This window comes from Rhizobium sp. J15, assembly GCF_002531825.1.
Classification (GTDB): Bacteria; Pseudomonadota; Alphaproteobacteria; order Rhizobiales; family Rhizobiaceae; genus Rhizobium.
This window is the reverse complement of sequence record NZ_NWSX01000043.1, coordinates 1-49,559: the sequence shown is the minus strand read 5'-3', so window position 1 is coordinate 49,559 and position 49,559 is coordinate 1. Positions and strand designations below refer to the sequence as shown.

General features: G+C 61.4%; 59 protein-coding genes, 1 tRNA gene and 1 pseudogene. 44 read left to right on the top strand and 17 right to left on the bottom strand.

What is annotated here, in order from left to right; translation table 11 throughout:
• Window positions 1–35 precede the first annotated feature (35 nt).
• The 13 genes from tdh to CO670_RS26275 all read left to right on the top strand — a co-directional run bounded on the left by tdh (window position 36) and on the right by CO670_RS26275 (window position 10,871).
• Window positions 36–1,073: an L-threonine 3-dehydrogenase gene (gene tdh / locus CO670_RS26330; RefSeq protein ID WP_097592938.1), complete on the top strand. Its 1,038-nt coding sequence runs from the start codon at window positions 36–38 to the stop codon at window positions 1,071–1,073.
• A gap of 10 nt (window positions 1,074–1,083) precedes the next feature.
• A complete protein-coding gene (locus tag CO670_RS26325; RefSeq protein ID WP_097592937.1) occupies window positions 1,084–1,431 on the top strand; it encodes a GFA family protein in 348 nt (115 codons plus the stop codon).
• 478 nt (window positions 1,432–1,909) lie between these two features.
• Complete coding sequence (gene rpoD, locus CO670_RS26320; RefSeq protein ID WP_097592936.1) at window positions 1,910–3,967, top strand: RNA polymerase sigma factor RpoD; 2,058 nt, start codon at window positions 1,910–1,912, stop codon at window positions 3,965–3,967.
• 207 nt (window positions 3,968–4,174) lie between these two features.
• Window positions 4,175–4,468, top strand: coding sequence for a GYD domain-containing protein (locus CO670_RS26315; protein WP_097592935.1), 294 nt, complete (start codon window positions 4,175–4,177; stop codon window positions 4,466–4,468).
• 156 nt (window positions 4,469–4,624) lie between these two features.
• Entirely contained in the window at window positions 4,625–5,341 is a 717-nt protein-coding gene (locus CO670_RS26310; RefSeq protein WP_097592934.1) for a DUF930 domain-containing protein, read from the top strand.
• 72 nt (window positions 5,342–5,413) lie between these two features.
• A complete protein-coding gene (locus CO670_RS26305; protein ID WP_245426020.1) occupies window positions 5,414–6,478 on the top strand; it encodes a DUF930 domain-containing protein in 1,065 nt (354 codons plus the stop codon).
• 103 nt (window positions 6,479–6,581) lie between these two features.
• A complete protein-coding gene (locus CO670_RS33105) occupies window positions 6,582–6,743 on the top strand; it encodes a hypothetical protein (RefSeq protein ID WP_167358941.1) in 162 nt (53 codons plus the stop codon).
• A complete protein-coding gene (locus CO670_RS26300; RefSeq protein ID WP_097592933.1) occupies window positions 6,740–7,528 on the top strand; it encodes an APH(3')-II family aminoglycoside O-phosphotransferase in 789 nt (262 codons plus the stop codon). The genes CO670_RS33105 and CO670_RS26300 overlap by 4 nt, the downstream gene beginning before the upstream one ends.
• Before the next feature lie 69 nt (window positions 7,529–7,597).
• A complete protein-coding gene (locus CO670_RS26295; RefSeq protein ID WP_097592932.1) occupies window positions 7,598–8,401 on the top strand; it encodes an AraC family transcriptional regulator in 804 nt (267 codons plus the stop codon).
• An 83-nt stretch (window positions 8,402–8,484) separates the two neighbouring features.
• Window positions 8,485–9,384: a DMT family transporter gene (locus CO670_RS26290; RefSeq protein ID WP_097592931.1), complete on the top strand. Its 900-nt coding sequence runs from the start codon at window positions 8,485–8,487 to the stop codon at window positions 9,382–9,384.
• A 3-nt stretch (window positions 9,385–9,387) separates the two neighbouring features.
• Complete coding sequence (locus CO670_RS26285; protein WP_097592930.1) at window positions 9,388–10,086, top strand: phenylalanine--tRNA ligase beta subunit-related protein; 699 nt, start codon at window positions 9,388–9,390, stop codon at window positions 10,084–10,086.
• Between the two features lie 81 nt (window positions 10,087–10,167).
• On the top strand, window positions 10,168–10,566 hold the full coding sequence (locus CO670_RS26280) for a DUF427 domain-containing protein (RefSeq protein WP_097592929.1): 399 nt from the start codon (window positions 10,168–10,170) through the stop codon (window positions 10,564–10,566).
• A 74-nt stretch (window positions 10,567–10,640) separates the two neighbouring features.
• A complete protein-coding gene (locus tag CO670_RS26275) occupies window positions 10,641–10,871 on the top strand; it encodes a hypothetical protein (RefSeq protein ID WP_097592928.1) in 231 nt (76 codons plus the stop codon).
• 167 nt (window positions 10,872–11,038) lie between these two features.
• Here CO670_RS26275 and CO670_RS26270 read toward each other — a convergent pair whose 3' ends face one another.
• Window positions 11,039–11,284 carry a hypothetical protein gene (locus CO670_RS26270; RefSeq protein WP_097592927.1) on the bottom strand — a complete coding sequence of 82 codons (246 nt, stop codon included), beginning with the start codon at window positions 11,282–11,284 and terminating at the stop codon, window positions 11,039–11,041.
• Window positions 11,285–11,418: 134 nt separating this feature from the next.
• Between CO670_RS26270 and CO670_RS26265 the strand changes: the two genes are divergently transcribed.
• From CO670_RS26265 to CO670_RS26235, 7 genes are all read left to right on the top strand, one after another.
• A complete protein-coding gene (locus CO670_RS26265; RefSeq protein ID WP_097592940.1) occupies window positions 11,419–12,138 on the top strand; it encodes a Crp/Fnr family transcriptional regulator in 720 nt (239 codons plus the stop codon).
• A gap of 128 nt (window positions 12,139–12,266) precedes the next feature.
• Complete coding sequence (locus CO670_RS26260; RefSeq protein WP_097592926.1) at window positions 12,267–13,487, top strand: MFS transporter; 1,221 nt, start codon at window positions 12,267–12,269, stop codon at window positions 13,485–13,487.
• Entirely contained in the window at window positions 13,487–14,158 is a 672-nt protein-coding gene (locus tag CO670_RS26255; protein WP_097592925.1) for a DUF922 domain-containing protein, read from the top strand. Before CO670_RS26260 ends, CO670_RS26255 begins: the two co-directional genes overlap by 1 nt.
• An 81-nt stretch (window positions 14,159–14,239) precedes the next feature.
• Window positions 14,240–14,593, top strand: a complete 354-nt coding sequence (locus CO670_RS26250) for a DUF1428 family protein (protein ID WP_097592924.1) — start codon at window positions 14,240–14,242, stop codon at window positions 14,591–14,593.
• 97 nt (window positions 14,594–14,690) lie between these two features.
• Window positions 14,691–15,113, top strand: coding sequence for a secondary thiamine-phosphate synthase enzyme YjbQ (locus CO670_RS26245; protein WP_097592923.1), 423 nt, complete (start codon window positions 14,691–14,693; stop codon window positions 15,111–15,113).
• A 119-nt stretch (window positions 15,114–15,232) separates the two neighbouring features.
• Window positions 15,233–15,538, top strand: coding sequence for a hypothetical protein (locus CO670_RS26240; RefSeq protein WP_088690153.1), 306 nt, complete (start codon window positions 15,233–15,235; stop codon window positions 15,536–15,538).
• Window positions 15,539–15,766: 228 nt separating this feature from the next.
• Window positions 15,767–16,117: a hypothetical protein gene (locus CO670_RS26235; RefSeq protein ID WP_097592922.1), complete on the top strand. Its 351-nt coding sequence runs from the start codon at window positions 15,767–15,769 to the stop codon at window positions 16,115–16,117.
• Window positions 16,118–16,427: 310 nt separating this feature from the next.
• Here CO670_RS26235 and CO670_RS26230 read toward each other — a convergent pair whose 3' ends face one another.
• The gene (locus CO670_RS26230; protein ID WP_097592921.1) at window positions 16,428–17,168 is read right to left on the bottom strand and encodes an SIMPL domain-containing protein; all 741 of its coding nucleotides are present in this window, start codon (window positions 17,166–17,168) and stop codon (window positions 16,428–16,430) included.
• A gap of 360 nt (window positions 17,169–17,528) precedes the next feature.
• Entirely contained in the window at window positions 17,529–17,675 is a 147-nt protein-coding gene (locus CO670_RS33100; RefSeq protein WP_176539027.1) for a hypothetical protein, read from the bottom strand.
• 233 nt (window positions 17,676–17,908) lie between these two features.
• Between CO670_RS33100 and CO670_RS26225 the strand changes: the two genes are divergently transcribed.
• A complete protein-coding gene (locus CO670_RS26225; protein ID WP_097592920.1) occupies window positions 17,909–18,100 on the top strand; it encodes a hypothetical protein in 192 nt (63 codons plus the stop codon).
• Window positions 18,101–18,249: 149 nt separating this feature from the next.
• Window positions 18,250–18,873: an outer membrane protein gene (locus CO670_RS26220; RefSeq protein ID WP_097592919.1), complete on the top strand. Its 624-nt coding sequence runs from the start codon at window positions 18,250–18,252 to the stop codon at window positions 18,871–18,873.
• Between the two features lie 99 nt (window positions 18,874–18,972).
• Here CO670_RS26220 and CO670_RS26215 read toward each other — a convergent pair.
• Window positions 18,973–19,210: pseudogene (locus CO670_RS26215) on the bottom strand (DUF982 domain-containing protein).
• Between the two features lie 136 nt (window positions 19,211–19,346).
• Here CO670_RS26215 and CO670_RS26210 point away from each other — a divergent pair.
• Entirely contained in the window at window positions 19,347–19,706 is a 360-nt protein-coding gene (locus CO670_RS26210) for a DUF2750 domain-containing protein (protein ID WP_097592918.1), read from the top strand.
• 196 nt (window positions 19,707–19,902) lie between these two features.
• Here the strand turns inward: CO670_RS26210 and CO670_RS26205 are convergent, their stop codons facing one another.
• The 3 genes from CO670_RS26205 to CO670_RS26195 form a co-directional block, all read right to left on the bottom strand.
• Window positions 19,903–20,523 carry a hypothetical protein gene (locus CO670_RS26205; RefSeq protein ID WP_141502401.1) on the bottom strand — a complete coding sequence of 207 codons (621 nt, stop codon included), beginning with the start codon at window positions 20,521–20,523 and terminating at the stop codon, window positions 19,903–19,905.
• Entirely contained in the window at window positions 20,520–21,170 is a 651-nt protein-coding gene (locus CO670_RS26200; RefSeq protein WP_097592916.1) for a DUF4145 domain-containing protein, read from the bottom strand. The genes CO670_RS26205 and CO670_RS26200 overlap by 4 nt, the downstream gene beginning before the upstream one ends.
• Before the next feature lie 576 nt (window positions 21,171–21,746).
• Window positions 21,747–21,822 (bottom strand) — tRNA-Ile (locus CO670_RS26195).
• A 195-nt stretch (window positions 21,823–22,017) separates the two neighbouring features.
• On the opposite strand from CO670_RS26195, the gene CO670_RS26190 reads away from it, so the two are divergent.
• Window positions 22,018–22,386 carry a response regulator gene (locus CO670_RS26190; RefSeq protein WP_097592939.1) on the top strand — a complete coding sequence of 123 codons (369 nt, stop codon included), beginning with the start codon at window positions 22,018–22,020 and terminating at the stop codon, window positions 22,384–22,386.
• Between the two features lie 76 nt (window positions 22,387–22,462).
• On the opposite strand, the gene CO670_RS26185 is transcribed toward CO670_RS26190, so the two are convergent.
• The 3 genes from CO670_RS26185 to CO670_RS26175 form a co-directional block, all read right to left on the bottom strand.
• Window positions 22,463–22,681 carry a hypothetical protein gene (locus CO670_RS26185; RefSeq protein ID WP_088690159.1) on the bottom strand — a complete coding sequence of 73 codons (219 nt, stop codon included), beginning with the start codon at window positions 22,679–22,681 and terminating at the stop codon, window positions 22,463–22,465.
• Window positions 22,678–23,343, bottom strand: coding sequence for an acyl-homoserine-lactone synthase (locus CO670_RS26180; protein WP_088690160.1), 666 nt, complete (start codon window positions 23,341–23,343; stop codon window positions 22,678–22,680). Before CO670_RS26180 ends, CO670_RS26185 begins: the two co-directional genes overlap by 4 nt.
• A gap of 216 nt (window positions 23,344–23,559) precedes the next feature.
• Window positions 23,560–24,285, bottom strand: coding sequence for a LuxR family transcriptional regulator (locus CO670_RS26175; protein WP_088690161.1), 726 nt, complete (start codon window positions 24,283–24,285; stop codon window positions 23,560–23,562).
• A 122-nt stretch (window positions 24,286–24,407) separates the two neighbouring features.
• Here CO670_RS26175 and CO670_RS26170 point away from each other — a divergent pair, with 122 nt between their 5' ends.
• Window positions 24,408–24,602 carry a hypothetical protein gene (locus CO670_RS26170; RefSeq protein ID WP_088673169.1) on the top strand — a complete coding sequence of 65 codons (195 nt, stop codon included), beginning with the start codon at window positions 24,408–24,410 and terminating at the stop codon, window positions 24,600–24,602.
• Between the two features lie 420 nt (window positions 24,603–25,022).
• On the opposite strand, the gene CO670_RS26165 is transcribed toward CO670_RS26170, so the two are convergent.
• Window positions 25,023–25,262 carry a DUF2934 domain-containing protein gene (locus tag CO670_RS26165; protein ID WP_097592915.1) on the bottom strand — a complete coding sequence of 80 codons (240 nt, stop codon included), beginning with the start codon at window positions 25,260–25,262 and terminating at the stop codon, window positions 25,023–25,025.
• A 16-nt stretch (window positions 25,263–25,278) separates the two neighbouring features.
• Entirely contained in the window at window positions 25,279–25,494 is a 216-nt protein-coding gene (locus CO670_RS26160; protein ID WP_097592914.1) for a hypothetical protein, read from the bottom strand.
• Window positions 25,495–25,854: 360 nt separating this feature from the next.
• On the opposite strand from CO670_RS26160, the gene CO670_RS26155 reads away from it, so the two are divergent.
• Together CO670_RS26155 and CO670_RS26150 are read left to right on the top strand one after the other, a co-directional pair.
• Window positions 25,855–26,238 (top strand): hypothetical protein, encoded by a 384-nt coding sequence (locus tag CO670_RS26155; protein ID WP_097592913.1) that lies wholly within the window; start codon window positions 25,855–25,857, stop codon window positions 26,236–26,238.
• Between the two features lie 121 nt (window positions 26,239–26,359).
• Window positions 26,360–26,773 (top strand): DUF4174 domain-containing protein, encoded by a 414-nt coding sequence (locus CO670_RS26150; RefSeq protein ID WP_097592912.1) that lies wholly within the window; start codon window positions 26,360–26,362, stop codon window positions 26,771–26,773.
• A 48-nt stretch (window positions 26,774–26,821) separates the two neighbouring features.
• Here CO670_RS26150 and CO670_RS26145 read toward each other — a convergent pair whose 3' ends face one another.
• Entirely contained in the window at window positions 26,822–27,532 is a 711-nt protein-coding gene (locus CO670_RS26145) for a GntR family transcriptional regulator (protein WP_097592911.1), read from the bottom strand.
• Between the two features lie 268 nt (window positions 27,533–27,800).
• On the opposite strand from CO670_RS26145, the gene CO670_RS26140 reads away from it, so the two are divergent.
• The 8 genes from CO670_RS26140 (at window position 27,801) to CO670_RS26105 (ending at window position 35,001) form a co-directional block, all read left to right on the top strand.
• Window positions 27,801–28,889, top strand: a complete 1,089-nt coding sequence (locus tag CO670_RS26140; RefSeq protein WP_097592910.1) for an ABC transporter ATP-binding protein — start codon at window positions 27,801–27,803, stop codon at window positions 28,887–28,889.
• Window positions 28,890–28,934: 45 nt separating this feature from the next.
• Complete coding sequence (locus tag CO670_RS26135; protein ID WP_097592909.1) at window positions 28,935–30,233, top strand: PotD/PotF family extracellular solute-binding protein; 1,299 nt, start codon at window positions 28,935–28,937, stop codon at window positions 30,231–30,233.
• Window positions 30,234–30,587: 354 nt separating this feature from the next.
• On the top strand, window positions 30,588–31,499 hold the full coding sequence (locus CO670_RS26130; RefSeq protein WP_097592908.1) for an ABC transporter permease: 912 nt from the start codon (window positions 30,588–30,590) through the stop codon (window positions 31,497–31,499).
• 1 nt (window position 31,500) lies between these two features.
• Window positions 31,501–32,322 carry an ABC transporter permease gene (locus CO670_RS26125; RefSeq protein WP_097592907.1) on the top strand — a complete coding sequence of 274 codons (822 nt, stop codon included), beginning with the start codon at window positions 31,501–31,503 and terminating at the stop codon, window positions 32,320–32,322.
• 1 nt (window position 32,323) lies between these two features.
• Window positions 32,324–33,067: an aspartate/glutamate racemase family protein gene (locus CO670_RS26120; protein ID WP_097592906.1), complete on the top strand. Its 744-nt coding sequence runs from the start codon at window positions 32,324–32,326 to the stop codon at window positions 33,065–33,067.
• A 2-nt stretch (window positions 33,068–33,069) separates the two neighbouring features.
• Window positions 33,070–33,681 carry a flavin reductase family protein gene (locus tag CO670_RS26115; protein WP_097592905.1) on the top strand — a complete coding sequence of 204 codons (612 nt, stop codon included), beginning with the start codon at window positions 33,070–33,072 and terminating at the stop codon, window positions 33,679–33,681.
• Window positions 33,682–33,758: 77 nt separating this feature from the next.
• Entirely contained in the window at window positions 33,759–34,253 is a 495-nt protein-coding gene (locus CO670_RS26110; protein WP_097592904.1) for a heme-degrading domain-containing protein, read from the top strand.
• A 124-nt stretch (window positions 34,254–34,377) separates the two neighbouring features.
• Window positions 34,378–35,001, top strand: coding sequence for a DUF2799 domain-containing protein (locus CO670_RS26105; RefSeq protein WP_097592903.1), 624 nt, complete (start codon window positions 34,378–34,380; stop codon window positions 34,999–35,001).
• Here CO670_RS26105 and CO670_RS32710 read toward each other — a convergent pair.
• The gene (locus tag CO670_RS32710; RefSeq protein ID WP_141502399.1) at window positions 34,995–35,180 is read right to left on the bottom strand and encodes a hypothetical protein; all 186 of its coding nucleotides are present in this window, start codon (window positions 35,178–35,180) and stop codon (window positions 34,995–34,997) included. The genes CO670_RS26105 and CO670_RS32710 overlap by 7 nt on opposite strands.
• Here CO670_RS32710 and CO670_RS26100 point away from each other — a divergent pair.
• Window positions 35,179–35,772 (top strand): DUF2799 domain-containing protein, encoded by a 594-nt coding sequence (locus tag CO670_RS26100; protein WP_097592902.1) that lies wholly within the window; start codon window positions 35,179–35,181, stop codon window positions 35,770–35,772. The two genes, CO670_RS32710 and CO670_RS26100, sit on opposite strands and share 2 nt — an antisense overlap.
• A gap of 36 nt (window positions 35,773–35,808) precedes the next feature.
• Here the strand turns inward: CO670_RS26100 and CO670_RS26095 are convergent, their stop codons facing one another.
• Window positions 35,809–37,068 carry an AGE family epimerase/isomerase gene (locus tag CO670_RS26095; RefSeq protein ID WP_097592901.1) on the bottom strand — a complete coding sequence of 420 codons (1,260 nt, stop codon included), beginning with the start codon at window positions 37,066–37,068 and terminating at the stop codon, window positions 35,809–35,811.
• Between the two features lie 204 nt (window positions 37,069–37,272).
• On the opposite strand from CO670_RS26095, the gene metH reads away from it, so the two are divergent.
• The 3 genes from metH (at window position 37,273) to CO670_RS26080 (ending at window position 41,864) form a co-directional block, all read left to right on the top strand.
• Window positions 37,273–41,046 carry a methionine synthase gene (gene metH / locus CO670_RS26090; RefSeq protein WP_097592900.1) on the top strand — a complete coding sequence of 1,258 codons (3,774 nt, stop codon included), beginning with the start codon at window positions 37,273–37,275 and terminating at the stop codon, window positions 41,044–41,046.
• A 186-nt stretch (window positions 41,047–41,232) separates the two neighbouring features.
• The gene (locus tag CO670_RS26085) at window positions 41,233–41,466 is read left to right on the top strand and encodes a type II toxin-antitoxin system prevent-host-death family antitoxin (protein ID WP_085737838.1); all 234 of its coding nucleotides are present in this window, start codon (window positions 41,233–41,235) and stop codon (window positions 41,464–41,466) included.
• Window positions 41,463–41,864: a type II toxin-antitoxin system VapC family toxin gene (locus CO670_RS26080; RefSeq protein WP_097592899.1), complete on the top strand. Its 402-nt coding sequence runs from the start codon at window positions 41,463–41,465 to the stop codon at window positions 41,862–41,864. Before CO670_RS26085 ends, CO670_RS26080 begins: the two co-directional genes overlap by 4 nt.
• Before the next feature lie 2 nt (window positions 41,865–41,866).
• On the opposite strand, the gene CO670_RS26075 is transcribed toward CO670_RS26080, so the two are convergent.
• Together CO670_RS26075 and CO670_RS26070 are read right to left on the bottom strand one after the other, a co-directional pair.
• Window positions 41,867–42,631 (bottom strand): GntR family transcriptional regulator, encoded by a 765-nt coding sequence (locus tag CO670_RS26075; protein ID WP_097592898.1) that lies wholly within the window; start codon window positions 42,629–42,631, stop codon window positions 41,867–41,869.
• On the bottom strand, window positions 42,628–43,512 hold the full coding sequence (locus CO670_RS26070) for an N-acetylglucosamine kinase (RefSeq protein WP_097592897.1): 885 nt from the start codon (window positions 43,510–43,512) through the stop codon (window positions 42,628–42,630). The genes CO670_RS26075 and CO670_RS26070 overlap by 4 nt, the downstream gene beginning before the upstream one ends.
• Before the next feature lie 526 nt (window positions 43,513–44,038).
• Here CO670_RS26070 and CO670_RS26065 point away from each other — a divergent pair.
• From CO670_RS26065 to CO670_RS26040, 5 genes are all read left to right on the top strand, one after another.
• Complete coding sequence (locus CO670_RS26065) at window positions 44,039–45,298, top strand: ABC transporter substrate-binding protein (RefSeq protein WP_097592896.1); 1,260 nt, start codon at window positions 44,039–44,041, stop codon at window positions 45,296–45,298.
• A gap of 210 nt (window positions 45,299–45,508) precedes the next feature.
• Window positions 45,509–46,456: a sugar ABC transporter permease gene (locus tag CO670_RS26055; protein ID WP_097592894.1), complete on the top strand. Its 948-nt coding sequence runs from the start codon at window positions 45,509–45,511 to the stop codon at window positions 46,454–46,456.
• 9 nt (window positions 46,457–46,465) lie between these two features.
• Entirely contained in the window at window positions 46,466–47,305 is an 840-nt protein-coding gene (locus CO670_RS26050) for a carbohydrate ABC transporter permease (RefSeq protein WP_097592893.1), read from the top strand.
• Window positions 47,302–48,363, top strand: coding sequence for a Gfo/Idh/MocA family oxidoreductase (locus tag CO670_RS26045; RefSeq protein ID WP_097592892.1), 1,062 nt, complete (start codon window positions 47,302–47,304; stop codon window positions 48,361–48,363). Before CO670_RS26050 ends, CO670_RS26045 begins: the two co-directional genes overlap by 4 nt.
• Window positions 48,364–48,373: 10 nt before the next feature.
• The gene (locus CO670_RS26040) at window positions 48,374–49,375 is read left to right on the top strand and encodes an ABC transporter ATP-binding protein (protein ID WP_097592891.1); all 1,002 of its coding nucleotides are present in this window, start codon (window positions 48,374–48,376) and stop codon (window positions 49,373–49,375) included.
• The last annotated feature ends 184 nt before the right edge of the window (window positions 49,376–49,559 follow it).

Genomic DNA, 49,559 nt, shown 5'->3' with positions numbered 1-49,559 from the left:
AGCGAAGCTGGCGTCAAGAAGCAGTGGGAACAGATATGTCGAACATGATGAAGGCGCTGGTCAAATCGAAGCCGGAAGTCGGGCTCTGGATGGAGAACGTGCCGGTGCCGGAGGTCGGGCCGAACGATGTGCTGATCCGGGTGAAGAAATCGGCGATCTGCGGCACCGACGTGCATATCTGGAACTGGGACCAGTGGGCGCAGAAGACTATTCCGGTGCCGATGGTCGTCGGCCATGAATTCTCGGGCGAGATCGCCGAGATCGGCTCGGCGGTCACCCGCTATCATGTCGGCGAACGGGTTTCGGGCGAGGGGCATATCGTCTGCGGCAAGTGCCGCAACTGCCGGGCGGGCAGGGGGCATCTCTGCCGCAATACGCTCGGCGTCGGCGTCAACCGGCCGGGCTCGTTCGGGGAGTTCGTCTGCATTCCCGAAAGCAATGTCGTGCCGATCCCCGACGATATTTCCGACGAGATCGCCGCGATCTTCGACCCGTTCGGCAATGCGGTGCATACCGCGCTCTCCTTCGATCTCGTCGGCGAGGACGTGCTCGTCACCGGCGCCGGGCCGATCGGCATCATGGGGGCGCTGGTCGCCAAGCGTTCGGGCGCCCGCAAGGTCGTCATCACCGATATCAATCCGCACCGGCTGCAGCTCGCGCGCAAGCTCGGCATCGACCATGTCGTCGACGCCTCGAAGGAAAACCTCGCCGACGTGATGAAGGCGATCGGCATGACCGAGGGCTTCGACGTCGGGCTGGAAATGTCGGGTGCCGCACCGGCCTTCCGCGACATGATCGACAAGATGAACAATGGCGGCAAGATCGCCATTCTCGGCATCGCGCCGGCGGGCTTCGAGATCGACTGGAACAAGGTGATCTTCAAGATGCTCAATCTCAAGGGCATTTACGGCCGCGAGATGTTCGAGACCTGGTACAAGATGATCGCCTTCGTCCAGGGCGGCCTTGACCTTGCGCCGATCATCACTCATCGCATCAGGATCGATGAGTTTCGCGACGGTTTCGAGGCGATGCGCTCGGGCAACTCGGGCAAGGTCGTGATGGATTGGATGTGAGGAGGACGACATGCTCTACGAGGGAAGCTGCCATTGCGGCAACATCGCGTTCGAAGTCGAAGGCGAATTTACCGAGGCGATCGACTGCAACTGTTCGCTCTGCCGCCGGCGGGGCGGGCTCCTCGCCTTCGTGCCGCGCGAGAAGCTGGTGCTGAAGACGCCCGAGGGCGATCTTTCGACCTATACTTTCAACAGGCATGTCATCCGGCATCATTTCTGCACCAATTGCGGTATTGCGCCCTTCGGCGAAGGCCTGGCCCCGAACGGTGCGGCGATGGCCTCGGTCAATCTGCGCTGCATTCCCGCAGTCGATCTCGGCGCGCTGAAGGTGACGGCCTATGATGGCGCCGCGCACTAGAAGCAGAGCATGATGCCTGCCTGAAACCGGCGAATATACCGCCGGTACAGCTGCAAAAACGGCCGGAACAACGGGCGCTCGAGGGCAAAATCCTTGCCGCCCTTGTCTTTTGTTCGCCGCTTCTTAAATAAGCTTCGCAATCGCAGCCGCGGTTCGAAGCCTGTGGATAAGGCTTTTTCCGATTTTTCGCGGGCTTTTTTTGTGGAAAAGCTTGACGAGAACAAAAAATGTGGGAATCACCGTTCGACTTGTTGAAACGGTGAACAGGGTCAAGGCGGATCGCGCAACCATGGCCGGAAATCCAAAAGCAAGAAAGCTTTGCTGTCCGGTACCGGCGATCGTGGTTAATCAGACTTTAAATGTCATCCCGTTAGGTGGGCTCAGGTGATTTGAAGGGCGACGCGAGCGGCGCGTCAGGCCCTGAGACGGCCCATTCACCGTAGCGAGATTGGATAGCGTCAGGAAGGCGACGATATAAATGGCAACCAAGGTCAAAGAGAACGAAGACGCGGAAGTCGAACGCGACGGCGCAAGCGACGGCCCTCTTCTCGATCTTTCCGACGACGCGGTCAAGAAGATGATCAAGGCCGCCAAGAAGCGCGGCTATGTGACGATGGACGAGCTTAACGCCGTCCTGCCGTCCGAGGAAGTGACGTCCGAGCAGATCGAAGACACGATGTCGATGCTTTCGGACATGGGCATCAATGTCATCGAGGACGAAGAAGCCGAGGAAGCCGGAGCTTCCAGCGGCGGCGATGACGACGACGCCGGTAGCGATGACGACAGCGAAGGCGGCGAGCTCGCGCCTTCGAGCGGCACCGCGCTTGCGACCGCCAAGAAGAAAGAACCAACCGACCGTACCGACGACCCGGTGCGCATGTATCTGCGCGAGATGGGTTCTGTCGAGCTTCTCTCCCGCGAGGGCGAAATCGCGATCGCCAAGCGGATCGAAGCCGGCCGCGAGACGATGATCGCAGGCCTCTGTGAGAGCCCGCTGACGTTCCAGGCGCTGATCATCTGGCGCGACGAACTGAACGAAGGCACCACGCTCTTGCGCGAGATCATCGATCTCGAAACGACCTATTCCGGTCCGGAAGCCAAGGCTGCCCCGCAGTTCCAGAGCCCCGAGAAGATCGAGGCCGACCGCAAGGCCGCCGAGGAAAAGGAAAAGACCCGGCGCGCCCGCTCCGGTGACGACGACATCACCGATGTCGGCGGCGAAGGCATGCCTCCCGAGGAGGAAGAAGAGGACGAGGACGAATCGAACCTCTCGCTCGCCGCGATGGAAGCCGAGCTTCGCCCGCAGGTCATGGAGACGCTCGACATCATCGCCGAGACCTACAAGAAGCTGCGCAAGCTGCAGGACCAGCAGGTCGAGCAGCGCCTTGCCGCCACCGGCACGCTGTCTTCCGCCCAGGAGCGCCGCTACAAGGAGCTCAAGGACGAGCTCATCAAGGCCGTGAAGTCGCTGTCGCTCAACCAGAACCGCATCGATGCGCTGGTCGAGCAGCTCTACGACATCAACAAGCGCCTCGTGCAGAACGAAGGCCGCCTGCTGCGTCTGGCCGAATCCTACGGCGTCAAGCGCGACTCGTTCCTCGAGCAGTATCAGGGCGCCGAGCTCGATCCGAACTGGATGAAGTCCATCGGCAATCTGGCCGCCCGCGGCTGGAAGGAATTCGCCAAGGCCGAGAACACGACGATCCGCGACATCCGCCAGGAGATCCAGAATCTCGCAACGGAAACCGGCATTTCGATCTCGGAATTCCGCCGCATCGTGCACATGGTGCAGAAGGGCGAGCGCGAAGCGCGCATCGCCAAGAAGGAAATGGTCGAAGCGAATCTTCGCCTCGTCATATCAATCGCCAAGAAGTACACGAACCGCGGCCTGCAGTTCCTCGACCTCATTCAGGAAGGCAATATCGGCCTGATGAAGGCGGTCGACAAGTTCGAGTACCGCCGCGGCTACAAGTTCTCGACCTATGCGACGTGGTGGATCCGTCAGGCGATCACGCGCTCGATCGCCGACCAGGCCCGCACGATCCGTATTCCGGTGCACATGATCGAGACGATCAACAAGATCGTCCGTACCTCGCGCCAGATGCTTCACGAGATCGGCCGCGAGCCGACGCCGGAAGAACTGGCCGAAAAGCTCGCCATGCCGCTCGAAAAGGTCCGCAAGGTCCTGAAGATCGCCAAGGAGCCGATCTCGCTCGAAACCCCGGTGGGCGACGAAGAGGATTCGCATCTCGGCGATTTCATCGAGGACAAGAACGCGCTGCTGCCGATCGACGCCGCCATCCAGGCGAACCTGCGCGAGACGACGACCCGCGTTCTGGCCTCGCTGACGCCGCGCGAAGAGCGCGTTCTGCGCATGCGCTTCGGCATCGGCATGAACACCGACCACACGCTCGAAGAAGTCGGCCAGCAGTTCTCGGTCACCCGCGAACGTATCCGCCAGATCGAGGCGAAGGCGCTGCGCAAGCTGAAGCATCCGAGCCGCTCCAGGAAGCTGCGTTCGTTCCTCGACAGCTGAGGCTTCGATCACATCGTTCCGATTGAAAAAGCCGGGCCTAGCGCCCGGCTTTTGCTTTGTGATTAGTACCAATGATCCCGGCGGCTTTCTTGTCCCTCCATGGTGACAGGGCTATAATCCGCGCCACGGGGGAAGGGATCGATCGCGACGCGCGAGCGAGGGTCGACGCATGCCTGCGTAGACCGGTCCTCCGTTAGGAGGTGCGACATGACCACTTACATTCTTTTGATCAATTGGACGGATCAAGGCATCCGTACTGTTCGCGACTCGACAAAACGGCTGGACGCGGCGAAGAAACTGCTCGCCAGCGTCGGCGGCTCCTTCAACCAGTTCTATCTGACGATGGGCGGACACGACATGGTCGCCGTCTGCGAGGCGCCCGACGACGCGGTGATGGCGCATTTTACGCTGTCGCTCGCCATGGCGGGGAATGTCCGCACCGAGACGCTGAAGGCGTTCCCGGAGGCTGCCTACCGAGACCTCATCGGCTCGCTCGGCTGAATACAACTGATGATTGCTTTGTTTTGATGTTGCAAAGCTTCGGCTGTGCTGGCAGTGTTGCCGCGTGCTCATTTCCGGACCTTCGGCAAGCTCATGATGAAAGCGTTTCTCAGTTCCACGATTGCCATCGATCGTCCGACAGCCGCTTCCTGACCGATGGAACTTGCGGCAAACAAGTGGGACGGCGAGATCCGGTGGGGCGCGGCCGCGTCATTTGTGCTGCATGCCGCTGCGATCCTGCTTCTTCTGCTGCTGTTGCCGAAGACGGAGCCGCTGTCATCGCCTGATGACGGTCTCTCGGTGGAGATCGTTCCGCAGGAAACGAAATCCGTCAGCGCGCCCGAGCCCGTCAGGGCGCCTTCGCCGGAAGAGGTGAGGCCAGAGGCTGCAAAGCCCGAGGCCGAGCCGGTGCCGCTCGCAAATGATCCACCTGCTGCGGCGGCAATGCCGCCTGCGGTGCCGAAGCCGGCCGAATTCGTCATCGCGAGCCAGTTCTTTTCCGAGAAGGTGCTGGCCGATCCGCGCAGCAAGCGCGCTCGCGAGGCCCTGCGGCAGCTCTCGGGCAGCGAACGCAACCTGCAGCTCTGCGATCTCGAAGCGCTGGAGCAGGTGCGCCGCGTGCGGCCGGCAATGGCGCCCGATACGCTCGCCCCCTATGCGATGGCGGCGGAGAAGGTGAGCGGCAACAGCGTCGAGGTGAAGGGCGGCGCCTTCCGCAGCAAACGGAAGTGGTACAACATCCAGTTCAAATGCGAGCTCGACGCCGGCTCCGGCAAGGTCGCGTCCTTCGCCTTTCTCGTCGGCGACGCCATTCCGGAAAGCCAATGGCAGGAACACAATCTGGTGGCGGACGACGGGCCCGCCGACCAATGACCTCGACCGCAATCACGATGTTTTTTGCTTTTGTGGCTTGATGCTGCCGGCTTTAGAGGCCACATCGCTGCTGTGACCGAAGAAGAAGTAGTGGAACCGGCGGAGACGCATGAAGCAGCAAAGCAGCGGCCTGAAATCCGCTGGGGCATCGGCGCGTCCGTGCTTCTGCATGTTCCTGTCGTCGCACTTCTCATTTTCGGGCTGCCAAAGATCGAGCCGAAGCCTCCGGAAGACGAGAGCGTGAAGGTGGAACTCGTTCCGCCGCCGGAGGAGAAGAAGCAGGAAGAGAAGAAGCCGGAGGAAAAACCACCGGAGCCAAAACCGCCGGAAGAGGCGAAGAAGGAGCCGCCGCCTCCACCACCACCACCACCGCCTCCGCCTGAAAACAAGCTGGCAGAGCAGGCCAAGCCTGCCGCCCCCATGCCCAGTCTAAAACCTGTCTTCGAGTTCGGCGACAGGAACAGCGGTCCTCAAAAGTCGGCAGTGGGAAATGCTTCGCAAGGCGACGCGAAGCCTGCGATGACGGCGCCTCAGCACGAGGCAGCGCCAGAGCAAGCGCCTGCGGAGGCTTCTGCGGAAAAGCCACAGGCTGATACGCTGCCGGCAAGGCCGGTTCCGAAAGATATAGAGCTTCCCGAGGTCGCGACGACCGAAGTTTCTCCTGAACGCAATGCGCCGCTTGCAGAAGCGACCGGCGAAGCCAAGACTGATATCGAGGTCGCCAAGCCGCCAGAGCAGAAACCGCCGGAACCGCCGAAGGTAGATGCGGCACAGGACGACCTGCCTAAAGCGAAAACTTTATTTTCGCAGACGGCCGACGACGATCCGGTTGCGAGAATAGCGATGAGCGGGGTGCCGCGCGGCAGACGCGTCGCTCAGCTTTGCGGCAATGAGCTTCAGCAACAGCTTATCCACGGTTCGCCCAGCTTTCAGCCGATTATAGTGCCAACGTTCGGACTATCGAGTGGCACAGTTCTCGATATCAAAAGTGCGGCTTTCCGCACCGTCAAAGGCTGGTACCAAATTCGTTTCCGTTGCGAGGTTAATGGAGATGCCACGAAGGTCATCTCGTTCGCCCATGAAGCCGGCGGATTGATCCCCCGCAATCAATATAAAACCTACAGCATTCGTGAATAGACAACGACCCGCAAATGCGTCTCACCGGAACCAGCCACGCGCAAGGAACCAAGCCTACGGTTTCCCCATGGCCGTGATGGTACGGTGAAGAAGGGACAATGATATGTCGAACGAGATCGAGCGTTTTCTGGAGCGTCAGGACGAAGCCGTCAGCGCGCTGTTTCTGGAAAACAAGTCCGACGAACTGACCGATATTCTGGTGGCGGCCCTCGAAGAAGCGTTCGAGATCCTTCTCGAAGCTGCGCCCGCCGAAACGCTTCATTGACATTTTCCGAGAGATTGCCGCCTGGACGGCTTGCCGCGCATCTGTCCGGTTATAGGATGGAGCGGGATTTTCTCGGCCGTTCGGCCGCAAGCGTCTTCCGGCTGGAAGGCGAGGGCTTGCCGGCGCTCTATCTGAAGGTCGAAGCGGCGGGTCCGTTCGGCGAACTGGATGACGAGGCGACCCGGCTCGGCTGGCTCAAAGCCTCCGGTCTGCCTTGCCCTGAAGTGATCGCGCGGGAAGGCGACGGCGAGCGCAACTGGCTGCTGATCAGTGCGTTGCCGGGAAGCGACCTTGCCAGCGCAGCGGCGCTGACGCCGCTCGTGCGCGTCGCGCTGCTGGCGGAGGCGCTTGCCGACCTTCATCGTCTGCCGATTGCCTCCTGTCCTTTCGACCACCGTCTTGAAAGGCGCCTGCCGGTAGCGAAGGCGCGCATGGAAGCGGGGATCGTCGACGAGGAGGATTTCGATGCGGCCCGGCTCGGGAAAAGCGCTGCCGAGCTTTTCGCCGAACTCGAGAGCCTGTGGCCCGGCGACGAGGATCTCGTCGTTTCGCATGGCGACGCCTGCCTGCCGAATTTCATCGCTTCCGATGGCCGGTTCTCCGGCTATATCGATTGCAGCCGCCTCGGCGTGGCCGACCGCTATCAGGATATCGCGCTTGCCTGCCGCAGCATCGCCCATAATTTCGGGGAGGCGCTGGTGCAGCCTTTTCTCCGTCGCTACGGCATGCCGGCGCCGGATCCGGCGCGGCTCGATTACTACCAGCTGCTCGACGAGTTCTTCTAATCCGCCGCAGCGATTGCGTCGCATCCGTCCGGCTGGCAAAGTGGCCGGGATCGGACCTGCGGGACAGACATGCCGAAAAACCAGTTCAGGATGCTGCGCTCGGCGCTTGCCGGCGTCGAAGCGGTGGAGGCGGAAACCCATCACAGCTTCGCCAGGCACACGCATGAGCAGTTCGGCATCGGCCTGATTTCATCGGGCGCGCAGAAATCGCTGAGCGGGCGCGGCATGGTGGAGGCGGAGGCCGGCGAGATCATCACCGTCAATCCGAACGAAGTCCATGACGGCGCGCCGATCGGCGACGGCCGATCCTGGCGCATCCTCTATTTCGATCCGGCCATCGTCACCGGTCTGTCGGGGGATATCGCCGAAGGCGGGGCAGGGCGCTCGGAAATCCCGCATCCCGTCATCCGCAATCCACGCATTGCCGCCTGCTTCGAAACGCTGTTTAGCGCGGTGACCGCCGGGACGACCGACGCATTGCTGCATGAGGAACTGCTTTTGCAGCTCGTTGCCGACGTCATGCGCGAGCGGGCCGAGAGGGAGGAGCGGCCGGCGGTGCCGGCGTCCATCCGCGCGGCTCGGGATCTGATCGACAGCGACCCGCTTGCCGCCGTCTCGCTTGCCGATCTCTCCAGGGAGAGCGGGCTTAGCCGTTTCCAGGTGCTGCGCGGTTTTGCCAGGGCGACGGGTTTGACGCCGCATGCCTATCTCGTGCAGGCGCGTATTCATATCGCGCGACGGCTGATAGCTCAGGGCACGCCGCTTGCCGAAGCCGCCTTTACCAGCGGCTTTGCCGACCAGAGCCATATGACGCGTGTCTTCGTGCGCAAATACGGTCTGTCGCCACGCTCTTATGCCAGCGCCTTTTCCTGAACCGCAGCGCGGGCATCTGCAATTTCGTTCAAGACCGCTGATCGTCCCTGCTGTTTTCTCGGCGCTTCAACAGGAGTTGCCGAATGTCGAGACGGGTTCAAGGATATCTCTATCTGGCGCTGGCCATGGTGACGGTCGGAAGCACCGTCATCGCGAGCAAGCTGATCGCTTCCGGCCTGCCGCCGTTTACGGCCACCGCCTTGCGCTTCGCTCTCGCTCTTCCCTTTTTCTTCGTGCTGATGCGGGCGAGCGGAGCCCGGCTGCCGAAGCTATCCGGGTATGACCGCCTCATTCTTTTCATTCAGGCCGGCGCCGGCAGTGTCGGCTATACGACGCTGCTGATCTCCGGCCTCAGCCTCACCTCGGCGGCCTATGCCGGCGTCATCATCGGCACGCTGCCGGTGGTCTCGGCGGCGATCTCCATTCTGCTCCTTGGCGAGCGGCCGCAGCCCGCGCTGCTGCTTGCCGTGGCGCTTGCGGCAGCAGGCGTGTTTTCGATTGCCTTTGCGCCGGGTGCCGCGGGCGGATCGCTCGCCGGGAATGCGCTGATCTTCCTGGCTGTTGTCTGCGAGGGGTTGTTCATTCTCTTGAACAAGCGGCTGAAGACGGAGATTGCGCCACTTGCCCAGTCGACGCTGATGACCGGCATCGGTCTCGTCGTCTCGGCCGTTCCGGCCGTTTTCGAGGCGCCGCTCGCGCATGGGTTTTCGCCGGGCGCCTTCGCTGCCGTGGCCTATTACGCGCTGGTGCCGACCGTCGGCGGCTTCCTGCTCTGGTATGCGGGCGCCGAAAGGGTGAGTGGCACGGAAGCTTCGCTGTTCACCGCGCTTGCTCCGGTTTCCGCCGTGATACTCGCCTTCGCCGTTCTCGGCGAGGCGGTCGGGCTCAATCAGATCGCCGGCATAGGTTGCGTGCTTGCGGCCGTCCTCGGGCTTGCCTTTGCAGGCGGCCGCGCCGGCACCAAACTCATCGAGGAGAGATAGACCATGCAGTTCAGCCATTCGGATGCGATATGGCAGGCCTTTCCGGAGCTTCGCGCCGGCGCGCTCTATGCCGAAGGCATTGATGCGACGGCGGAAGTCGAAGAGGCGGTAGCAAGCTTCGGCGCGATTGCCAGGGCGCGGCTCGCCGAAGCGCAGGAGGGCGAGTTTCCGGAGATCCAGGCGTGGCGGCGCGGCTTTTCCCGCATGGGGCTGAAGCCGACGCAATATCGCTGCGCTTCCGAAGCGCTGCTGCGCCGCTTCCGGCAGGAGCAGACGCTGCCGCGTCTCAATCCGCTCGTCGATCTCTGCAATGCGATTTCGCTCGCCTTCGCGGTCCCCATCGCTGTCTTCGATACGGCCAAGATCGCCGGCAATCTCGAGGTTCGACGGGCCACCGGCCAGGAGACCTATCTGACTTTCGGCGGCGAGAGCGAACATCCCGAGCCTGATGAGGTGATCTTCGCGGATGGCGAAGGGAGAGCGCATGCGCGCCGCTGGACGAACCGGCAGAGCGGGCTTTCGGCGGTGCGCGAGACGACGGGCTCGGTGCTGATCGTCGCCGAGGCGCTGCATGCCGGGGCCGGCGAGGATATCGGCAGGCTGGTCGCGACGCTGGCGGATGCACTCGCACGCCACTGGCCGGTCTTGCCGAAGACGGCGATGCTGAGCCCGGCATCGCCGCGCTTCGAATTCCTGGGCTAAAGGGAGGCGAGGTTCGTGGGCTTGGGCCTGGGGCATGGGCGCCCTATCTCTGGAAGACCGATATCTTCCGGAGGCGAACCCATGGTGGACAAGTCGATCAAGATTCCAGGACCGGACCACCCGATCACCGTCGAGCACAATCCCTGCCGCGTCGTCGTCACCGCCGGCGGCAAGACGATCGCCGATACCCACAGCGCGCTGACGCTGCGCGAGGCTTCCTATCCGCCGGTGCAGTATATCCCGCGCAGGGATGTGGACATGTCGCTGCTTGAGCGCAGCGCTCACAGCAGCCGTTGTCCCTATAAGGGCGACGCCTCCTATTACAGCATCGTTTCGGGCGGCGAGCGGGCGAAGAACGCGGTGTGGACCTACGAGGCTCCGAATGCCGCCGTCAGCAGCATCAAGGACCATCTCGCCTTCTATCCCGACCGCGTCGACGGGATAGAGGAAATGGCTTCACCCGAGGCGGGCACCTTCTGATTTTGCCGAAGTGCCTGATGCGGCGGAACATGTCGCCCGCGGGATCGTTAGGAGCATCATCGAAGGAGCATGCCGTGCCGAAATTCTACTTCCAGCTCTTCGATCGTGATGGTGTCGGCACCGAGACCGGATACGAATTCGAATCCATCGAGGCTGCGAAGGCCGAGGCGCGAAGGGTGCTTGCGGAGATGGCGGCCGAAGGCTTGCCGGCTGCGCCGCTCAACATGCTTTCGGTGGAACTCTTCGACGAAAGCCGCAGGCCGCTTGCGGAACTCCGGCTGATTCTCGAAGAAATCGCCAAATAACCGCGACCGCTATCCGAACGCGCAAATGCCTGTCGATGGCATCAGGCAATCGCGCAACTATGTCAAATTTAATTGCCGGCTATGAGGGCGGGTCTTAGCGTCGCGCCAATCGACCGAGTCGGATTGATGCGCATAAGTGATCCGGCGGCTGCCTCGAAGGGCGGCCGTCATCGCAAGACGTCGAGCCATTCATTGTTGAAGACGAGGCTGGCAACCGTGACCGGATGGCCGCTCTCGTCGCGAACTGTGACGGCGATGGTCAGGCGATCACCTGCGGGCAGTTCGTCGCGGGCCACGTCCAGCAGGATGCGGGTCACCTCTTTCGGGATGTCTTCACGAGATCTGAGTTCGGTGCCGTGCTCGTCGCGCGTGGGGCCTTCCCCATTGTGTAGATCGAAGTAGTAGCGAGCCATGGTTTTTCCTGCGCGTAACAGGGGAGAAATCTGAGATGAAGAGAATTGTTCCCGAGGCTAAGCATTGATTCCTATAGAAAATATCGGTCTCTGCGAGATGGTCCCGACGCTTCGGGGTATCGGTGGGCAAGGCCATGATTGAAACATTGCTGCTCAACCTCCAAAGTCGCGACGTGCTTTCGGCCGAGGAGGAAAACCATCTTCGATCGATCGTCTCCAAGGACAGGCATTTCGCCGCCGGCGAAGATCTCGTTTCCGAAGGCAGCCGGCCGGCCCACAGCACGCTGCTGCTCGATGGCTTTGCGGCGCGCTACAAGGTGATGGCCGACGGCAGCCGTCAGATCACGGCGCTGCATGTCGCCGGCGATTTCGTCGATCTACACGCCTTTTCGATCAAGAAGATGGATCACGGCATCGTCGCGCTGTCGTCCTGCCATGTCGCCTTCGCCGATCATGCCGACCTCAGGATGATCACCGAGCGCATGCCGCATCTGACCCGGCTGCTCTGGCTTGATACACTGGTCGACGGCGCCATCCACCGGGAATGGATCGTCGCCATGGGGCGGCGCTCCAAGCGCGCCCAGATCGCCCATCTCGTCTGCGAGCTCTTCGTGCGCCTGCAGATCGTCAAGCGGACGCGGGGGCCAAGCTTCCAGTTTCCGCTGACGCAGATCGAGATGGCCGACGTGCTCGGCATCTCGGTCGTCCATCTCAACAAGACGCTGCAGGCGCTGCGGCGCGAGGGCGTGTTCACCTGGGAAAACCGGACGATCACCATCGTCGATTGGGAGCGCCTGCAGGAAATCGCCGAATTCGACCCTGCCTATCTCAGCATATCGAGGGAGCCGCGCTAAAGGACCGGGCTCGCACAATCCGGTGATGCCGGCCCGTTCCGATTGACAAACCGGCCTTTGGAGCAGAACACCCAAGGATATTCACAACCCCCTGAAGGCCGCAGCCCCCGCCGGCCGGTGACATCGCAATGGACATTTCCCAAGGCCCGCGGAGCGTTCTTCGCCACCCCGGCTATCTGAACTTCGCTGCCTCCCGCGTCTTTTCCTCGCTCTCCTTCCAGTCCATCGGCATCGCCATGGGGTGGATGATCTATGGCCAGACGCACAGCGCCTTTGCGCTCGGCCTCGTCGGTCTTTGCCAGTTCCTGCCGATGGCGGTGCTGACCTTCGTCGTCGGCCATGTCGCCGACCGGTTCGACCGGCGGCGCATCGGGCTTTTCTGCCAGCTGATCGAGGCGATGACGGCGCTGGTGCTGGCGATCGCCACCTGGCAGCAATGGCTGACGCCTTCAGGCATTCTCGCCGCCGTCACCGTGCTCGGTGCCGTCGTCGCTTTCGAGCGGCCGACCATGGCGGCGCTGCTGCCGAACATCGTGCCGGCCTCGATGCTGCAGAAGGCGGTCGCAACCTCCACCTCGATGATGCAGACGGCGCTGATCATTGGTCCCTCGCTCGGCGGCCTGCTTTACGGGCTCGATCCCGTCGCGCCCTTCGCCGTATCGGCGCTGCTCTTTGCCGTGGCGAGTTTCAACGTCATCTCGATCCGCATGCAGTGGGTGCCCGGCAAGCGCGAGAAGGTGACGCTCGCCTCCGTCTTTGCCGGCGTCTCCTTCATTCGCAGCCGGCCGGTCATGCTCGGCACGATCTCGCTCGATCTCTTCGCGGTGCTGCTCGGCGGCGCCACCGCACTGCTGCCGATCTTTGCCCGCGATATCCTGCATGCCGGCCCCTGGGGTCTCGGGCTCTTGCGTGCTGCCCCGGCGATCGGCGCGCTTGCCATGTCGATCGTGCTTGCCCGCCGGCCGCTGGAGAGCAATGTCGGGCGCAAGATGCTCGCCGCCGTGGCGGTGTTCGGGCTTGCCACCATCGTCTTTGCGCTTTCCACCAATATCGCGCTCTCCGTCGCAGCCCTGCTCGTCGTCGGCGCCTCCGATACGGTGAGCGTCGTCGTGCGCAGCTCGCTGGTGCAGCTTCTGACGCCGGACGAGATGCGCGGGCGCGTCAGTGCCGTCAACGCGCTGTTCATCGGCACCTCCAACCAGCTCGGCGAATTCGAATCGGGCATGATGGCGGCCGTGCTCGGGCCGGTCGCCACCGGCATCGCCGGCGGACTCGGCACGATCATCGTCGTTCTCCTGTGGATGCGGCTCTTTCCCGCTCTCACCAAGGTCAAGACGCTGCAGGGTTGATGCATGCGTCGTTGAAAGCGGCGGATAGTCCCATTAGGGTCGGCGCGAAACATCATTCGGGCGGGGTGTGCGTGAGGGCAGTTTTTCTATTCGGTGTGCTGGCGGCATTTTCTGCGTCGATGCCGGCCGCGGCCTCGGGTGATTGGCAGGCGGTCGAAGAAGTGCGGCCCTATTCGATATCGGGCAGGACCGGCGCCGAGCTCTACGAATCGATCGGCGCGAATGGCCCGAAGGCCGGGGTCACCGGCCGGGTGATCGCGCATACGACCTTCAAGCTGACCTGGACCCGGAAATACGAGCCGCAGGGCACCGCCTGCGTCATCGTCACCAACCGCCCGAAGCTCATCATCACCTACACGCTGCCGAAACCGGCGGCCGAGCTGCCGGGGCCGGTCAAGAGCAGCTGGGAGGTGTTCAGATCGGGCGTTGAGGCGCATGAGCGCGTGCATGGCGACACCATCAAGGAAATGGTCAAGGAAATCGAAGCGATGAGCATCGGGCTGACCGTCGCCGACGACCCGGGCTGCAAGAAGATCAGGATCGAACTCACCCGCCGCCTCGGCGAGATTTCCATGAAGCAGCGCCAGCGCGGCCGCGACTTCGACAAGGTGGAAATGGGCGACGGCGGCAATATCCAGCAGCTCATCCTCAAGCTGGTGAACGGGCCTTGATCGGCCGGAGCCGGGCCTGGCCTGGACCTGCCCGGCAGCTCTCCTATCTCTCCCGCTAACGAGGTTAGGAGGAGGAGTGCGATGTCCTATGTCGATGGTTTCATCGTTGCGGTGCCGAAGGAGAATATCGAGGCCTATAAGGAATTCTCGGCCTTTGCCGGCTCGATCTGGAAGGAATATGGGGCGCTCGAATATGTCGAATGCATCGGCGACGACGTGCCCTATGGCGAGCTGACGTCCTTTCCCCGCGCCGTGCAGGCCAAGCAGGATGAGGTGGTGGTGTTTTCCTGGATCCTCTACCGATCCCGGCAGGAGCGCGACGAGATCAATGCCAAGGTGATGGACGATGCGAGGCTGAAGGGCGACCAGTGGCAGATGCCGTTCGATGGCAAGCGGATGATCTATGGCGGCTTCGAGACGCTGCTCAGGCTCTGACGCGATCTTCATGCCGTTCCGGTTCGCGGCAGGCATTGACTTGCCGGCCGCGGCGCGCCAACTCGCGGGAGAGACAATCCGAGACGGGGAGGGCGCCTTGCCCCAGACGATGCTTAACCTTTCCACACGCGGGCAGGGCCTCTACGAATTCACTGATCAGGCGGAGGCATTCGTGCGCGCCTCCGGTCAGGCGGAGGGGCTGCTCACCGTCTTCGTGCGCCATACTTCCTGCTCGCTGCTGATCCAGGAAAATGCCGATCCGGACGTGCAGACCGACCTTCTCTCCTTCTTCCGCCGCCTCGTGCCGCCAGCCTCCGATCCCTCGATGGGCTGGGTCGTGCATCGGGACGAAGGGCCGGACGATATGCCGGCGCATATCAAGGCGGCGCTGACGCAGGTCTCGATCGGCATTCCCGTTTCGAGGGGCCGGTTGATGCTCGGCACCTGGCAGGGCCTCTATCTCTTCGAGCACCGCGACCGGCCGCACTGGCGCGAAATCGTGCTGCATCTCGGCAACTGAAGGATTAATCCTTGTGAATGAAATGTGAATGTTCGGTTCGAACACCATTCAGTTTGTGGCGTTTACTGTCGAGACAATCCCTGAAGGGAGAGCTTAGGTATCAATCGACGGAGACCCTCATGACGCATTTCCTTACCAAGGCCGGCCTTGCCGCATTGCTCGCCCTCTGCACCATTCCGGCCACGACTTCCACGGCAGCTGCCGCAGGGCCGCAGACGAGCTACATCGTCGAGGCGCAGTACCATCGCCCGATCCGCGGCTGCTCGCCGATGCATGCGGTGCGCAAGGCGCGCGACTTCGGTCTGCACAGAGCCCATATCACCCGCATGTCGCCGCGCGTCGTCGTCGTTGCCGGCCGCGACCGCCGCGGCTGGGACCGGATGGTCTTCGCCAATGTCCGCGGCTGCCCGCTGATCCGGCGCTAATAGTTGGAGCATGATGTCATGAGAAAACCGCTCACACTTTTCGGCATCATGCTCTAAGGACTGCGGCCGGGCGCGCAATACCGGCGTTTCCGGCCGTTTTGCCTTGACGGTGCCACTTTCCGCCGTCTCTTGTCAGAACCGCATGAGTGATTCCCAGCCGACGCTTCGGCGCGATGGGGCAATGGGGAGGGCGGCTCGACCGCACCGACTTCAAAGGAGAGGTTTTTAATGATGCAATTTATGGCAAAGGCGGGCCTTGCCGCCATGCTGATCGCCGGCACCCTTGCCGGCACCGCGGCTCCGGCTGCCGCCCAGTTGAATATTATCATCGGCGAGCCGGATCGTAACCCGCCGCCGGATTATCGCCGTCCGCCTCCGCCGCCCGGCTACGGCTACGGCCGCCGCCCGCGCGCCTGCGATCCGCGCCTTGCCGAAGACATGGCCCGCGATTACGGCCTCCGCCGCGCCCGCGTCGTCGACATCACCCCGCGGCGCGTCATCGTTCAGGGCTGGACCCGTCGCGGCCCCGACGAGATGAGCTTCGCCAACGTCCGCGGCTGCCCTCCGCTGCGCCGCTGATTTCATAGAAATACCGCCTCGTCTCCCCGATGCGGCGGCCAGAACCGCCTTTGCCAGTCTTTCCGGATCGGCAAGGGCGGTTTCTTTTTTTGGGGCTTTTTGCTCGGCAGACCCCTCCCCAACCCCTCTCCACAAGGGGGAGGGGCTAAGTCGCGGTTGCCTGCAGCGACCAAAAAGAAAGTCTTTTTAGCTGCCGCCGCTCAGCGATTGCGGCGGTCGAGGTCATGTGAAGCGGTGCAGCATGTTAGCCCCTCCCCCTTGTGGGGAGGGGTTGGGGAGGGGCTTTAGCCACCGCCCGGCGCTTGCATTTTTACTGCTCGATGGCAAAGGTCACGGTGACGCTGACATTATAGTTGTTCTCGCCGCCCTGGACGGGAACGGCGGCATCCGAAGCTTCCTTCATCATCGTGGCGCGATAGACCGGCTGCGGCAGCGGACGCGGTTCGACCTCGTTGATCTCGAGAATGCGGCCGAGCTTGACGCCGGCGGCTTCGCTCAGCGTCTTCGCCTTTTTCACCGCATCGGCGACGGCATTCTTGCGCGCGTCTTCGAGGGCGGTTTCCGGCTTGTCGTTGGTGAACTGGATGTCGCCGCCCTGGTTGATGCCGAGGCTGACGGACTGATCGATCACCTGGCCGAGCTTGGCGAGATCGCGCAGCCTGACGGTCACCGAATTGATGGTCTGGTAGCCGATCAGCTGCGGCTGCTGCGGCTGGCCGTCGACCGGCTGCGGATAGTTATATTGCGGCTGGATGGAAAAGCCCGAAGTCTGCAGGTCGCGCTCGGCGATACCGCCGTCCTTCAGCGCCTTGAGCACGTCGTTCATCGCCTTGTTGTTCTCGTCGAGCGCTTCGCGGGCGGTCTTGGCCTGCTTGACGACGGCAAGATTGACGACGGCCATATCGGGAGCGAGCGCCGATTCGCCATTGCCCGTCACCGAAATCACCGGCTCGCGCGGCTTTGCCTCCTGCGCGAATGCGGGGGCCGCGCTGGCGAGCGGCAGGGCCAGAAGAGCAGTCATTACAAGAGTCTTGGAAAGAATCGGCGCCATGTTTTCATTCCCTAGTTGTCGTTTCCCGGATGAACTTTCTGTCGGTTGATTGTGAAGCTATTGCGGCGGAATGGGATGGGCGGGGTGCGGGAAGAGAAAAATGTTGGGGTGTTCGGCGCTGCCGTCCGGCTGGACAAGAAGACAGAGGGGTGCCACACGGCACGCCGGTGCCACGGCAAGCAAACATGCCCCGCCGCTTCCTAAATCCGGCAAAACCGATAGCAAAGAAGATGGGTTAAGAAACAGGGGCGACCAAGGCCGGTCAGCCCGAACCGGCGTCACCGGTCGTGAACTGAAGATGCACGCCAGCCAGGGCAAGGCCATGCCTTGCCCTGTGGCTAGCGGACGCGGTGCTTGAATTCAAGCGCCGAAATCATCCATGAAGGAGGGATGGATGGCGGGCTTGCGCTCTTCGCGTGCTTCGCGAATGCGCTGGGGAACCGCACCGAGACCGGATACGAACCGGCTCAGGAGATTGCGGTTGAAAAGTTTATGTATGGCACTCATGGCAATTCACTCATTCTTTTTTTTGTTAGCCGGCGGCATATATTTTGCCCAGGCTGCCTTCGCAATGGGCAATTTGGCATGACTGCTATGCACAGGCGTGCATGACGATCACATTGACGTTAGAAGGCGCGTCGGGAGCCGCCCGCCGCGATGAAACCTCGCCCGGCAATCGCCTCGGCGTGGTAGACTGCGTAGCTCGGGCTCAAGCCATGCCCTCCGAAGGAGAAGCTCAGATGAACCGATTTTTCGCACTTGTCGCGACCGGAACGCTGATCAGCCTTGCCACGATCACTTCGGCCTGCACGTCATCAGGAAACCTCGATTACACGTCGTCGATCGGCGGCGGTTATTACGAGCGTCAGCCGCTCAATCCAGCTTGCGGCGGTGGGTTCAGACCGAGCGATGGGCGGTCTTGCAGCTATTAGAGACGTGATGCCCTTGCGAAAATCGTCGCTTGTCAAACGGAACAGCTTTGTCCGTTACCGCACCATTGTGCGTGTGTGCCGCTGTAGATACAGCTTTCTGTTGAGTGGCGCGGTATCTTCTGGTTGCGTTGTAATCATGGGTACAGAAGATGAAACTGACTATCGCGACTACTTTGCTCGCACTTCTCGGAACCACCGCATTTGCCGCCGATGCTGTTCAAGACATCCCGGCCGCCCCGGTTGCGGCTGCGCCTGTTTTCACCTGGTCGGGTCCGTACTTCGGTATCGATGGCGGTGCGGCATGGCTCAACGGTGACTTCAGCGCCGGTGGGGCCAGCGCTTCCGAGGACTTCAACGGCGGCGTCTTCGGCGGATTTGCAGGTTATAACTTCCAGTTCGACAACATTGTAGTCGGCATCGAAGGCAACCTCGAACACAACTGGAATGAAGAGGAAACGCTGGGAGCGGACGTTGGGACCGATTGGGCCGGCGCTGTTCGCGGCCGTGTCGGCTACGCCTTCGACAAAGCACTGATCTACGGCGCCGCCGGCTGGACCGCCACGCGCGGCTACGTCGATCTGCCGGGATTGGATAAAGAGACGGAGACTTTCAACGGTTACACCGTCGGGGCCGGCGTCGACTTTGCCATCACCAACAACATCTTCGCCCGCGGCGAGTATCGGTTCAACGACTTCGGCGAGAAGGACGTTCTCGGTGTGGATGTCGATCTCGATCAGCACGAAGTCAAGTTCGGGATCGGCGTAAAGTTCTAAGGGCTTTTTGTCAGATCAATAGTGAGAAGGCCCCGCCAAGACAGCGGGGCTTCTGCGTTTTACGGCACCTGTGGCGCCAGGAGCGCGTCCTCTCATCCGTCACGAACTGCACTTTATATCGCTGGCTCTGGCTGCAGCTATAAGTGCGCGACGGACCTCCTCCGGCTCTGCGATATCGGCGAACACATCAAGCACAATCATCTCAGCGGCCTTGGCCGCCGGCGTTTGCTCGGGCCAGTCGTTGAGCAAGGCATTTCCGGCCTGCAAGACCGTCCTCAAGGTTTTTCTTTTTTCCATTGATCGTGATTGTCACCGCCTTGAAACGTCGTGTGCTCATGGCGTGGTCCCTCCCACGGACCAGCGACTCAACGAGTCACTTGGCGATTCGTTCCCACGGCTGCTGTGCCGGCCGACATGTTGCTATTCGAGTTCCCTCTCTTGCGAAAATCTGTGTTTGCTGTTCATCCTGAAGAATGAGCATTTCTTCTATCAACGCCGACGCCTTTGTCTCCGAGGTGCTGGATGGCGCACAGGTCTGGGGCATCAAAGACAAGGATGGTTTCCCTACGTCGACAAACGCGTCCGGTGAAACGGCAATGCCCTTTTGGTCGTCGGAAAAAAGGGCAAGTTCGGTAATCCAGAGTGTCCCGGCGTACCGCGACTTCAAGCCAGTGCCCATTGCGTTGTCGGAATTCATCAAACGGTGGTTGCCGGGCCTGATAACTGATGGGCTTTATTGCGGGCTCAACTGGTCGGGCAAGAGGGCGACAGGATACGATTTGCTCCCAACAGATGTGCTGGCTCGACTGACAGCAAACGAAGAAGAATTTTAGCTCAAGCACTCTGCCAATTTGTCCACGCCGCCTTTGTCTCTCACATCTGGAACGGCAACGATATGACGCCTGCATAAACGGATGATGGTGGGCCGGAGGCAACCGCGAGGCGTTGAAATAATTGATCTTTTAGCCTCTGATCGCACTCGATGCCGCCAGGGGTACCCCATATTTGGTGAACCCGAAATGGGTTAATTTATGCGCCCTCCTTGGGCTTAGGTTTGATTCTGCCAGACGCCATAGATTCCATCTTTTTGGCGATATGAACAGGCGGCTCCCCATGCCCTCGCCAGGAGAAGTGCTTGCCTTCATCATCGAACACGATCCTGAAGTCGGGGTAGTCGTTGCCGATGCGCCGCATCAGGTCAGTGTAGGCGGTGAGTGGGACAAGCCAAAGGTGTTTGTCCTTACGATCGGACGTGACGAAGAAGCCGTTCACCCGAAGATCGTCCTCGGCGTAGACGCACTCGGAGAAGACCTTACTGTGGACGATGATGTCGAGCAGATCACCGACCCCTAGTGAGCAGGTCGAAGGAGCCTTCACGTCGAACGCTTCCCAGAACGAGTGACGCTTCCACCAGTCCAGCGTTTGACCGGGCAGCAGGTCGAACCTCTCGGCGCGGACGCTGCGCCCATCGACATCGCTTGAGACCTTCTCGCACTCGATGAGTTTGCGCATCGCGAAGGCCGAGACGAAAACCTTCCGCTCGATCAGGATTGAGCCACGCTCTGTTGCCCGCGCTTTCGCGGCCCACCTCTCAATCAGATCGGCGTCCTTCAACAGTTGATCTTTCCAAGGCGCGCTTTCTGCGATCACGCCTTTCGACCTCGATGCTCGGCTATCTGGTGAGGGAGGTCGTACACTATTTTCAGCAGCATACTTAGATACTCGACTACCGCTAAAGCGTCGGCAGCTAAAGTCCCGGACGCACCTGGCGTCGGATGCGCGTTGCTGTTTCCAATCTCCCTCACCTCGTGCGCCCACTCCACCATGATGGGTGGTAGTATGCCCTTGCCACCAAGGTCTTTGATCTCTTTGAACAGACTGTCGCCTTCGGCATCCTGATAGCGAAGCACCAATTGCACTGCGCTTCGGGCCATCAGTGCGGCAGCATCATAGTTGGACGCCTCAACGCTTCGCATCGCTTGCAGCCAGTATCGCCCAACATCATCGGGCCAGTGTTTAGGCCACCTTGTTGTGTTTCGCGGCCACGGGACTTGATGTAGCCCAACAAGGCCGGAATTACCGATGCCCCAAAAAACGGAGGTCAGGTTGCCGCACTGCTGACAGACTAGAACATCGTAGTGCAATTCTTTGGATTTATCCGGCCTTTTCTTTGCTACCCGACTTTCAAACCCGAACCGACCAACTTCTCCGCAGAAGCCACAGGTTACCTCCTGAAGCGGCAGATCACCGTCATAACTCCGGTATCCTGATCCTTCGCCAAGGTCCCACCAACTCATCGCAATGTCCCCGCAAGCGGGGATTCATTCACCCCCGATTCAGCGAACAACCATGATTTATTTCAGCGGTACATTCAACGTCACCGTTTCCAGCGTCATGAGCATCCATAAGTCGCTCGGCCTCTCGCTTTCGTTCTTCCATCACACTTTGCGATTGTTCGTTTGGCATACCTGAGGAGCGCTTCGTCATTGTAGATCCCTCTCACAAATCTAGGAATATATTCCTGCGGTGATGGCGCCGATTGTCGAGCAGTCAACAGTTAGTTGAATGATGAAGGACTCGAACCTGCAACGTTTCGGACACGAACCCGCAACCGTGAGGAAAAATTACCTAGCTTCTACTCGGCGATCCGGCGAGTTCGACTTCCCGCCGAAGTGTATGATCCGATTTGTATAATCGCTCCGAGCAACCCTGATGAGCCGACCGAAACTATACTTGCCTCGACACCCTTGGCGGTATCCTGACCCGAAAACGTGGGGTATTTGACCCTCAGACCCCCCAAAATGCCTCTTTAGGCATTTTATCGCAGGATAAGTTATTAATTTTGTTGAATATTTATTTCGCAGAAGTGCGGTTGGTGGGCCCGGAGGGACTCGAACCCCCAACCAAGCGGTTATGAGCCGCCGGCTCTAACCATTGAGCTACAGGCCCTTGGCGCCGATGGAGGACGCGGGATGCCGGGGCAATGGTTCCCGCGGCACGGGTTCCGCTCTAACGCAAATTGCAGGGAGCCACAAGCGGAGAGCGCAAGCATCTGTGGACGATGCATATTTCGTGTGCAGGGCACTGGAACCTTGTCGCGCGGGCGACAATTATTGATCGTAGTCGATGAAGAGGGCGATCGCGATGGTGGCTTCGAACAGTGCCGTGGTGCTCATCGTGGAGGATGAGCCGATTATCCGGTTCAATATCCTCGATGTGCTGGAGGATGTCGGCCATGTGGCGCTGGAAGCGGCGAATGCCGATGAGGCGCTGGTGGTGCTGAAGGGGCGGCAGGATGTCGATATTCTCTTCACCGACGTCAACATGGCCGGCTCGATGGACGGCATCCAGCTTGCCAAGCGGGTGAGGGCGATGCGGCCGAACATCGGCATCATCATCACCTCCGGCATGGTGCGGCTCGATCCGATGGCGCTGCCCGCCAACACGGCCTTCCTGCCGAAGCCCTACATGCACGATACGCTGATCACGACGATCGATTCCCTGATGAGCTGACCGCGGCGCGCAGCCCTTCAAAACCTGTTGCGGGTTTCGGGGCTGCGCGCGGGGCGGCCGGGAGGCGTGCTCGTCTTCAGGCGCGGCGGGGGAGGACCGCGTCTTCAGCCGAGCCGCTCTTCAGCGCCTCATTTTCGTAGCGGGCCTTCTTCTCGTAGATGGTGAACAGCGCCATCGAGAGGAGATAGGAGAGGAAGGAATCCCCCATCTGGGTGGCTATGTCTCGGGAGGCGAGAACGTGGCGCTCCAGCGCGCCGAGATCTTTCTGGGTTGCGGTTTCAACGAGGCGGTTCATGCTGCCATCTCCAGGAATTGGGTCACGACCGAGCGAACCGGCACGTGCCTGACATAAAGGGGTAGGGTCAGGCCGAGGGCGGCGCGCATCTTGCGCAGCACGCGGTCCGACACTTCGAAGGCGCCGCAGCAGACGGGATACTTGCCGTATCCGTCGGCGCGGCCGAGTTCTTCCACTTCGGCCCCGGCGCGCTTGTAGACGCGCTTGAGGTGGGGTTCGTAATTGGAAATCATCGTATGGATGCCGTGCTCCAGCGCGCATTCGCACAGCGCAAGCAGCAGCATGGAGAAGGCGCGGCCGGCATCGATCTGCGGGAAGTCTTTAGCGATCGCTTCCTCGTCGATGCACATGCGGGTGCCTTCCCAGATGCCGGGGGCGACGAGCTCGGCAGCGGCCGGGAACGTCTCGCGGAAGACGTCGTAGAGAAGCGTCGGGCCGGTCGTCGGCATCAGGCGCATGCCGCCGTAGAGACGGGTGCGGCTGTCGTTGCACCAGACGAGATAGGCGGGGGAGAGGGAGTCGTAGCTGTCGCGTTCGTAGGGGCCGATCACGGGAACGTCCCAGCCGAGCGTATCGGCGAAGATCTTCTTGCGCAGGCGAAACAACTGGTCGAGTACGGCGGCGTATTTCTGATACTCATGTGCCTGAATGATAACGAACATTTTGCCCTCCAGCGTTTGCAAGTCCGTGGAGAGCAGAATGGTCCAGACGGCGAGGATCGGAAATTCCCTCAGATGAGCCCCCTCAGATGGGGGGATTAGCCCAAAAGTATGAGGATTGGCGTCCGGACATGCGCAAGCAAGGCGCGAAAGCGCGGCGGCAATCTCAAATATCGCGACGCTCTCGAACCGACGCCTGCGAAATCGGATTCGGATCTTTTAAGGATTGATGATGCGCAGTTGCACGGCCCGCGAGGCGGCCGCCGAAATCGTGGCGCAGCCGAGCTTGAAGCGGGCGGTCTTCAGGTAATCGCGCGTGGTGTGCTCGGAGATGCCCAGAATGACCGAGATGTCCTTGTAATCCTTGCCGAGGGCCGTCCAGTGCAGGCATTCGATCTCGCGCGGCGACAATGTCGGCACCGGATCGTTCTCGCCGTGAAGCTCGTAGACCGCCTTGCGGTGGATCAGGTGGGCGATTTCGATCCATTCGTTGCGGCAGCGGCGGACGAGTTCGTTCCATTCCTCGGCCGGGATGCGGGCGTTGAGCGACAGGAGGGCGCGGCGCTGCGCCTTGTCGGCGACGGGGATGGAATAGCCGTTGCCGCCGATGCCGTGCTTTTGGGCGTCGACGAGCATGGCATAGGCCTCCGGCGTCGGCTCGACCTCGCTCCAGTCGAAGGGCAGTTGGCGCTCGAAGCCCTGCTTGACGATCGGATCGACCTTCACATAGCTGTTCAGGAGGTAGCGGGAGACCCAGGCATCCGGATAGGTGGTGCGCACGAAGGGAGAATCGATCTTGCTCGCGATCGTCTGGGCAAGATGGTAGGTGACGAAATCGAGAGCATATTCGGCCTGCAGAATGCGGATGGCGGCATCCACATTGGCTGCTGCCTTGATCTGTTCGAAGGTGGACTCGAACTTTTCGCTGTAAGTATTCTCGGTCATTTCAACTGCCCCATTCCCTCAATCCTACCGTGAGCACCCTCACAAATACAAGGCATCCCCACATATGCGGGGAATGACAATCCGGGCTCCGTCTGTTAGCGCCTTGCATGAGGAGGCCTCATATGGACAGCAAGAGACCGTTCGAGATTGCCGAATGCCGACAGGCCGCCAAAGGCCTGAAATCCAGCTGGCAGGACATGGCAGGCTCCGAAGCGCTGATCCGCGCCCTCGTGGCCGAACGCAATGGCGACACCCCGCTGGCGCTGTTCTGGACCGAGGTCCACCGGGCGCTTTGCGAGGAAAACAAAGCCTTCTGACAAGGCTTGGCTGCCTCGGCGGTATCAGGCTTTTCCCCGAAATAAACAGATCGATCGGTGCCGGGCCAAGATGAATCCGTGCTTCGCGCGTGAGCCCGTTTTCATGTCTATCCGTTTCCGATTTTGCGAGGAGAGTGTCGAGCGGCAATGTCTCGGGCGGGTCGGCGCCGGGCGCATAGTCCCTGGATTTGTGCCGATATGCTTGACGAAGCGTTTCCAGCGAGAGCAGCGGCGCCTCTGAAAGCGGCTGCATTGTGCCATTTTAGACGTTTGCTCGATGTGGGCGGCGCTCATCATCCGCGTGACTGTGGCGTCGTGCGGCTGATTCTGTGTGCTATGCCATGCAGAAAGAGGTCCGCCTGCCGGTCTTCTTTACCGGCAGGCCGCGACCTCTCTCTTGAAGCGGGTAATGGATAAAGGTCAGCCGACCTTCGTCGAAGGATCGATCCAGTCCTGGCTCGGCAGTTCTGGGCGCGGCGGCTTGGGGCGGAATTTCACCAGCACCTCGCGGCCGTCGATCGAGGCTTGCGTGCGTTCCAGCGCATCGCGTTCGGCAACCGCCTGGCGCCAATGCTCGTTCTCACGCCCGTGCGGACGGCCCTGTTCCTCCCAGATCGCGTAGGCTCTCTTGCTGATCCATTCGTGGCGTCTGTCGCTCATTGATCCGTTCCGTTCTTCAGGGGCGTTCGTCGGCAATTTTGTCCTCGGAAACCGGCGCGCGGCGCTTGGCCGCCATCAGCAGGTCGAGTTCGATCGAGGACGGCCCGAAGCGGGTGAATAGGCTCTCGGCCTGCTCGCTTTGCAGGCCGTATTTGGAGGCGAATTCGTCAAGGCTATAGGGGCGACCGCGCAGGATTCTGCTTCGGCGCTCCGGTTCACGGATTTGCGTCATTGGTGATAACCCCAGTCGGTTTGGCGATTGTGAGAAAAACAAATTACCGCGGCAAAAGTTCCGTGAATTTGCAGGGTTTTTGGGCCTGTTGAGCCGTTTTGAAGCGCCTATTTTCGACCGTGGCATAGATTTTTAAGAATGGTGGCAGTCGAGAAAATTTCGACTAAAACATGCAGGAATATCAGCGCCTTATGGAATTGGCTTCCGAGGCGGCCGATAAATGGGCTTTACCCCTGCGTGTTACTCTATAGAATCAATCGTGTTATTCGGTTCGCAGGGGGCAGCAAAACGCTTGGTTCCCCGCGTTGGCGCGACCGATACCGGAGGACTTTGGCTTCAATCCATCAAGAGGAGACAGACATGATGAATGCCCTGCCGCCACTTCATGACGGCCACGCGCCGTTCAACCTCCAGCAGCTGTTTCGGGAAGCGCTTTACGCCTTCGAGGAATGGGACAGCGAATTGACCGAACCGATCGTCACGCATGAGGGACGCGTCATCCCCATCAGCTTCGTTTTCGAAGCCATGCGCGAATGCACCGACATCGTGCCGATGAACATCGTTGGCGCCGTCACCGAGAGGCTGACCAAGCCGTGGGAGGGCGAAGGCCCGCTCGACCAGATGACTTTCTCGACCGCAGCGCGCGTGATGCGCGTGCTCGTGCGCAAGCGTCTGCTTGCCAATGGCACGGCGGATCTCGTCGCCGTTTCGGCTCATACGGCCGAAGACCAGAACCGCGACTGACAGAATAAGGGTCGCGGCCAAGGCTGCGATCCTTTTCCGCCCCCAGGCGGAACCTCGCCCATTCCCAGCCGTTTATTTGCGTATATACGGCCACATCAAGCGATGGCCGAGGAATGGCACCATGCTGAAATCCATTGTTCATGAAATCATCGGCACGCCCCGGCGTGAGCCCGATCTTCCGCAATCGCTCGAGCAGTTTCGCGACAAAAAGCGGGTATTGATCATCTTCGCCGACGCGCAGGATGATCGCGCGCTCATTCAAGACGAATGGCTGCGCAAGGCGCAGATGCGTCTCATCGAAGAAGACGTCGAAGTGTTCAGTATCGCCGGCGGCGGCGCGTTTGCGCTGTTCGACGACGAATGGGAACTCGATGCCGACGATATCAGAGAGCGGCTGCAGGGGCCGCCGTCCGGCGAGTTCGGACTGATCCTGGTCGGCCGCGACGGCACCGTGAAGCTGCGCTCCAGCGAGCCGCGCACGGCAGAGGAGATCTTCGAGGCTTTCGAGATCCTGCCGAAGAAGACGCCCTGGTAATATTCAAGATTGCATTCGAAGTTTGGGCAACGCCGCTGCCCGCCCTCATCAGAGTTCGAAGGCTTCCTTGAGGCCGAGACTCTTGCGCTCGCGCAGGTCGAGATCGGTCTCGATATGGGCGATGTGATGCAGCATCAGCTGACAGGCGCGGTCGAGTTCTTTGCTTTCGATCGCCGATATGATGTCGCCATGTTCCGAATGGCCGCAGCTCGAGGCCGTCGACTGGCCGTAGAGCGCGATCACCAGCGACGAACGGGCGACGAGTTCTTCCATGAAGCGCTGCATGATCGCATTGCCTGAAATTTCCGCCAGCATCAGATGGAAATCGCCCGATGCCTTGATTTCGGCGCGGCGCGCCGTCTGGCCGCGCTCGCTCATCAGGCGGCCTTCCTCCAGCAGAAGCTGTTTCAGCTGCTTGACGTCGGCAGGCGTGATGCGCGCCGCCGCTTCGCGCAATATGCCGGGCTCGACGAGGCGGCGGGCGGCAAAGATCTGGCGCGCTTCCTCGGGCGAGGGGTAGGCGACGAAGGCGCCGCGGTTCTTCTCGACGCTGACGAGACCTTCATAGGAGAGCGCCTGCAGGGCGGCGCGCGCGAGCGTGCGGCTGACCTTGAAGAGGTTGCCGACATCGCTTTCGGAAAGCTTGGTGCCGGGAGAAAGCCTGCGCTCGACGATCGCCTCGCGGATGGCGTCGCGAATCTGTTGCGCGCCGGTTTCGGCGGTATCTTCGGCCTGCATGGCCTTGGCGGCGGATTTCATGGATTCTATTCCCTGATGGCGGGCAAACCATACCCGGCTTCGCGGCAAAAGTTAAACGGAATTTGTGCTCGAAACAGCGATGAAATTGTATACGATCTTTTGCACGAATTGAGGACGATAGCCTAAATCATGTGCAGACGATGTCATGCCTGTATTTTGCACTTAAGGGCTTTAGACAGAGAAAATCATTTATTTATAATGACTTGATGTGCGGCGGCGGAACTTGGCACGGCAGATGCATCCTCTCCTCCAAACAGGGGAAGGCATGATGTCGAAAGCGGCAGAGATCGATATAGTATCCGTTTCGAAGGTCTACGGGGCGACGACGGCGGTTCACGGGATCAGCCTGAAGATTCCGGCCGGTTCCTATTGCTGCTTCCTTGGTCCTTCGGGCTGCGGCAAGACTTCGACGCTGCGCATGATCGCCGGTCACGAGAGCATTTCGTCGGGCGATATTCGCCTCGGCAATACTGTGGTCACCGATTTTCCGCCGGCCAAGCGCGGCACGGCGATGATGTTCCAGTCCTACGCGCTGTTCCCGCATCTCGATCTGGTCGACAATGTCGCCTTCAGCCTGAAGATGAAGGGCGTCGACAAGGCCGAGCGCCGCGCCAAGGCGCTCGACATGCTGAAGCTGATGCAGATGGACGGCTATGCCGGCCGCCGCCCGGCCCAGCTTTCCGGCGGTCAGCAGCAGCGCGTGGCGCTTGCGCGCGCTTTGATCACCGATCCCGAAGCGCTGCTGCTCGACGAACCGCTGTCGGCGCTTGATCCGTTCCTGAAGATCCGCATGCGCGCCGAACTGAAGAAGCTGCAGAAATCGCTCGGCATCACCTTCGTCCACGTCACCCACAGCCAGGAAGAGGCGATGGCGCTCGCCGATGTCATGGTGATCATGAATGACGGCCGCATCGAGCAGGCGGCCGCGCCCCGCGAAGTGTTCGAGCGGCCGGCGACCGCATTCGTCGCCCGCTTTATGGGCGATCACAACGTGCTCAGCGGCCGGGTGACCTCAAGCGAGAACGGCACGATCGTCATGACCGTGCCGGAGGGGCAGAGCTTTTCGGTGCGCGGCGAGGGCAGGGCGGTCGGCGAGCCGGTCGATATCGGTATCCGCACCGACCGCGTGCGCCTGCAGGTGGCGACCGAATGGACGCTCGGCTTCAACGGCATCGTCTCCAATGTCGAATATCGCGGCTCCTCGGTGAAGATCACCGTTTTCGGCGCCGGCAGCGACGACTTCACCGTCATATCCGACGATGGCGACTATTTCGCCCGGCCGGTTTCGGTCGGCGATGCCGTTTCGCTCAGCTGGGCGCTCGAGGATGCCGTGCTGCTCGGCCGCGCTTCCGCATGACCAATCAAGAACCAAGACCTTCCACATCAAAAAAGGGGAACTGACATGACGACTGAAACCACATCGACCAAGACGGAGAAGGGGCTGTCCCGCCGTGCACTCTTGAAGACGGGTGCCGCCGCCGTCGGCGCCATCGCCGGCTCCGGCGCGATCACCGGCTTTCCCACAATCTGGGCGCAGACGAACATCACGCTTCGCCAGTTCGGCACCGGCGTTTCCAACATCAACGCCATCGCCGAGAAGTGCAAGGCAGATCTCGGCATCACGCTGGAAATGACGGCGACCGATTCCGACGCCGCCGCCCAGCGCGCCGTCACCCAGCCCGACAGCTACGATATCGCCGACATCGAATACTGGATCGCCAAGAAGGTCTTCCCGACGGGCGTGTTGCAGCCGATGGACGTCAAGAAGCTCAAATATTACGACAAGATCGTGCCGCTGTTCATCGACGGCAAGATGAAGCCGGACAGCGTCATCGCCCAAGGCACGGCGCCGCACACCGTCGGCTTCGTCGAAGCGCAGGACGCCAAGAAATTCGCCAAGGAGCCGACGCAGTGGATGACGATGGTCCCGACCATCTACAATGCCGATACGCTCGGCATCCGCCCCGATCTCGTCGGCCGTGATATCACCAGCTGGGCCGATATCATGGACCCGAAGTTCAAGGGCAAGACCTCGATCCTCAACATCCCGTCGATCGGCATCATGGATGCGGCGATGATCATGGAAGCCATGGGCAACATCAAATATGCCGACAAGGGCAACATGACCAAGGAAGAGATCGACAAGACGATCGAATTCCTGATCAAGGCCAAGGGCGACGGCCAGTTCCGCGCCTTCTGGAAGAGCTTCGACGAGTCGGTCAACCTGATGGCCTCGGGCGAAGTGGTCATCCAGTCCATGTGGTCGCCGGCTGTGGCCGCCGTCCGCTCCAAGGGCATCGCCTGCAAATATCAGCCGCTCAAGGAAGGCTACCGCGCCTGGGGCGGCGGCCTCGGCCTTGCCTCGCACCTCAAGGGCGCGCAGCTCGACGCGGCCTATGAATATATCAACTGGTACACGTCGGGCTGGGTCGGCGGCTACCTCAACCGCCAGGGCTACTATTCCGCCTGCATGGAGACGGCGAAGAACTTCATGACGGCAGACGAATGGGGCTACTGGATCGAAGGCAAGCCGGCTGTCGGCGATATTCTGTCGCCGGAAGGCAAGGTGATGGAGAAGGCCGGCGCAGTGCGCGACGGCGGCTCCTTCGAAGCCCGCATGGGCGCCGTCGCCTGCTGGAACTCGGTGATGGACGAAGACCGCTACATGGTCCGCCGCTGGAACGAGTTCATCGCGGCCTGATGCAGGTCGGCGTTTGCCGCTTTCCCCTCCCCAACCCTCCCCACAAGGGGGAGGGAGTCCGGTGAGGGCGGAGCGAGCTGTCTTTCGCTATCGCTCAAGACGTCGCTTCGCTCCGCCCCCTCATCTGCCCTTCGGGCATCAACCGGGGCGAGCCACGGGTCTCGCCCGTCCTTCGGACCCCCGCTGGGGAGAAGTGGGAGTTTGCGGCATGGCCGCATACGACAGGGGAGTTGTGGTGGCAGAGACGCCGCCTCGATTCTCTTCTCCCCGGCGGGGAGAAGGTGCCGGCAGGCGGATGAGGGGGCGGCAGGCACCTTCGTCCCACCTGACGTAATCACAACGGAGAAGCGGATTATGGCAACCATCGCAACGGCAACGGAAGACGGCAAGCAAAGTGCAGGCCGCCGCGCCTTCCGCCTCTCCCCCTCAGCCATCTCCTATCTCCAGGCGACGCCGCTGATTGCCATTCTTGGCTTCTTCTTCCTGCTGCCGATCGCCATGATCGCGGTCGTCAGCTTCTGGGATTATGATTTCGCCGGTCTCTATCCCGATTTCCTGACGATGAATTACACCGATACGCTCGGTTCGTGGGTGACGTGGAAGACCTATCTCAACACGCTGAAATTCACGGCTATCGTCTGGGGCCTGACGCTCGTCATCGGTTTCTGGGTCGCCTATTTCCTGGCCTTCCACATCCGCAAGACCTCGACGCAGATGATCCTCTTCCTCGTCTGCACCGTGCCGTTCATGACGTCGAACATCATCCGCATGATCTCATGGATCCCGGTGCTCGGGCGCAACGGCCTCGTCAACTCGACGCTGATCGAGATGGGCGTCATCCCGCAGCCGATCGAATGGCTGCTCTATTCCGATTTCGCCGTCGTGCTCGCCATGGTCCATCTCTACACGCTGTTCATGGTGACGCCGATCTTCAACACGCTGATGCGCATCGACCGGTCGCTGTTCGAGGCGGCGCGCGATGCCGGCGCCTCCGGCTGGCAGGTGCTGTGGAACGTCGTCATTCCGCTCGCCAAACCCGGCATGGCGATCGGCACGATCTTCGTCGTCACCCTGGTCATGGCCGATTTCTCGACGGTGCAGGTGATGTCCGGCGGCCAGAGCGCCTCGGTGGCGCTGATGATGAAGAACCAGATGTCGCTGCTACAATATCCGGCGGCGGCCGCCAATGCGGTGGTGCTGCTGGCCGTCGTGCTGCTGATGGTCGCGGCGATCCTGCGCGTCGTCGACATCCGCAAGGAGCTTTGAGATGAACCACGAAAAACGCGGCCTGGAATTCTATGTTCTGGCGATCTTCTTCGCCGTCTTCGTGCTGTTCCTCTACGGGCCGCTCTCGGCCATCCTGATCCTCTCCTTCCAGGGGCCGGACGGCGGCCTGACCTTCCCGATGAACGGCGTTTCCACGCACTGGTTCTTCAACCTGTTCGAGAAGCAGGCGGTCGGCGATTTCGGCGCCTCCTTCCGGCGCTCCTTTTCGCTCGGCCTGATGGTGATGATCGTCACCGTCGTCGTGTCGCTGCTTGCCGGTCTTGCCTTCCGCCGCCGCTTCCGCGGTTCGACGGTGCTGTTCTATGCGACGGTCGCGAGCCTCGTCGTGCCGTCGATCATCGTCTCCCTCGGTATCGGCGTCGTCTTCCAGGAGGGCGGGCTGAGGCCCGCCTGGTATTCCTCGGCCTTCGGCGCGCATCTCACCTGGACGCTGCCCTTCGGCGTGCTGATCATGTTTGCCGTCTTCAACCGCTTCTCGCCGGCCTATGAAGAGGCGGCGCGCGACCTCGGCGCCAGCTCCTGGCAGACATTCCGCCATGTCGTGCTGCCGATGATCGCGCCGAGCCTGATCGGCGTCGGCCTGTTCGGCTTCACGCTCTCCTATGACGAATTCGCCCGTACGTTGATGACGTCGGGCACTTACAATACGCTGCCGCTCGAAATCTACGGCATGACGACCAACGTCACGACGCCGGTGCTCTATGCGCTCGGCACGGTCACGACACTGTTTTCCTTCACCATCATTCTCGTCGCGCTCGGCATCATGACCATGCTCAGCCGGCGGCAGGCAAAGATCAGCTGACATGCGCATCCTCATCGTCAATCCGAATACCACCGTCTCCATGACCGAGAAGGCGGCGACCGCCGCGCGTGCGGTGGCCGCGCCCGGCACGGAAATCATCGCCGCCACTTCGCAGATGGGGCCTGTCTCCATCGAGGGCCATTATGATGGGGCGCTCGCCATCCCCGGCCTGCTTTCAGAGCTTAAGGCGCGGCAGGGGGAGGGCTATGACGCTGCCGTCATCGCCTGCTTCGACGATACCGGGCTTGAAGCGGCGCGAAGCTTCGCCGATGTGCCGATCCTCGGGCTTTGCGAATCCGCAGTGGCGACGGCGGGCTTCCTGGCGCAGCGCTTCACCGTGGTGACGACGCTGGAGCGGTCGCGGGTGCTGATCGACAATCTGGTGCGGCGCTACGGCATGGGCGAGCGCGCCAAGGTGCGCGCCTCCGATATTCCGGTGCTGGAGCTGGAAGATGCGGCATCGGGCGCGATCGGCAAGCTCAGGGCAGAGATCGAGCGGGCGCTTGAAGAAGACGGCGCCGAGGCAATCGTGCTCGGCTGCGCGGGCATGACGGATCTCGCACGGGAATTGCAGGCTATCTACGGCGTGCCTATTGTCGACGGCGTTGCGGCTGCCGTCAAGCAAGCCGAGGCGCTGGTGTCGCTCGGGCTTTCCACCAGCAAGCGCGGCTCCTATGCCTCGCCGCTGCCGAAGCCTTTCACCGGCGCGATGAGCGCCTTTTCGCCGATCCGTTCGGACGGTTGAGCATGCCGATCTCCTTCGACTTTAAGGAGCTTAGCGAGCGCGAGCGCTACAAGCTGATGATCGGCACGATCATTCCGCGGCCGATCGCGCTGGTGACGACGGTCGACGAACACGGCCGGATCAACGCGGCGCCCTTCAGCTTCTTCAACTGCCTCTCGGCCGATCCGCCTATCCTGGCGATCGGGGTCGAGAACCATCCCGACATGTCGTTCAAGGACACCGGCCACAACATCCGCATGACCGAGGTCTTCACGGTCAACATCGTCTCCTTCGCAATCGCCGAGGCCATGCATGTCTGCGGCGCCAAATATCCGCGCGGCGTCGACGAGCTGAAGGAGGCGGGCTTGACGGCGGTGCCGGGCGAGAAGGTGGCCTCGCCCTTCATCGCCGAGGCGCCGGCGGCCTTCGAATGCAAGCGGCATGTGACGCTGGAGCTCGGCCGTTCGCGGCAGATCATCATGGGCGAGATCGTCTATGCGCATTATCAGGACGGCGTCGTCGACCCGGAAAGGCTGCATGTCGATCCGGCCGCAGTCGACGCCATTGCGCGGCTCGGCGGCGATAGCTGCGCCACAACACGCGACCGTTTCGAGATGCTGACGCCGAAGCTCTGACATCAAGTTTCTGCTTTACTTTTCCGCCTTCCGCGAGAATGGTCTGCGGCGGTTCAATGCGGCAGGAGGGCTTAGCCATGACAATCGAGAACGATCTCAGCCGGATCGCGGAGCAGGAGGAGGCGCTGAGCTTCGACGCTTTCGACCTGACGACGGCATGGCAGCTCGGCAAACTCCTGCAGGAACTCGGCAGCGACCGCGGCCTCGGCATCGCGATCGACGTGACCTTGCATTCGATGCCGGTCTTCTACGCGGCGCTTCCGGGTGTGACGCCCGATAACGTCAACTGGGTTCGCCGCAAGCGCAATATGGTGCTGCGCTATTTCCGCAGCAGCTATGCATCCGGTTTGAAGCTGAAGAAGGACGGCAAAACGGTCGAAGACAACGGGCTTTCCGGCGACGACTATGCGCCGCACGGCGGCAGTTTCCCGATCAATGTCAGAGGCACCGGCTGCATCGGCGCGGTCACCGTTTCCGGCCTGCCGCAGCGCGACGACCACAATCTGGTGGTCGAGGCCCTGGCGCTGATGCTGGCGAAGGATCTGGACACGCTGCGGCTCGCCCCGCTCTGAGGCTCGCCTCAATTTTGACAGAAAAAAGCCATGAAAAGCGCAAAATCGCGCCGCTGCTCCGGTGACGCGGCTTTGTTCGGTGGTTAAGGTGCGGCATCGCCCTCCTTAACCTTTCCGGGACGCCATGATCCGCCTCTTTTCCGCGCTCGCCGCCACCATCGGTTTCGGTCTTTTCCTTGCCTCCTGCAACACGCTCTCCAAGGAAGAATGCGTCGCCGCCGACTGGCGGGTGATCGGCGAGAGCGACGGGGCCGCCGGCCACGAGCCGCAGCAGCGTTTTGCGGCGCATGCGAAGTCCTGCGAGCGGGTCAAGATCGTGCCCGACCAGACGATCTGGTTCCAGGGATATCAGGCGGGCCTCGTGCGCTACTGCACGCCGCTCAGCGGGCTGGCGCGCGGCCAGGCGGGCAGCGGCTACGCCAATGTCTGCCCGCCGGAAACAGCGCCGGGCTTCCTGCGCGGCTTCAACCTCGGAGCCAAGCAGCACGGGCTGCAGCAACGCCTCACCTCGATGCAGAACGACTACAGCTTCAAGGAGGCAAGCATCGACGAGCTTTCCGACAAGCTGAGAGACGCCAAGGACGAGGAGAGATCCGACCTGCGCCGGCGGATCGAGGACCTGGAAGACGACATGCACGACATCCGCCGCGACCAGCGCGACGTGCAGGACGAGCTCGACCGCGTCAACGAGGATGTCGAGTGGTTCCAGCGGAACCCGAATGTCGCATTGCCCGCGCCGGGTTATTGAGCCGCTTTTTGAAGGTCCGGTTGATTTTGGCAATATCTTTCGGCCAGCTGTCCAGCTGTGATCCGAAGAGGTTGTCCTTTCGCGACAAAATAAAAATTCGACATCGCCGCCAGCCGGTAGACGAAAGGATGCGCAACTGATAGTTTGTTCTTGTTTTGTTCCAAAAATGGATCGATCATGTTGCGTATATTCTTTGTTCTCGCCGCCGTTGGCATCAGTCTTTTCCTCGCCTCCTGCAATACGCTTTCAAAAAAAGAATGCCTTGCTGGTGATTGGAAGGGAATTGGCTTCAGCGACGGATTCGGTGGTCATTCGCCAGAAGCGCGGTTCGAACAGCATATTAAGTCTTGCAAGAGGGTGAAGGTCGTGCCCGATCTCACTGTTTGGAAAAAGGGTTACAAGGCTGGTCTTCTCCGCTATTGCACGCCGGAGCAAGGGCTTTGGTGGGGACAACTAGGATACCGCTATGTCGGTGTTTGTCCGCCTGAAACGGAACCTAGTTTTCTGAAGGGGCACGACCTTGGTTCACGACAGCATTCGCTCCAAACTGACCTTAAGCGGCTGACCGACGAGGCCGAGGATAAAGAGGAAGAACTCGAGGATCTGTCGGGAAAACTAACCGCCGCGCCTGATGCGAAAAAGTACGATATACGCTCTGAAATCTATGACGTTGAACGGGAGCTTGCTGATATCCGTGCCAAGCAACGTGATGTCGAAAGTGAACTTTACCTCGTAAAAGCGGCTGTGTTCAGATTCCAGAGCGAACTTTGAACGCAATACCAGCGCGAGGCTGCTGAGGCTTTCGCCTCAGAGCCTGCCGCTGGCTTCGAGGATGCCTTTCGTCAGGCTGCCCGTGGCCGGGAAGAGCGGGATCAGGCAGGCCTGCAGGGCGTGATAGATATCGCCCTTGCCGGGGAAGAGCGAGTGGGCGGGAACGAGATCCTCCGTCAGTTCCTCATGCCAGCCGCCGTTCTTGTGGTCGATGAACGCGCGCTCGATGACGTTCCAGATCTTGCGGTAGCATTCCTCGTGGTAGTCGCTCGGCAGGTGCTCGTTGAGGAAGTGTGCGGCGGCAGCACCTTCGCAGGCCGGCCACCAGAGTTTGTTGCGCTTGGCGGGCTTGTCGTCCCAATCGAGCGTGTAGAAGAAGCCGCCCTTGCCGCTGTCCCAGCCGAGCGCCATGGATTGCTCGAAGAGGGCCTTGGCCGCGTCCGGCATCCATTCGACGCGTTTGCCGCCGAGCGCCCAGAGCTGCAGGATGAGGCGGGCCCATTCCAGCCAGTGGCCGGGCGTCGTGCCGGCCGGGCGGAACATTTCGTTCGGATGGTAGTATTGCTTGTCGAGGTTCCAGTCGGCGTCGAAATGTTCGGCGACGCGCCAGTCGACCGAGCCGGCCTGCCGGCGGATGACGAGATCGGCGATGCTTTCGGCCTTGGTCAGGTAGTCCCTGTCGCCGGTGGCTTCGAAAGCGGCCATCAGCGCTTCGGTCAGGTGCATGTTGGAATTCTGGCCGCGATAGGCGCCGCCGTCGAGCGGCTGCCAGTCGGCGGTGAATTCCTCGGCGATCGCGCCATGGCGCGGTTCCCAGAATTTCGTGTTCAGGATCTCGGTGATGTCGGCGAGCATGCCCTCTGCAAGCGGATGGCCGATCGTCTTGGCGGATGAGGCGGCGAGCAACACGAAAGCATGGCCATAACCCTGCTTGTTGGAATCGACGGGACCATTATTGTCGAGCGACCAGAAATAGCCGCCATTCTTGCGGTCGCGATGATGGTTCCAGATATAGTCCATGCCGTGGTCGACGACGTCGGAGGCGCCGGGGCGGCCGAGCAGGGCGCCGATCGAGAAACAATGCACCGCGCGCGCCGCGATGTGGATGCCGCGAACCTGGCCCTCGGCATCGAGCGGCCTGCCGGTATCGTCGAGATCGTAGAAGCCGCCCTTGGGATTGATCGAATTGTGCTGGAAGAAATCGAAGAGGCCGTTTGCCTGGTTGAGCAGCCAGCCGCGATGATAGGCGCGGCTCGTCCAGTTTCCGAGTGCGGCGGTGCCGGTTGCCAGTGCCATGATGCTCCTCCGATTTCCTGCGCAATGCTGTTGAATTGCCTATATAGAGGCCATTCGAGTCTGTCATCCCTGCAGCGTCCGGCGTCTGAAAGGACGGGCGGCGCTGCCGGCTTACAAACTATGAAATCGACAGGCATATATTGACATAAAGATATCTTTATGTGATTTGGACTGTCTGGTCTTACGACGTCAAGGAGCCCTCCCGTGTTTGACAATCTCTTTGGTCCCGAAGGGGGCAAGCGTGACGGCAGTGAAGTCTTTGCAGCGCTGAAGAAGGCTGCGAGCGAACGCATCCTTGTTCTCGACGGTGCGATGGGCACCCAGATCCAGGGGCTCGGCTATGACGAAGACCAGTTCCGCGGCACGCGGTTCATCGGCTGCGCCTGCCATCAGAAGGGCAATAACGACCTTCTGATCCTGACCCAGCCGGATGCGATCGAAGAGATCCATTACAAATACGCCAAGGCCGGCGCCGATATTCTAGAGACCAACACCTTCTCCTCGACCCGCATCGCGCAGGCCGATTACCAGATGGAAGGCGAGGTCTATGCGCTGAACAAGGAAGGTGCCGAGATCGTGCGCCGCGCGGCGATCCGCGCAGAGCGCGAGGATGGCCGCCGCCGCTTCGTCGCCGGCGCCATCGGCCCGACCAACCGCACCGCCTCGATCTCGCCCGATGTCAACAATCCCGGCTTCCGCGCCGTCACCTTCGACGACCTGCGCGCCGCCTATGGCGAGCAGATCGACGGTCTGATCGACGGCGGCGCCGACATCATCCTCATCGAGACGATCTTCGATACGCTGAACGCCAAGGCTGCGATCTTCGCCTGCGAGGAGCGCTTCGAAGCCAAGGGCGTGCGCCTGCCGGTGATGATCTCGGGCACGATTACCGACCTTTCCGGCCGCACGCTGTCCGGCCAAACGCCGACCGCTTTCTGGAACTCGGTGCGCCATGCCAATCCCTTCACGATCGGCCTCAACTGCGCGCTCGGCGCCAATGCGATGCGCCCGCATCTGCAGGAGCTTTCGGGCGTTGCTGATACCTTCATCTGCGCCTATCCGAATGCCGGCCTGCCAAACGAGTTCGGCCAGTATGACGAAACGCCGGAACTGATGGCGGCGCAGATCGACAGCTTCGCCCGCGAAGGCCTGGTCAACATCGTCGGCGGCTGCTGCGGCTCGACGCCCGAACATATCCGGGCGATTGCCGAGACGGTGGCGAAATACAAGCCGCGTCCGATCCCCGAGCATCGTCCCTTCATGTCGTTGTCGGGCCTCGAACCCTTCGAGCTCACCAAGGACATTCCCTTCGTCAATGTCGGCGAGCGCACCAACGTCACCGGTTCGGCGAAGTTCCGCAAGCTGATCACCAATGCCGATTACACGGCAGCACTCGATGTGGCGCGCGACCAGGTCGAGAACGGCGCGCAGGTGATCGACATCAACATGGACGAAGGCCTGATCGATTCCGAAAAGGCGATGGTCGAGTTCCTCAACCTCATCGCCGCCGAGCCGGATATCGCCCGCGTGCCCGTGATGATCGATAGTTCGAAATTCTCGATCATCGAATCCGGCCTGAAGCGGGTGCAGGGCAAGCCGATCGTCAATTCGATCTCGCTGAAGGAAGGGGAGGAGAATTTCCTCGCCCAGGCGCGGCTCTTGCGCAATTATGGTGCGGCCGTCGTCGTCATGGCCTTCGACGAGACGGGGCAGGCCGACAATTACGACCGCAAGGTCGAGATCTGCACGCGCGCCTACAAGCTGCTGACGGAAAAGATCGGCTTCCCGCCCGAGGACATCATTTTCGACCCGAACATCTTCGCGGTCGCGACCGGCATCGAAGAGCACAATAATTACGGCGTCGATTTCATCGAGGCGACGCGGACGATCCGTGAGCGCATGCCGCTCGTCCATATATCAGGCGGCGTCTCGAACCTCTCCTTCTCCTTCCGCGGCAACGAGCCGGTGCGCGAGGCGATGCATGCCGTGTTCCTCTACCACGCCATTCAGGCGGGCATGGACATGGGCATCGTCAATGCCGGCCAGCTTGCCGTCTACGACAACATCGACCCCGAGCTGCGCGAGGCCTGCGAGGACGTGGTGCTGAACCGCCGTCCCGACAGCACGGAGCGGCTGCTCGAAGTGGCCGAGCGCTTCCGTGGCGCCGGTGCAAGGGAAGGCCGCGTTCAGGACCTCTCCTGGCGCGAATGGAGCGTCGAGAAGCGTCTCGAACATGCGCTGGTCAACGGCATTACCGAATATATCGAAGCCGATACCGAGGAGGCGCGCCAGCAGGCCGCACGGCCGCTGCACGTCATCGAAGGGCCGCTGATGGCCGGCATGAATGTCGTCGGCGATCTCTTCGGCTCGGGCAAGATGTTCCTGCCGCAGGTCGTCAAATCCGCCCGCGTCATGAAGCAGGCCGTTGCCGTCCTTCTCCCCTATATGGAGGAGGAGAAGCGCCTCACCGGCGGCGATGACCGGCAGTCGGCGGGCAAGATCCTGATGGCGACGGTCAAGGGCGACGTGCACGATATCGGCAAGAACATCGTCGGCGTCGTGCTCGCCTGCAACAATTACGAGATCGTCGATCTCGGCGTCATGGTGCCGGCGACGAAGATTCTGGAAACGGCGATCGCCGAGAAGGTCGATGTCATCGGCCTTTCCGGCCTGATCACGCCGTCTCTCGACGAGATGGTGCATGTCGCGGCCGAAATGGAGCGGCAGGGCTTCGAGATCCCGCTCTTGATCGGCGGGGCGACGACCAGCCGCGTGCATACGGCTGTGAAGATCCATCCCGGCTACAACAAGGGTCAGGCGATCTACGTCACCGATGCGAGCCGTGCCGTCGGCGTCGTCTCGGCGCTGCTCTCGCCGGAGACGCGGCAGGGCTATGTCGACGAGATCAGGGCCGAATATGCCAAGGTGGCGGCCGCCCATGCCCGCAGCGAGGCCGAGAAGGTGCGTCTGCCGCTGCCGCGAGCCCGCGAGAATGCGCATAAGGTCGACTGGTCTGCCTACAAGCCGACCAAGCCGCAATTCTTCGGCACCCGGGTGTTCGAGGATTACGATCTGGCCGAGCTTGCGCGGTACATCGACTGGACGCCGTTCTTCCAGACCTGGGAACTGCGCGGCCGTTTCCCGGCCATTCTCGAAGACGAGAAGCAGGGCGAGGCAGCGCGCGCGCTCTGGGCCGACGCCCAGGCGATGCTGAAGAAGATCATCGACGAGAAGTGGTTCCGCCCGCGCGCCGTCATCGGCTTCTGGCCGGCCGGTGCGGTCGGCGACGATATCCGTCTGTTTACCGACGAGAGCCGCAGCCAGGAGCTTGCCACCTTCTACACCTTGCGCCAGCAGCTTTCGAAGCGGGACGGGCGGGCGAATGTGGCGCTCTCCGACTTCGTCGCGCCTGTGGCAAGCGGCGTGCAGGATTATGTCGGCGGCTTCGTAGTGACGGCTGGCATCGAGGAAGTCGCCATCGCCGAGCGCTTCGAACGCGCCAACGACGATTATTCCTCGATCCTCGTCAAGGCGCTGGCCGACCGCTTCGCCGAAGCCTTCGCTGAGCGTATGCACGAGCAGGTGCGGCGCGAATATTGGGGCTATGCGAGGGACGAGCACCTCAGCAACGAGGATCTCATCGGCGAGGCCTATGCCGGCATCCGTCCGGCGCCCGGTTATCCCGCGCAGCCTGACCACACCGAGAAGAAGACGCTCTTCAAGCTGCTCGATGCGGAACATACCGCAGGCGTGAAGCTGACGGAGAGCTACGCGATGTGGCCCGGCTCGTCCGTCTCGGGTCTCTATATCGGCCACCCCGACTCCTATTATTTCGGCGTCGCCAAGGTCGAGCGCGATCAGGTGGAAGACTATGCCAAGCGCAAGGGCATGGAGGTTTCCGAAGTCGAGCGCTGGCTCGGACCGGTGCTCAACTATGTGCCGCGCAAGGCGGACGAAGAGATCGAGGATGCGGCTTGATTTGCCGAGTCTTCGCAGTCGCTTGAGGCGGCGCGCTCAGGAATTGATTCAATGAATAAAAGCCGGGAAGTGATTCACTTTCCGGCTTTATGATTTATGGTTCAATAATTATCCGCATTTTCGAATTCGGTAGCGGAATTCATGGTGAGGTGATACGATTAGCTAAGTTAGCTAATGAGGACTGCGATGCAGGTTACCATTCATGCCGCGAAGACCAATCTGTCGAAGTTGATCGACGCCGCCCTTTCCGGTGAGGAAGTGGTGATCGCCAAAGGGCATAAGCCTGTCGTGAAGATCATTCCGATTGCGCAATCTTCCTTCAAGATCGGCCTGCTCAAGGGACAGGTTGCTGGAAATGGTCCGGACTTTTTCGAGCCCATGGATGGAAGCGATCTTGCTGCCTGGGAAGGGATCGAGTGAATTCGCTTCTGCTCGACACCCATGCCTGGGCATGGTCGCTGACCGGCGACCAGCGGCTTTCGGCCAAGGCGGTGGCTGTGATCGAAAAAGCGGAGACTATTCTCGTCAGCCCGATATCTCTGTTTGAAATCGGGCAGAAGGTTCGTCTCGGCAAATGGCCAGAGATGGAGCCTTTCATCGGCCGGCTGCCGGAACTGTTGCAGGAGCAGGGTGGCATTGCCGCGACCCTGACACCGGAAATCTGTCTGGCTGCAGCCATGATGGATTGGGCGCATCGCGATCCGTTCGACCGGCTTCTTGCCGCGACCGCCATGCAGAACGGGATACCGATCATTTCCGCCGATGCGATCTTCGACGAACTCGCCGGAAACCAGCTTTGGATCGCCCGCTTTTGGTAGGCTCAGGTCACCCCGATCGTCAGCTCAGCGACGAAATCATAGGCGTCGCCGCGATAGAGCGAGCGGGTGAACTCCACGGCGCGGCCGGAGCCGAGATAGGAGATGCGCTCGATCGACAGGCCGGCGGCGCCGACGGGGACGCCGAGTAGCTGGGCGTCGGCTTCCTTCATGTTCGTCGCTGAAATGCGCTGTACGGCGCGCACCGGCCGCACGTGCAGGCGTTCGAGTTCGGCGTAGAGCGAATTGGTAACGGCGGAAGGGTCGGGGAGGAATTCGCCGGAGACGCTGGCATTCTCGATTGCCAGCGGCTGGTCGTCGGCAATGCGCAGGCGCGAAAGGCGCGACACCTTCACGTCGGTGCCGAGGCCGAGAATCATCATCTCGTCGGGTGAGGGCGTGTGGACGCCCTTGTGCAGCCATTCGGAGCGGGAGGACATGCCGCGGCGCGCCATGTCCTCGGTGAAGGAGGTGAGCTGTGACAGGCGCTGCTCGACTTTCGAGACCGGCTTGGCGACGAAGGTGCCGGAGCCGTGGCGGCGCACGAGCAGGCCGTCGGCGACGAGTTCATCGATTGCCTTGCGCACGGTGACGCGGCTGACGGCGGCAAATTCCGCGATATCGCGTTCCGGCGGCAGCGCATCGCCGTGGCCGAGCGTGCCGGTACGCACCGCCTCTTCGAGCGTGCGGCGCAGTTTGACGTAGAGCGGGCCTGTGCCGGCGGCCTGCAGGCGCTGCAGGGAAAGGAGAGTGGCGAGGTCGTCGGTCATGCCGCACCTCTCCGCCTGTCGTTGAGGAGCTTGACCGCAAGCTCCACCGCGCCCTGCTGGGCATCATTCTTGGGTCTGGCAAGCCGCGACCTGTAGCGTTCGGAAAGCCAGGGCTCATAGGCTTCGGCAAGGCCGCCGAGCAGGCAGATCGACGGGCATTCGGGCCAGAGCAACGCCTCGAGGCTTTCGCCGATCGCTGTCGCTGCATCGCTGACGATGCCGGCCGCGACCACATCGCCCCTTGTCGCATGTTCGAAAACAATCGGCGCGTAGCGGGCAAAATCCTTGGGCCGGGCCGTATGGGCGAATTCGACGATGCGCTCGGGGTCGTTGCCATATTCGGCCATGATTCTTTCGGTGATGGGTGAAACCGGGCGCACGCCGTCATGGGCAAGCAGCGACCGCTCCATGAGATCGCGGCCGAGGCGGGCGCCGCTTGCCTGGTCCCCAACGACGAAGCCCCAGCCGCCGATGCCGCGCAGGCGGCCATCCCGCCGGGCATTATAGACCGAGCCGGTGCCGAAGGCGCCGACGATGCCGTCGCCATCGCCGAGCGCGCCCTGAAGGGAGATCAACGCATCGGTAACGACGCGGCCTTCGGCAAAGGGCAGGGCTCTTTCGATTCGCTCACCGTAATCCATGACATTGGCGCCGGCGACGCCGACGACGGCCGAGACAGAGGAAACGTCTCCAGCGTCGAGCCCGGCGTCGCCGAGCGCCTGCCGGGCGGATTCGACGATGTTGAGAAGAGAGTTTTCCAGATCGGACAGGATGTTGGCGGGGCCGGATTTGCCGCGGCCGATGACATTGCCGTTTCTATCCGCGACCGCCGCCCGGCAGCTCGTTCCGCCGCCATCTATGCCGATTGCAAGCTCTGTCATCGGGCCTCCGATACGCCGTTCCCTTTGGTTTTTTATACAATACCAAAAAAATACCATTTACCAAGCGGAAAAGATCGAGAAAATTCATCTTTTTATCATATTGATTTTGCTTAATAAAATTTTTTAATGAATTTTCTCGGCTCGAAAAGTTAAAATCGGCTGGACAATTGGTATTTTTTTGGCATTAATTTGGTAAAAGGGAACAGCGTTTCGAGGCCCACGAAAACCGGCAGCTACGGCAAGCCGGAGCCGCTTCGAAGGTGACTAGAAGAACGACCCATGGCCCCGTGAGGCCGATGGCAAGTTCGGGCGTCTATCGGCTTTCCCATCTATTTGCTGTGCCCGGTGCAGATCACCGGACGGGGCGCAGTCGGCCGCAGGCGAACCGCCTTGGCGTCCACGAGCTTTCGGGGCCGGCAGTCGCTGGCGGCCCTCCAAGGGGCATTGGGTGTTTCCTCAGGCACACCAACTGCTTGTTTCAGATCGAAAACGGCGCCTTGCGGCGCTTAAAACACAGGAGAGGGAAATGAAAAACACTGCTCTGAAAAGCCTGCTGCTTGCCTCCAGCCTGCTGACATCGGCAGGTCTCGTCCATGCCGCCGACGTCACGCTGACGGTCGAAAGCTGGCGTAACGACGACCTGCAGATCTGGCAGGAGAAGATCATTCCGGCCTTCGAAGCGAAGAACCCGGGCATCAAGATCGTCTTCTCGCCGACCGCGCCGACCGAATACAACGCCTCGCTGAACGCCAAGCTCGATGCCGGCTCCGCAGGCGACATCATCACCTGCCGTCCGTTCGACGCCTCGCTCGAACTCTTCAACAAGAAGCAGCTCGTCGACATCACCAGCCTGCCGGGTATGGAGAACTTCTCACCGGTCGCCAAGGCCGCCTGGACGACCGACGACGGCAAGTCGACCTTCTGCGTGCCGATGGCATCGGTCATCCATGGCTTCATTTACAACAAGGATGCCTTCGACAAGCTCGGCATCTCCGTGCCGAAGACCCAGGACGAGTTCTACGCAGCGCTCGACAAGATCAAGGCCGACGGCACCTACATCCCGCTCGCCATGGGCACGAAGGACCTCTGGGAAGCCGCCACCATGGGCTACCAGAACATCGGCCCGAACTACTGGAAGGGTGAAGAGGGCCGCGAAGCCCTGATTGCGGGCAAGCAGAAGCTGACCGATCCGGAATGGGTCAAGCCCTATGAGGAGCTTGCCAAGTGGAAGCCCTATCTCGGCGACGGTTTCGAAGCGCAGACCTATTCGGACAGCCAGAACCTCTTCACGCTCGGCCGCGCCGCGATCTATCCGGCCGGTTCCTGGGAGATTGCGCTGTTCAACACGCAGGCGCAGTTCAAGATGGGCGCCTTCCCGCCGCCGGTTCCGAAGGCCGGCGATACGGGCTACATCTCCGACCATCCCGATATCGGCGTTGCCCTGAATTCGAAGAGCAAGCATGCCGAGGAAGCCAAGAAATTCCTCAGCTGGGTCGCTTCGCCCGAATTCGCCGATATCTATGCCAACGCGCTGCCTGGCTTCTTCAGCCTGAACTCCAACCCGGTCAAGATGTCCGATCCGCTCGCTCAGGAATTCGTTTCCTGGCGCGGCCCGTACAAGTCGACCGTGCGCTCGACCTATCAGATCCTGTCGCGCGGCACGCCGAACCTCGAAAACGAGACCTGGGTCGAGTCGGCCAACGTGATCAACGGCACCGATACGCCGAAGGTTGCTGCCGAAAAGCTCCAGAAGGGCCTCGACAGCTGGTACAAGCCGGCCAAGTGACGATGCGGAGGGGCGGCGTTTGCAGCCCCTCATCCGGCCTGCCGGCCACCTTCTCCCCGCTCGCGGGGAGAAGGAGACTCGCAGCGACCTCCCAGAGCCCAATGTCATCAGGGCGTGTACCCTCTTCCAGGCGGATAGAGGGTTAGGGCGGGAGCATATCTTCCATCTCAGCTGCGCCTCGCGGCCATTCGACAAGAACAGGCAAAAGCCATGAGCGAAACCGACAAGGCGATCGATATCGTCCCGATCAAGCGCCCGGTGCGCTGGCACATCTTCGTCTTCATGCTGCCCGCGGTGATCGTCTATTCCGCCGTCATGGTGCTGCCGCTCATCGAAACGCTCAGGCTTTCGCTCTACAATACGGTCGACGGGCAGTCGGCCTTCGTCGGGCTCTCGAATTTCAAGGTGCTGTTCGGCGATCCGCGCTGGGCGCATGATTTCTGGAATGCGCTCGTCAACAACCTAATCTTCTTCGCCATCCATATGTGCGTGCAGAACCCGATCGGCATTGCTCTTGCTGCCCTGCTTTCGGTGCCGAAACTGCGCGGGGTGGCTTTCTACCGCACGGCGATATTCCTGCCGACGCTGCTTTCCTTCGTCATCGTCGGCTTCATCTGGAAGCTGATCCTGTCGCCGATCTGGGGGGTGGCGCCCTGGATGCTCGATCTCATCGGGTTGAAATTCCTGTTCGCGCCCTGGCTCGGCAAGCCCGGATCGGCGCTGATCGCCGTGTCGCTGATCTCCAACTGGCAATATATCGGCATTCCGATGATGCTGATCTATGCCGCGCTTCTGAGCATTCCCGAAGAGGTGATCGAGGCGGCCGAATGCGACGGCATCACCGGCTGGGCCCAATTCTGGAAGATCAAGCTGCCGCTCATCCTGCCGGCGATCGGCATCATCTCGATCCTGACCTTCGTCGGCAATTTCAATGCCTTCGACCTGATCTACACCGTGCAGGGGGCGCTGGCCGGGCCCGACATGTCGACCGACATTCTCGGCACGCTGCTCTACCGCACCTTCTTCGGTTTCCAGCTGCAGCTTGGCGACCGTTCGATGGGCGCGACGATCGCTACAGTGATGTTCCTTATCATCCTCGCCGGCGTCTCGCTTTATCTCTTCGTCATCCAGCGGCGCATGCGTCGCTACCAGTTCTGAGGAGCGCGCATGTCCAAGGCACGCACATCTCCCATCCGCACCGGCCTCGTGCATCTGGCGCTCTCCGCCTACACGCTGGTCGCGCTGTTTCCGGTGTTCCTCACCATCGTCAACTCGTTCAAGGATCGCGCCTCGATCTTCCGCGCGCCTTTGATGATCCCGACGCCGTCGACCTTCAGTCTCGTCGGTTATCAGACGGTGCTGGGGCAGGGCGATTTCGCCACCTATTTCCAGAACAGCTTCGTCGTGACCATCGTCTCGATCGTATTGGTGCTGCTGTTCGGCGCCATGGCCGCCTTCGCGCTGTCGGAATACCGCTTCCGCGGCAATGCACTGCTCGGGCTCTATATGGCGATCGGCATCATGATCCCGATCCGCCTCGGCACGGTGGCGATCCTGCAGGGCATGGTGGCGGCCGGCCTCGTCAATACGCTGACGGCGCTGATCCTCGTCTATACCGCGCAGGGCATTCCGCTGGCGATCTTCATCCTGTCGGAATTCATGCGCACGGTTTCCGACGATCTGAAGAATGCCGGGCGGATCGACGGGCTTTCCGAATATGCGATCTTCTTCCGCCTGGTGCTGCCGCTGGTGCGCCCGGCCATGGCGACGGTCGCCGTCTTCACCATGATCCCGATCTGGAATGATCTTTGGTTCCCGCTCATCCTGGCGCCCGCCGAGGCCACCAAGACCGTGACGCTCGGCTCGCAGATCTTCATCGGCCAGTTCGTCACCAACTGGAATGCGGTGCTGGCGGCGCTGTCGCTGGCGATCCTGCCGATCCTGATCCTCTACGTCATCTTCTCGCGGCAGCTTATCCGCGGCATCACCTCGGGAGCCGTCAAGTGAGCCAGGAAAAACCGATCCGCGTTCTCGTTGCCGGCCTCGGCAATATGGGCCGCAGCCATGCGCTCGCCTATCACAACAATCCCGGCTTCGAGATCGTCGGTCTCGTCAATCGCTCGACGCCGAAGCTGGAGCCCGAGCTGCAGGCCTATACGGTTCATCCCGATTTCAGGACGGCGCTCGCCGAGCTGAAGCCGGATCTCTGCTCGATCAACACCTATTCCGACAGCCATGCCGATTATGCCGTCGCCGCCTTCGAGGCCGGCTGCGACGTCTTCGTCGAGAAACCGCTGGCGACCACCGTCGCCGATGCCGAGCGGGTGGTCGCCGCGGCGAAGAAGGCGGGGCGCAAGCTGGTGATCGGCTATATCCTTCGCCATCATCCGTCCTGGACGAAGCTGATCGAGGAAGCGCGCAAACTCGGCCCGCCTTACGTCTTCCGCATGAACCTCAACCAGCAGTCCAGCGGCCCGACCTGGGCGACGCACAAATCGCTGATGCGCACGACCTCGCCGATCGTCGATTGCGGCGTGCATTATGTCGATGTCATGTGCCAGATCACCGATGCCAGGGCCGTCGAGGTGCGCGGCATGGGGCTGCGCCTTTCCGACGAGATCGCCGCCGGCATGTACAATTACGGCCATCTGCAGGTGCTCTTCGAGGACGGTTCGGTCGGCTGGTACGAGGCCGGTTGGGGACCGATGATTTCTGAGACCGCCTTCTTCGTGAAGGACGTGATGTCGCCCAAGGGCGCGGTGTCGATCGTCATGGATCCGAACGCCAAGTCCGACGATATCGACACCCACACCAAGACCTCGGTGATCCGTCTGCACACGGCCGAAACCGGCCCGGACGGCAAGTTCATCCGGCCCGACCAGGATATGAGGATGACGGGCGAGCCCGGTCATCAGGCGCTCTGCGACCTGGAACAGGCCTTCATGCTGAGGGCGATCCGCGAGGATCTCAACCTCGATCGCCATATGGCGGATGCGGTGGCGTCGCTGCGCATCTGCCTTGCCGCCGACGAGAGCGTGCGCACCGGCCAGCCGGTCAGATTGTAAGGAAAAGATAGTGGGATCGCTTCAACTCAAATCCATCCGCAAGACCTATGGCACGCATGAGGTGCTGAAGGGCATCGACCTCGAAGTCAAGGACGGCGAATTCGTCATCTTCGTCGGCCCGTCGGGCTGCGGGAAATCGACGCTGTTGCGCAGCATCGCCGGCCTCGAGGACGTCACCTCGGGCGCCGTCGTCATCAACGGCCGAGACGAGACGCTTACGCCGCCGGCCAAGCGCGGCATCGCCATGGTGTTCCAGTCCTATGCGCTCTATCCGCACCTGACGGTCAAGGACAATATGGGCCTCGGCCTGAAGCAGGCGGGTACGGCCAAGGACGAGATCGACAGCCGTGTCAGCAAGGCCTCCGGCATGCTGTCGCTCGCGCCCTATCTGGCGCGGCGGCCGGCGGAACTATCAGGCGGTCAGCGCCAGCGCGTCGCGATCGGTCGCGCCATCGTGCGCGAGCCGGAACTCTTCCTGTTCGACGAACCGCTGTCGAACCTCGATGCGGCGCTGCGCGTCCAGACCCGTCTCGAAATCGCCCGGCTGCACCGCAGTCTGAAGGCGACGATGATCTATGTCACCCATGACCAGGTCGAGGCGATGACGCTCGCCGACAAGATCGTCGTTCTGAATGCCGGCACGATCGAGCAGATCGGCTCGCCGATGGAGCTTTACAACCGCCCGGCCAATGTCTTCGTCGCCGGCTTCATCGGCTCGCCGCAGATGAATTTCATCCCGGGCGAGAAGGTCGGCGACCACAGCGCCAAGACGATCGGCGTGCGGCCCGAACACATGACGCTGTCGCGCGAGCAGGGGAGTTGGGCGGCGAAAGTTGTGCATGTCGAGCATCTCGGCGCCGACACGATCATCTATCTCGAATCCGACCAGTGCGGCCTGCTGACGGCGCGCCTCTTCGGTGAGCACCAGTACGAGCCCGACGAGATCGTCTATGCGACTCCGGACCAGGCGCGCGTGCATCGCTTCGACGCGGACGATCGAGCGATCCGTTGAGCTGTCCTTTCCCTTCTCCCCAGCGGGGAGAAGGTGGCCCGAAAGGACGGATGAGGGGGCTGCACGCCGGAACATTTGTTATTGTTGTGCTGAGCGAGCAGAGCAATCAATGCTGTGCCGCGTGGCCCCCTCATCCGCCTGCCGGCACCTTGTAACTTCCCTTTACCCGCTATTGGCGTAGTAC

Coding starts and splice junctions, on each gene's coding strand:
- tdh (WP_097592938.1), top strand. CDS start 36: ATGTCGAACATGATGAAGGCGCTGGTCAAATCGAAGCCGGAAGTCGGG.
- CO670_RS26325 (WP_097592937.1), top strand. CDS start 1,084: ATGCTCTACGAGGGAAGCTGCCATTGCGGCAACATCGCGTTCGAAGTC.
- rpoD (WP_097592936.1), top strand. CDS start 1,910: ATGGCAACCAAGGTCAAAGAGAACGAAGACGCGGAAGTCGAACGCGAC.
- CO670_RS26315 (WP_097592935.1), top strand. CDS start 4,175: ATGACCACTTACATTCTTTTGATCAATTGGACGGATCAAGGCATCCGT.
- CO670_RS26310 (WP_097592934.1), top strand. CDS start 4,625: ATGGAACTTGCGGCAAACAAGTGGGACGGCGAGATCCGGTGGGGCGCG.
- CO670_RS33105 (WP_167358941.1), top strand. CDS start 6,582: ATGTCGAACGAGATCGAGCGTTTTCTGGAGCGTCAGGACGAAGCCGTC.
- CO670_RS26295 (WP_097592932.1), top strand. CDS start 7,598: ATGCCGAAAAACCAGTTCAGGATGCTGCGCTCGGCGCTTGCCGGCGTC.
- CO670_RS26290 (WP_097592931.1), top strand. CDS start 8,485: ATGTCGAGACGGGTTCAAGGATATCTCTATCTGGCGCTGGCCATGGTG.
- CO670_RS26285 (WP_097592930.1), top strand. CDS start 9,388: ATGCAGTTCAGCCATTCGGATGCGATATGGCAGGCCTTTCCGGAGCTT.
- CO670_RS26280 (WP_097592929.1), top strand. CDS start 10,168: ATGGTGGACAAGTCGATCAAGATTCCAGGACCGGACCACCCGATCACC.
- CO670_RS26270 (WP_097592927.1), bottom strand. CDS start 11,284: ATGGCTCGCTACTACTTCGATCTACACAATGGGGAAGGCCCCACGCGC.
- CO670_RS26265 (WP_097592940.1), top strand. CDS start 11,419: ATGATTGAAACATTGCTGCTCAACCTCCAAAGTCGCGACGTGCTTTCG.
- CO670_RS26260 (WP_097592926.1), top strand. CDS start 12,267: ATGGACATTTCCCAAGGCCCGCGGAGCGTTCTTCGCCACCCCGGCTAT.
- CO670_RS26255 (WP_097592925.1), top strand. CDS start 13,487: ATGCATGCGTCGTTGAAAGCGGCGGATAGTCCCATTAGGGTCGGCGCG.
- CO670_RS26250 (WP_097592924.1), top strand. CDS start 14,240: ATGTCCTATGTCGATGGTTTCATCGTTGCGGTGCCGAAGGAGAATATC.
- CO670_RS26240 (WP_088690153.1), top strand. CDS start 15,233: ATGACGCATTTCCTTACCAAGGCCGGCCTTGCCGCATTGCTCGCCCTC.
- CO670_RS26235 (WP_097592922.1), top strand. CDS start 15,767: ATGATGCAATTTATGGCAAAGGCGGGCCTTGCCGCCATGCTGATCGCC.
- CO670_RS26230 (WP_097592921.1), bottom strand. CDS start 17,168: ATGGCGCCGATTCTTTCCAAGACTCTTGTAATGACTGCTCTTCTGGCC.
- CO670_RS33100 (WP_176539027.1), bottom strand. CDS start 17,675: ATGAGTGCCATACATAAACTTTTCAACCGCAATCTCCTGAGCCGGTTC.
- CO670_RS26225 (WP_097592920.1), top strand. CDS start 17,909: ATGAACCGATTTTTCGCACTTGTCGCGACCGGAACGCTGATCAGCCTT.
- CO670_RS26220 (WP_097592919.1), top strand. CDS start 18,250: ATGAAACTGACTATCGCGACTACTTTGCTCGCACTTCTCGGAACCACC.
- CO670_RS26210 (WP_097592918.1), top strand. CDS start 19,347: ATGAGCATTTCTTCTATCAACGCCGACGCCTTTGTCTCCGAGGTGCTG.
- CO670_RS26200 (WP_097592916.1), bottom strand. CDS start 21,170: ATGAGTTGGTGGGACCTTGGCGAAGGATCAGGATACCGGAGTTATGAC.
- CO670_RS26190 (WP_097592939.1), top strand. CDS start 22,018: ATGGTGGCTTCGAACAGTGCCGTGGTGCTCATCGTGGAGGATGAGCCG.
- CO670_RS26185 (WP_088690159.1), bottom strand. CDS start 22,681: ATGAACCGCCTCGTTGAAACCGCAACCCAGAAAGATCTCGGCGCGCTG.
- CO670_RS26180 (WP_088690160.1), bottom strand. CDS start 23,343: ATGTTCGTTATCATTCAGGCACATGAGTATCAGAAATACGCCGCCGTA.
- CO670_RS26175 (WP_088690161.1), bottom strand. CDS start 24,285: ATGACCGAGAATACTTACAGCGAAAAGTTCGAGTCCACCTTCGAACAG.
- CO670_RS26170 (WP_088673169.1), top strand. CDS start 24,408: ATGGACAGCAAGAGACCGTTCGAGATTGCCGAATGCCGACAGGCCGCC.
- CO670_RS26165 (WP_097592915.1), bottom strand. CDS start 25,262: ATGAGCGACAGACGCCACGAATGGATCAGCAAGAGAGCCTACGCGATC.
- CO670_RS26160 (WP_097592914.1), bottom strand. CDS start 25,494: ATGACGCAAATCCGTGAACCGGAGCGCCGAAGCAGAATCCTGCGCGGT.
- CO670_RS26155 (WP_097592913.1), top strand. CDS start 25,855: ATGATGAATGCCCTGCCGCCACTTCATGACGGCCACGCGCCGTTCAAC.
- CO670_RS26150 (WP_097592912.1), top strand. CDS start 26,360: ATGCTGAAATCCATTGTTCATGAAATCATCGGCACGCCCCGGCGTGAG.
- CO670_RS26145 (WP_097592911.1), bottom strand. CDS start 27,532: ATGAAATCCGCCGCCAAGGCCATGCAGGCCGAAGATACCGCCGAAACC.
- CO670_RS26140 (WP_097592910.1), top strand. CDS start 27,801: ATGTCGAAAGCGGCAGAGATCGATATAGTATCCGTTTCGAAGGTCTAC.
- CO670_RS26135 (WP_097592909.1), top strand. CDS start 28,935: ATGACGACTGAAACCACATCGACCAAGACGGAGAAGGGGCTGTCCCGC.
- CO670_RS26130 (WP_097592908.1), top strand. CDS start 30,588: ATGGCAACCATCGCAACGGCAACGGAAGACGGCAAGCAAAGTGCAGGC.
- CO670_RS26125 (WP_097592907.1), top strand. CDS start 31,501: ATGAACCACGAAAAACGCGGCCTGGAATTCTATGTTCTGGCGATCTTC.
- CO670_RS26120 (WP_097592906.1), top strand. CDS start 32,324: ATGCGCATCCTCATCGTCAATCCGAATACCACCGTCTCCATGACCGAG.
- CO670_RS26115 (WP_097592905.1), top strand. CDS start 33,070: ATGCCGATCTCCTTCGACTTTAAGGAGCTTAGCGAGCGCGAGCGCTAC.
- CO670_RS26110 (WP_097592904.1), top strand. CDS start 33,759: ATGACAATCGAGAACGATCTCAGCCGGATCGCGGAGCAGGAGGAGGCG.
- CO670_RS26105 (WP_097592903.1), top strand. CDS start 34,378: ATGATCCGCCTCTTTTCCGCGCTCGCCGCCACCATCGGTTTCGGTCTT.
- CO670_RS26100 (WP_097592902.1), top strand. CDS start 35,179: ATGTTGCGTATATTCTTTGTTCTCGCCGCCGTTGGCATCAGTCTTTTC.
- CO670_RS32710 (WP_141502399.1), bottom strand. CDS start 35,180: ATGATCGATCCATTTTTGGAACAAAACAAGAACAAACTATCAGTTGCG.
- CO670_RS26095 (WP_097592901.1), bottom strand. CDS start 37,068: ATGGCACTGGCAACCGGCACCGCCGCACTCGGAAACTGGACGAGCCGC.
- CO670_RS26085 (WP_085737838.1), top strand. CDS start 41,233: ATGCAGGTTACCATTCATGCCGCGAAGACCAATCTGTCGAAGTTGATC.
- CO670_RS26075 (WP_097592898.1), bottom strand. CDS start 42,631: ATGACCGACGACCTCGCCACTCTCCTTTCCCTGCAGCGCCTGCAGGCC.
- CO670_RS26070 (WP_097592897.1), bottom strand. CDS start 43,512: ATGACAGAGCTTGCAATCGGCATAGATGGCGGCGGAACGAGCTGCCGG.
- CO670_RS26065 (WP_097592896.1), top strand. CDS start 44,039: ATGAAAAACACTGCTCTGAAAAGCCTGCTGCTTGCCTCCAGCCTGCTG.
- CO670_RS26055 (WP_097592894.1), top strand. CDS start 45,509: ATGAGCGAAACCGACAAGGCGATCGATATCGTCCCGATCAAGCGCCCG.
- CO670_RS26050 (WP_097592893.1), top strand. CDS start 46,466: ATGTCCAAGGCACGCACATCTCCCATCCGCACCGGCCTCGTGCATCTG.